This window comes from Propioniciclava sp. LT294 (assembly GCF_059516005.1).
Window position 1 is genome coordinate 56,184 of record NZ_JCAKNG010000005.1, and the last position, 56,428, is coordinate 112,611.

Here is a 56,428-nt window from a genome sequence, read left to right on the forward strand (position 1 = left end):
GACCGACGGGTCGGTGACGTCCTCGTACCCCTGGGCGAGCTCATGGTCAGACAGGGTGGTGCCACAGCGGGGGCAGTACGGCGCGACGCGGTAGTCCTCGACGAGGCGGCCCTGGGAATGGATCTCCTTCAGCGACCACCACACCGACTGGACGAAGTCGGTGGACATCGTCCAGTAGGCGTCGTCCATGTTGACCCAGTACCCCATGCGCTCGGTCAGTTCGGCGAAGGCGCCGACGTGGCGTCCGACGGACTCGCGGCAGCGGGCGTTGAACTCCTCGATGCCGTACTTCTCGATGTCGGGCTTGCCGTTGAAGCCGAGCTCCTTCTCGACGGCGAGCTCGACGGGCAGCCCGTGGCAGTCCCAGCCGGCCTTGCGCTCGACGAGGTGGCCCTGCATGGTCTTGAAGCGCGGGAACACGTCCTTGAACACCCGCGCCTCGATGTGGTGCGTGCCGGGCATGCCGTTGGCGGTGGGCGGACCCTCGTAGAAGGTCCAGCGCGGGCCGTCCGCGGTGCGCTCGATCGACTTGGCGAACGTGTCGTTCGCCTGCCAGAAGGCGAGGACGTCGTGTTCCATCGCCGGCAGGTCGACCTGCGGGGCGACGGCGTTGTACCCGGGCTGGGTCATGGGTGTTCCTCTTCGTTCCTCGGTGTTGAGCCGTGCGGACGAAGGGACGAGGCCGAGCCCCGCGGTACCACCCTCCTTGGACCCACCCGTCGCCCTTGGGCTCGTGGTGGACCCCACTCTTGCTCGCCGCAGCCGGGTCTAGTGAGGCTCCCACCCGATGGTCGGGCCCGTTCTTCCGGCAGCTCCGGGGTGATGGCCCCATCCATGCCTTGCGGACGCCACACATTCTACATGCGAGGATGAGGGCATGTTCCACGGCCTGCTCTGGGTGCTGACCGGCCTCGGGGTCCTCGCGGTCGTCGGCTCGTTCTTCCTGCTGCGTGCGGTGCCGGCGGAGATCCGTCCGGTGGCGATCGCCCCGCTCGTGGTCGTCCTCGCGGGGTTCACCATCGGGTTCCTCCTGCTGGCGGGCGTGCTCGGCTAGGTCGCCGAGGCGGGCTCGCGGCTCAGTGACGGCGGAGCAGGCCCCGCCGCAGCGAGAACAGGGTGGCCAGGCGCGCCACCCTGTCCGTGGGGAGGGACAACTGGCGGCCGATGACGGCGCCCACCGAGCTGCCGAGGGCCAGCCCGATCCCGGTGAGCGCGGACAGCATGAGCAACTCGGGGGCCGAGTCGCCCGGGTCCACCGCGGGGACACCGACCACGAGCCGGAACAGCGCGCGGTAGAGGAACATGCCCGGCATGAGCGGGGCGATGCCCACGGTCACGATGGCGATCGCGGGCGGGCCGAGCCGACGGGCGAGCAGGTGCCCGAGGAACCCGACGACCGCCGCCGCGACGCCCGCAGCGAGCGGGTACTCGCCCCCGACCGGGGTGAGCACCAGGAGGTAGGCGACCCAGCCCAGGCTGCCGAAGCCCGCCACGACCAGCGCACCACGCGGCCCCAGCCCGCTGGCGACCCCGAGTCCCAGCGTGAAGAGCCCCGCCGAGACGACCTGGACGACCGGGTGCGGCATGGGGGTGGCCTGGGCGGCCAGGTAGGCGGGCGCCCCGATCCGGACGCCCAACCACAGCACGCCCGCGACGCCGAGGATCAACCCACCGGTCCGCATCAGGAGTTCGACCACGCGGGCGCCCGCGGTGATGAAGTAGCCGTCCAAGGCGTCCTGGGCGGCGGCGACCACGCCCATGCCGGCCAGCATCGACACCATGCCCGAGGCGACGACCAGCGACGGCGACAGGGCCCACAGCCCGTCGATCCCCTGCTGCCGGAGGTACATCATCAGCATGGCGAGCACCATCGGGATCGCGCCGGCCGCCACCTGTGCGAAGAAGTACGAGACCCTGCGCCCCCGCAGCACGAGGCCGAGCACGCCGATCAGGAACGTCGCGAGGCCGGCCACGGCCATCTCCAGCAGGTCGCCGCCCAGCAGGGCGCAGATCGCCGCACCTTGGACGAAGGCCGCCAGCAGCAGGACCCACCGCCGGTACTCGCGCCCCGTCTCCTCGCGCTCCTTCAGCAGGCGGGTGGCCTCCCGGATGTCCAGCTCACCGGAACACACCGCGTCGACGACCCCGTTGAGGTGGCCCAGCCGCGCATAGTCGTGGGCCAGCGCGGGCACCGTGCGCACCATGGTGACGGGCGGCTCCTCATCGCCCCCGGAGCCGCTGACCATGACCGACGTGAACGTGACATCGACCTGGAACTGGCCGCCCCGGGACATGGCCATCCGCAGGATCGACTGCGTGGCCTCGGCCGCCGAGGCGCCCGCGACGAGGGCGATGGCGCCCACCCGGGTGGCCAGCGCCACGAAGGGTGCCAGGTCCGACGCACGCTCCCCCGAGGCTGGAGCCGTCGGTGCGTGCCGTGGGCGGCGAAGCAGCCTGTCCAGGTCGTCGCCGGACCGGCCGTGGGGGTTCTGGGCGGAGCTGGCCATCAAGGACGCAGGACGACCTTGCCGCGCACGGTGCCCGACACCAGTGCCGCCACGGCGTCCGCCACCTCGTCGAAGCCCACGACGCGATCGATCGGGGGCCGCAGGCCGGTCCGCTTCACGAGGTCCAGGAGCGCGTTGAGTTCGCCCTTGTTGCCCATCGTCGACCCGATGACCCTCAACTGCAGGAAGAAGACGCGGTTCAGTTCGGCGGGCGGGTTCGCGCCGGAGGTCGCGCCGCACACCACGACCGTCCCGCCCGGGCGCAGGGACTTCAGCGAGTGGGACCACGTCGCCTCTCCGACGGTCTCGAGGACCAGGTCGACCCGATCGGGCAGTCGGGCACCGGGGTCGAAGGCCTCGTCCGCTCCGAGTTCGCGCGCGAAAGCCCGCTTCTGTTCGGTGCGCGCGGTCGCCCACACCCGGTGGCCCAGCGCCTTGGCGAGTTGGATGGCGGCGGACGCCACCCCACCCGAGGCCCCCTGGACCAGCACCGTGCCGGGCTTTCCCAACCCGGAGTCACGCGTGAGCATGCGGAACGCGGTCAGGTAGGCGGTCGGCACGCAGGCGGCCTCCTCGAAGGAGAGCTCCGTCGGCTTGGTGACGAGGTTGCGCTCGGGGACGGCCACCCATTCGGCCAGGGTGCCCTGGTGCAGCTCCGAGAGCAGCGTCCGCTTGGGGTCCAGGGTCTCGTCACCGACCCAACCCTCCGAGGCGATGACCGAGTGGATGACGACCTCGCGTCCGTCCTCGGTGGTCCCCGCGGCGTCCGTGCCGAGGATCATCGGCATGCGGTCCTGGGGCAGCCCGACCCCGCGGAGAGACCAGATGTCGTGGTGGTTGAGCGAGGCGGCCCTCACCCGGACCTTCACCCAGCCCTCGGGGACGGTCGGCGCGGGCCGCTCCCCCACCCTGAGGGCGGCCAGCGGATCGGTCGGGTTGGCAGCTTCGACGAAGAGGGCGCGCATGTACCCAGACTAGGATCACCCGACGCCCCTCGCGACGACGTCCGCGCCGCGCCGCGCGTTCAGCAGGCCCCCGGCTGCCAGCGGCTCAAGCGCCCGCGCGATCTGGAGGCGTCGCTCGCCCGTTGGTGACCGGCGCCACGTCCGTCACACACCCAGCAAGCGCTCGATCACGACCGCCACCCCATCGGCGTCGTGATGCAGGGTGACCTGGTCGGCCGCCTCTACAGCGCCCTGGACGGCGTTGCCCATCGCCACACCGAGACCCGCCCACCGCAACATCTCGACGTCGTTGAGGTTGTCCCCGAACGCGACCACCTCGGAGGGGTCGATGCCGCGGTCACCGGCGAAACGCGCCAGCGCGGTGGCCTTGGAGACACCGCTGCGTCCGACCTCGAGGAAGGGCGCCCCCGACGTCGTGGCATGGGTGCCCGGCACCGCGAGCCCGCGGGCGACCTCCAGCAGGCGCTCCGGGGCGACCCTCCGGTCGGGGTGCTTGACGACGAGCTTGAGGGACGGCTCGGCCAGGACCTCGTCGAGGCTCGCGAAGCGGTGCTGCACCGGCCAGAGCGCGCTGCCGGCACCGGGGTCCTGCTCACCGGTGTACCCGTGCTGGGCGACGTACTCGTTGCCGGCGTTCCGCACCGACACGACGTGCGCGTCCGGGAACTCCTCCAGCATCGCGAGCGTCAGGGTGCGCTGGGCGTCCACGTCGATCAACTCCTCGAACAGGACGTGGCGCTTGACCAGATCCACCGCGACGGCCCCGTTGGAACCGACCACGAAGCCCTCCAGCGCCGAGTCGGCCACGATGGCGCCGATCGAGTAGGGCTGGCGTCCCGAGATGGCGAGCACCTCGATGCCGGCGGCCTTCGCCGCGGCGAACGCAGCGCGGTTGCGCGTGCTGAAGGTGTGGTCCGAGCGGATGAGCGTGCCGTCCACGTCGGTGGCGATCAGGCGGACCCCCACGTCAGATCCCCACCTGTCGGCGTCCGGCGAAGGCACGGCCGAGGGTGACCTCATCCGCGAACTCCAGGTCTCCCCCCACCGGCAGGCCTGACGCCAGGCGCGAGATCGTGATACCGGTCGCGGCCAGCAGCCGGGTCAGGTAGGTGGCGGTGGCCTCGCCCTCGACGTTCGGGTCGGTGGCGAGGATCACCTCCGTCACCACCGGGCCCTGCAGGCGACGCAGGAGTTCGGCGACGTGCAGGTCCTCAGGGCCGACGTGGTCGATCGGGCTGATCGCGCCGCCGAGCACGTGGTACAGGCCGCGGAACTCACGGGTCCGCTCGATGGCGGCGACGTCCTTGGACTCCTCGACCACGCACACGATGGACTGGTCACGGCGCGGGTCGCGGCAGATCCGGCAGGTCGTCTCCTCCGACACGTTGAAGCAGATGTCGCAGAAGCGCACCTTGTCGGCGACCTCGCGGAGCGCGTCGGCCAAGCGGTCGACGTCCTCTCGGTCTGCGTTCAACAGGTGGAACGCGATGCGCTGGGCGCCCTTGGGGCCGATCCCCGGGAGCCTGCCCAACTCGTCGATCAGGGCCTGGATGGGACCTTCATACACGTCCGTCGACGCCCTAGAAGCTCAGGCCGGGGATCTGCGGCATGGCCGCAGCGGCGAGGCCCTGCACCTGGGTGCTGGCGTCGCGGACGGCCAGCACGATCAGGTCACCCAGGGTCTCGGTGTCCTCGGGGTCGACCGCCTTGGGGTCGATGCGCACCTCGGTGAGTTCCCCCGAACCCGTCATCGTCACGGTGACCAGGTCGCCGCCGGCGGTGCCGGTCACGGTCTTCTCCGCCAGCTCGGACTGCGCGTTCTGCATCTGCTCCTGCATGGCCTGGGCTTGGGCCAGCAGCGCGTTCATGTCGAACCCGCCGCCCTCGGTGCCGAACATCGACATCGGTGACCTCCTCACGTCGGGCCCCATCGTAGGCGATGCCCCGACTACGCTGTCCCCAAGGAGGACGCTCATGCACCGACGTGCCACGTCACGCTCGACCATCGGCGTCCTCACGCTCAGCGCGGCAGTCGGACTGCTGCTCGCCGGGTGCTCCACCCCACCGGGAGAGCCCATGAACAGTGCCAGCGAACGCCCGCCCCTCACCACGACCCCGCCGCCGGAGCCGGTGCCACCCACGGCACCTGCGCCCACGGGGGGAGCAACCGGGCCCGTGCCGGCCGGCGTCATCGCGAGGCCCGAGGTGCAGGAAGCCATCACCGCCGAGGCCGAGCGCCTCGGTGTCGAGCGGAGCGCCGTGAAGGTCGTCCTCCACCAGGCGGTGACCTGGCCCGACGGGGCGATCGGGTGCCCCGAGCCCGGCAAGCTGTACACGCAGGCCCTCGTCGAGGGGCACCGCCTGGTGCTGAGCGTCGCCGGCCACGAGGCCAGCTACCACGCGGGCAGCGGCGGCACCTTCTGGTACTGCGCCAACCCGACGCCGCCCACAGCCACGGCGTCCTGACGCCCCCCACCCACGTCAGGCCTCGGGAGGCTCCTCACCGAGGAACTCGGCGCCGAGGTGCTTGGTGAGCAACTCGTCCGCGTTGGTGAGGCCCTCGTCCAGGTCGATGTCGTCGGGTGACTCCTCGACCTCCGCCTCCTCGTCCACCGGCCCGGTCTGGGTGGCCTGGATGTTGGCACGCGCCTGCTCCGCGCCCTTGGCCGCCACGGCTGCCGCCTCGGCGTCGGCGACGGACGCCGCAGTGCCGACGGGGCTCGGCTCCGGCATCGGAGCGCTCTCGAACGCCGGCGTGGGCGCAGGCGGGGGCTCGTTGCCGGCCACGGTCTGGATGGCCGGCGCGACCCCCAGCACCTCCAGCACCGCCTCACGGACGACCTGGTCGCTGCCCCCGCGCGAGAAGCTGTCCCGCGCGCCGGCGTTGTTGAAGGCCAACGTCAGGATCCCGCCGCTGAAGTCGTGCACCTGGGCGTTCTCGCGCACCGTGATCCACGTCACCCGCCGGCGGACCTTGATCTTGTCCAGCACCTCGGGCCACTGGTTGCGGACCTGAGCCGTGGTCAGCACGGCCGGGTCCCCGCCGGACGCACGGGGTGCGCCTTGGGCGGGCGGCTGGGCCGGGCTCGGGGGTGCCGACCGGTGCCGCCCCTCCGGTGCCGCAGCGGTCTCCGGCCAGGGGGCCGCCCAGGGGTCGGCCACGGCCGGACGGCTCGGGGCGGGGGGCGGCTGCTGCGCGGGCTCGTGCCGGCGGACCGGCTCCGGTGTCGGCGGGTGCTGGGCGGGGGCCGGGCGTTCTGCGGGGGCCGGACGTTCTGCGGGGGCCGGACGTTCTGCGGGGCCCGGGCGTTCTGCGGGGCCCGGGCGTTCTGCGGGGCCCGGGCGTTCTGCGGCCGGGCGCTCGGCAGGGGCCGGACGCTCCGCAGCCGGGCGTTCCGCGGGGGCCGGGGCCTCCGCCCGTTCCGGACGCGGTGCGTGCGAGTCGGCACCGGCCGCCATCTGGAGTCGCCGTTCCAGCCGATCCAGGCGTGCATGGACGCCGCGGTCGTCGACGTCGGCCCCCGGGAGGAGCACGCGGGCGCACATCAATTCGAGGTGGAGCCGCGGCGCCGTGGTGCCGCGCATGTCGGTCAAGCCCTTGGCGATGACCTCGGCCGCCCGGGTCAGCTCGCCGCGCCCCATCCCGTTGGCCTGCGTGGTGAGGCGTTCGCCCTGGTCGGCCGCGACGTCGACCAGGCCGGTGGCCAGCGCGTCCGGGACGGCCGCGACGATGATCAGGTCGCGGAGGCGACGCAGCAGATCCTCGGCGAAGCGGCGGGGGTCCTGACCCACCTCGATGACCTTGTCGACGCTGGCGAACACCCCGTGGGAGTCCCCTGCGGCGAAGGCGTCCATGATCTCGTCGAGGAGGCTGTCGGGCGTGTAGCCGAGGAGCGCGGTGGCCTGGGCGTAGCTGACCCCCTCGTCGGCGGCGCCACCGAGGAGTTGGTCCAGGACGGACAGCGAGTCACGCACCGAACCCGCGCCGGCCCGGACCACCAGGGGCAACACGCTGGGGTCGACCGTCACGCCCTCGGCCTCGCAGAGCTGGGCGAGGTAGCCACCCAGCGTGCGCGGTGGCACCAGGCGGAAGGGGTAGTGGTGCGTCCGCGACCTGATCGTGCCGATGACCTTCTCGGGCTCGGTGGTCGCGAAGATGAACTTCACGTGGGCGGGCGGCTCCTCGACGACCTTGAGCAGCGCGTTGAAGCCCTGCGGGGTCACCATGTGCGCCTCGTCGATGATGTAGATCTTGTAGCGGCTGTGGACCGGCGCGAAGAACGCCCGCTCGCGCAGGTCACGCGCCTCGTCGACCCCCCCGTGGGAGGCGGCGTCGATCTCGATCACGTCGATGCTGCCGGTGCCGCCGCGCGCGAGGTCGACACACGAACGGCAGGTGCCACACGGGGTCGGCGTCGGGCCCTGCTCACAGTTGAGGCAGCGGGCCAGGATGCGCGCCGAGGTGGTCTTGCCACACCCGCGGGGCCCGCTGAACAGGTACGCGTGGTTGACCCGGTTGTTCGTCAGCGCCCGCTGGAGCGGCTCGGTCACGTGCTCCTGACCGATGACCTGGTCGAACGTGTCGGGCCGGTAGCGCCGGTACAGGGCGAGCGGGGCGTCGGGACGTGGGGGCGCCTCGGCCCGTTCGACCGCGGGAGGAGCCGCCAGCCCGGGCGCGGGGGTGGGCTCCCGCTCGGGTTCGTCGGCGGCCACCACCTCGTCGGGGTCGACGGGGATCTCGGACATCTCGTCGAGCTCGATCTCCATCTCGGGATCGTCGACGGGCGTGGGCTCGGTGGGCAGGATCAGTTCGTCGGGCTCGGTCCCGAACAGGTCGGGGCCGTCCTGGTCGTAGGCGTCGTGGGCCTCGTCGACGACCTCGTCACCGTCGTCGAACAGCCCGCCCATCACGTCTTGTGCCACGCCCTGCACCCTACTGGGTCGCCCCGACGGTCCGTGGCGCGCGATGCGAGGTCAGAAGGTGGTCGTCCGCAGGCCGTCCTGGGTGCCGAGGAGCTGCACCGCCGCCTTCTGGTGCGCGAACACGCCGACCGTCACGACACCGGGCCAGGAGTTCACCTCGTCCTCCAGGGCGAGTGGATCGGCGATCCGGAGCCCGTGCACGTCCAGGATGTGCTGGCCGTTGTCCGTCACGTACACCTCGCCCGAGGCCGTGCGTCGCAGCACGGCTTCGCCGCTCGTGCCGGCGACCCCGCGCGCGAAGCGCCTGGCCACGGTGTTCTCCGCCATCGGGATGACCTCGACCGGCAGGCCGAAGGCGCCCAGGACGTCCACGGCCTTCGACTCGTCCACGATGCAGATGAAGCGCTCGGCCATTCCGGCGATGATCTTCTCCCGCGTCAGCGCGCCGCCCCCACCCTTGATCATGAAGCCGTTCGGGTCGATCTCGTCGGCCCCGTCGACGTAGACGTCCAGCCGGGTGACCTGATTGGCGTCCACGATCGGGATGCCCAGCCGCCGCAGTTGCTCCGAGGACGCCTCCGAGCTCGAGATGGCTCCCACGACCCGGTCGGAGACCTCACCCAGGGCGGTGATGAAGTGGGACGTCGTCGACCCGGTGCCCACCCCCACGACGGACCCGCGAGCCACGTACTCGATCGCGGCGCGCCCGACCATCTCCTTCAGTTCGTCCTGGGACAGGCCAGCCATGCGTGTGCCTCCTTTGGTCACCGCCAGCATGGCGGCTCGTGCGCCCTGGTGCAGGCGATCCGGCAAGCCCGTTCCGCCCGCGAAGAGGGGCCCCCGCGCACCTGACAGAGCTCACTGACCCTTGCTGCCTTCCGGCCCTGGGGGAGTTGGGCGAGGTACCACCGCGCGGGGACCCGACGTCCAGCATAACCGATCCGGCGGCCTCCTCGCCCCCCGAGGGGTGTCAGCGCAGGTCGGCCCCGAGGCGCCCGTACCGCTGGAGGACGTTGCCCATGTTGTACCGGTAGCGCTCGTACGCCTCGAGGTCGCCCTTCGACACGTGGACGTGCTCCTCGATCGCCTCACCCCGGAGGAGTTCGTAACCGTCCTGCAGCGTGTCGACCACGCCCAGCGCCTTGGCGCCCAGGATGGCCGCCCCCAGGCCGGAGCCCTCGGCGGAACCCGTGACGATGAGGGGCCGGTTGAGGACTCCCGCGACCACGTCGCGCCACAGCGCGGAGCGGAAGACCCCGCCGGTCGCGCGGATCTCCTCGACGCGGGCGATCATGCGCAGGCGCCGCAGGATCGTCCAGAGCTGGAAGGCGACGCCCTCCACCCCGGCACGGATGAAGTGGTCGGGCGTGTGCGGGCGCCGGACGTGCAGGAACGCGCCCCGGATCTCGGAATCCCACAGGGATGCACGCTCCGAGACGAGGTAGGGAATGCACACCAGGCCGTCCGACCCGGACGCGATGAACTCGGCGCGACGGCAGGCCTCGGCGTCGTCGGCACCCTCGGGCGCGAAGGTCTCGGTCAGCCAGCGCTGGACCATGCCACCGTTGCTGACCGCACCACCGGCGACCCAGACATCGCCGGTCAGCGCGTAGCAGAACAGCCCCGACACGACCGCCGGGGCGCGCATCACCATGCGGAGCGCACCGGACGTCCCGATGGACAGGCCCGCCTTACCGACCTCCATGGCGCCGGTGCCGAGGTTGCCCAGCGGGCCGTCACCCGCACCCACGACCACCGGCAGGCCGGCCGGCAGGCCGATCACCCTCGCGGCGTCCGCCGCCAGCGGCAGGATGTCGGTCGTGTCGTGCAGCCGCGGCAGCTGGTCGGGCCGGATGCCGGCCACCTCGAACGCCTCGGGGTTCCAGTCGCGCGTCTCCATGTCGAGCATGCCGCTGCCGGAGGCCGTCGACAGTTCGGTGGCGACCTGGCCCGTCAGGATGACGAGGATCCAGTCCTTCAGGCCGATCCAGTGCGGCACCGCCCGGAGCAGGTCGGGGTCGTGGTCCCCGAACCAGCGCAGTTTGACCAGGGGCGACATCGGGTGGGTCGGCGTCCCTGACGTGAAGTGGAGACGGGGGCCGGTCGCGTGCGCGTTGAGCTGCTCGGCCTGCAGGGACGCCCTCGAGTCCGCCCAGGTGAGGAGCTCGGTGACTGGGCGGAGATCGGCGTCCAGGCCGAGGAGGCCGTGCATGGCGGTCGAGATCGAGATGCCCAGGATGCGCTGGGGCTCCACCTGCGCCACGGCCTCCGCCAGGGCGCCGAGGACGCCCTCGGCGATGGCGTCCGGCTCCTGGACGTGCCAGCCCGGACGCGGACCCAGCAACGGGTACTCCCGCGACGCGGTGGTGCGGAGGGTTCCGTCGAGGGAGAACAGGGAGGCCTTCGCCGCCGTCGTCCCCACATCCAACCCCAGGATCACGTCTCCCCCGGCCATGGCCCTCCTCCGTCGCGGGTGTTGGATCGCAGGCTAGCCCTCCAGCAGGGTCAGGGGGCGGAGATCGACAGTCGGGAGCCGGCAAGCACTGGCAACCGCTCCCGCGCCTCGCGCAGGGACGAGGGATCGAGGTCGACCACGAGCAACTCCGGCCCGTCACCGGCCTCGACGAGAACGTCTCCCAAGGGGCTGACCACGACGCTGTGGCCAACCCCCGTCGGGGAGCCCGGCCCGACCTCGACGCCGACGGTGGCGGGGTCGCCCTGGCCGGGGGCAATGATCCAACAGGTGGAATCCATGGCCCGGGCAACACACAGGGCGCGCCACTGGGCCGCCTTGCCGGGGCCGTTCGCCCAGGACGCCGGGACCAGGATCACCTCGGCCCCGGAGTGGGCCAGGTGCTTGAACAGTTCGGGGAAGCGGACGTCGTAGCAGGTGGCCAGGCCGAACCGGACGCCGCCGAGCGTCACGAGGACGGGAGCATCCCCGGGCTCGACGTGCCGCGACTCCACGAAGCCCCACGCGTCGAAGAGGTGGATCTTGTCGTAGGTCGCCGCGATGCCGCCGGCGTGGTCGACCACGAGCAGGGTGTTGCGGGCGCGCCGGCGACCCCCCGTGCCGTCCTCGCCCGGCTCGCGGGGCGCACCCGGCGTGAACATGCCCGCGACGACCGCGATGCCGAGGTCGTGGGCGACCTGCCGGACGCCGTGGGCCCAGGGCCCGTCGAGCGGCTCGGCGATGTCGGCCGACCGCGTGGCGAAGCTGGCCATCATCGCCTCGGGGAACACGACCAGTTCCGCCCCGGCGTCCGCCGCACGCTCGGCCCGCTCGCGGACCAGGGCGAGGTTGTCGACCGGGACCGTTCCGGCGACGACCTGGGCCAGGGCAATGCGCATGCCCCCCATTCGACGCGGATGGCGGGGCCGGCGTCAACCCGATTGGGCCGGACGGCCCCGGATCGGTTATCATCTCCGACGGAGGATTCGCCTAGAGGCCTATGGCGCTCGGTTGGAAACCGGGTTGGGTTCACGCCCTCACGAGTTCGAATCTCGTATCCTCCGCCAGCATGATTCCCGCTCTGGTCAGGGCGGGAATCTTCTTTTCGGGGTGGTGGCCCCTTCGCACGACCTGTGGCCCGAAGGATCGTGCCGGCGGCTCCTCTGACGCGCTCCTCGGCTGGATGGGCAAGGGCGAGATCGAACCGGTGGTCGAGGAGACCACCTGGCCGCCCGGTGGCGCTTGATGAGTGGGCGGTCAAGATTCCGTCAAGGCTCGACGCACGATGTCCCTCGCGCCCTCCTGTCGATGCCGGGCCGGTGTAGCGTCCCCGCATCGCGGTCAAGGAGACGGCGAGAACGGGGGATACGTCATGCCGGTCTTTTCGCGGGCTCTGGTGTCGCTGGTGGGGGCGGGTGCGATGCTGCTGGCCGCCACGCCGGCCCAGGCAGCGAACACCAACGCCGACTACGGTCAACACGTTCGTCATTGCGCCCAGCACATGGGCTTCAGCGGTGACGAGAACCCGGGGCTGCACCACCAGGGCAAGTCGGGTTGGGAGCCGCTGCACATGTCCCCGGACGCCATGTGATCCTGGGGCCGCGTGGAGCAGCCCCCCGCAGGCTCGTGGGCGGATCCGCCCACGCCGACCCACCACCCGCCGACGAAAGGGGCCCTGCATGAACCTGCCCCCCGGACTGGCCGACCGTCCGCTGTACCTGGACCACAACGGCACCACACCCGTCGACCCCCGCGTGGTGGAGGCGATGCTGCCCTCCCTGCAAAGGGAGTTCGGGAACCCGTCCAGCAGCCACGCCTACGGTCACGCGGCCCGGGCCGCCATCGAGCATGCCCGCGGCCAGGTGTCTGACCTCATCGGCGGACACCGGGGCCGCATCGTGTTCACGGGCAGCGGCTCCGAAGCCGACGCCCTCGCACTCAAGGGCGCCGTGCTGACCCACCGGCGCCCCGGGCCACGCCCCCATGTGATCACCCAGGCGACCGAACACCCCGCCGTGCTCGCCGCGTGCGCCGACCTCACCGAACTCCACGATGTCGACGTCACCGTTCTCCCGGTCGACCAGCACGGGCTCGTCGATCCGCAGGCGGTCGCCGCCGCGATCACCGACGCCACCGTGCTGGTCAGCGTCATGCACGCCAACAACGAGACCGGCACCATCCAACCCATCGCCGACATCACCCGGGTGGCGCACGCCCGCGGCGTCCTGGTGCACACCGACTCCGCCCAGTCGGTCGGCAAGATCCCCGTCGACGCCGAGGTGTTGGGCGTCGACCTGCTCACCGTTGTGGGGCACAAGATGTACGCCCCCAAGGGCGTCGCGGCCCTGTGGGTCCGCGACGGTGTCACCCTCCGGCCGATCACCGGGGGCGGAGGTCAGGAAGCCGGGCTGCGCGCGGGCACCGAGAACGTCCCCCACATCGTCGCGCTCGGGCAGGCCGCCCACCTCGCCGGGCTCGCTCTCGACGCCGGCGAAACGGGCCGGCTCACGAACCTCCGCGACCAGCTCCACCGCGCCCTCGACCGGTCGTTGCCCGGTCGGGTCCACCTCAACGGGCACCCCACTCGGCGGCTGCCGAACACCCTCAACGTGAGCATCGACCACACCCGGGCGCTCACCCTGCTCGAACGGGCCACCGGGGTCGCCGCGTCCGCCGGGTCGGCCTGCCATGCAGGACACGACGCACCCTCACCCGTCCTCACGGCCATGGGCCTCGACCCTGTCCGGGCCATGAGCGCCATCCGCCTGTCCCTCGGGCGTTGGACCACCACCGCCGACATCGAACGCTGTGCCGCCCTCCTCGCCGTGGCGGCCGCTGAGGGGTCCTGACCAACGCGACGGACGATGCGTCCCTGCGCCCTCAGGCCACCACCCCGGAGGTGTCGACCTCGGCGTCCGTGGCGGCGACGAGCTCGTCCACGCCGACGCCGGGCGCCAGCTCGCGCAGGACGTAGTGCGTCCCGGCACAGTCGAGGACGCCGAGGTTCGTGATCACGCGCTGCACCACGGCCTCCCCGGTCAGCGGCAACGAACAGCGGGCCAGCACCTTGGACTCGCCCTTCTTGTTCTGGTGGTCCATCAGCACGATGACCGTCCGCGCGCCGTGGACCAGATCCATGGCACCGCCCATGCCCTTGACGAGCTTGCCCGGCACCATCCAGTTGGCCAGGTCACCGGTGCAGGCCACCTCCATGCCGCCCAGGACCGCGACGTCGAGGTGCGCGCCGCGGATCATGGCGAAGCTGGTGGCCGAGTCGAAGTAGGACGCCCCGGGGTTCACCGTGACGGTCTCCTTGCCGGCGTTGACCAGGTCGGGGTCGACCTCGTTCTCGTACGGGTACCGGCCCGTGCCGAGGATGCCGTTCTCGGAGTGCATGATCACGTGCACGCCCTCGGGCAGGTAGTTCGGGATGAGTGTCGGCAGTCCGATGCCGAGGTTGACGTACTGGCCGTCCGACAGCTCCTGGGCGGCGCGGGCCGCCATCTCCTCACGCGTCCATGCCATGTCAGTTCTCCTCGTCGTTCCCGGAGCCCGTCGACGGGCGCGGGCTGGTCGTCCGCTTCTCGATCATCTTGAACGCGGCCTCCTCGGGTGTCAGCGCGACCACGCGGTCGACGAAGACGCCGGACAGGTGCACGTCGGCCGGGTCGAGGTCCCCCGCCTCCACGACCTGCTCGGCCTCCACGATCGTGATCCGGCCGGACATCGCGGCCGGCGGGTTGAAGTTCTGGGCCGCCGCGTGGAACCGCAGGTTGCCGTGCCGGTCGGCGATGGCCGCCCGGACGAGCGCCACGTCCGCCTCGATGCCCGACTCGAGCACCATGCGTCGCCCGTGGAACTCACGGACCTCCTTGGCCGGTGACGAGATGACGACCGAGCCGTCCGCGTCGTACTTCCACGGCATGCCGCCGGTGGCGACGACCGTGCCCACGCCGGACGGTGTGTAGAAGCCGCCGATGCCCGCCCCGCCGGCGCGCAGGCGCTCGGCGAGGGTGCCCTGCGGCGTCAACTCGACCTCGAGCTCGCCGGCCAGGTACTGGCGCATGAACTCCTTGTTCTCACCGATGTAGCTGGAGATGGCGCGGCGGATCCTGCGCGCCTCCAGCAGCTTGCCCAGCCCCTGGCCGTCCACGCCGAGGTTGTTGCTGACGATCTCGAGGTCGGTCGCACCCTGCTCCAGCAGCGCGTCGATCAGGAACCACGGGATCCCCGCGAGCCCGAAGCCGCCGACGGCGATCGTCGCCCCGTCCTTGATGTCGGCGACCGCCTCGGCCGCCGAGCCCACCACCTTGTCCATGCTCACTCGACCCTCTCGAACACGGCGGCCAGGCCCTGGCCGCCACCGATGCACATCGTCTCCAGCGCGTACCGCCCGCCGCGGCGTCGCATCTCGTAGGCCATCGTGGCGAGGATGCGCGCCCCCGTCGCGCCGACGGGGTGGCCCAGCGAGATCGCCGAGCCGTTGGGGTTCAGTCGCTCGTCGTCGGCGCTGATGCCCCACTCGCGCAGCACGGCCAGGGCCTGCGCGGCGAAGGCCTCGTTCAGCTCGATCACGTCGAGGTCGGCCAGCGTGAGGCCCGCCTTGGCCAGGGCCTGCGCGGACGCGGGGACGGGCCCGATGCCCATCCGCTCCGGCTCGACCCCGGCGACGGCCCACGACTTCAGTTCGAGCAGCGGCTGCAGGCCGCGGCGCTCCGCCTCGGACCGGGTGGTCACGATGCACGCGGCCGCGGCGTCGTTCTGGCCGGACGCGTTGCCGGCCGTCACCGTGGCGTCCGGGTCGGACTTGCCCATGATCGGGCGCAGCTTGGCCAGCGACTCCAACGACGAGTCGGGGCGGATGTGCTCGTCGGCGTCGACCACGACCTCCTCGCCGCGGCGACCCTGCACGGTGACGGGGACGAGCTCGTCGGCGAACGTGCCGGACGCGGCCGCGGCGGCGGCCTTCTGGTGCGAGGCCAGCGCGAGGGCGTCCTGCTCCTCGCGGCTGATGCCGTACTCTCGGCGCAGGTTCTCCGCGGTCTCGATCATGCCGCCGGGGATCGGGTGGTCACGTCCGCCCGCGGTCGCCCGGGCGCGGGCCAGGCGGTCGACCAGCTGGACGCCGTCGCCGCGGACGCCCTGGCGCAACAGCGCCGCGTGCTCGACACGGCTCATCGACTCGGCACCGCCCGCGATCACGAGCGTGGACGCCCCGGATGCGACCTGCATCGCGCCGTAGAGGACCGCCTGGAGACCGGAGCCGCAGCGCCGGTCGATCTGGAGGCCGGGGACGCCGATGCCCAGGCCGGCGTTCAGCGCGGCGATGCGGCCGATCGCCGGGAACTCACCGCTGGGGTTGCAGTTGCCGAGGATGACGTCACCGACGTCGCCCTCCCCCAGGGACCCGCGGCGCGCGACCTCGGCGACCACGATGGTGGCCAGCTCGTCGGCCGGCACGGATGCGAGCGATCCGCCGAAGCCGCCCACGGGCGTCCGGACCGGGTGGCACACGACGATGGGATCCATGGAACCTCCTTGTTTCGGGTTCCAGCCTCCCACGGGGGACCATGTGGCGTCCAAGACTGAATTGTCGCCATTTGATCATCAATAGCTACACAATCACGGCCGGCTGCCCGCGGGCCGTCCTCGCCCGCCACGAACAGGCACTGCCCCTGGCGGCGAGCGGCGTCGTGTGCCGCTCGTCACCAGGGGCATGGGCCGAGACGTTGATGTGGCTCAGGGAACCGCCCCCCTCAGGCGGGGACGGCGCACTTCACTCGGCGTCGAGGTCCTTCTCGACGAGCGCCGCGATGGCCTCGACGGCCTCGGCGTTGTCGGAGCTCACGATCACCTCGGCGCCCTTCTCGGCACCCAGGGTCATGATCATCAGGCTGGACGCCGCGTCGACGCCCTCGTCGTCGTCGCCACCGACGAGCGTGAGGAGGATCTCGTCGTCGTAGGCCTCGGCGGCCTCGGCGATGATCGCGGCAGGGCGGGCGTGCAGGCCGACGGCCGAACCCACGACAACGGTCTTGCTGGCCATGTGTTTCTCCTTTGGATCAGGCGGTGCGGGCTGCCATCAGGCGATGGCGGCCCGGGTCTGGTTACCGATGAACTGCTTCGCGGCGATGACGGCGGCCGCGCCGACGATCATGCCAGCGAGGATGGCGATGATGAAGCCCAACGGGTTGCTGATCGCGAAGGCGACGAAGATTCCGCCGTGGGGGGCGCGGCTGCCCACCCCCAGGGCCATGACGAGGGCACCGGTGACGGCACCGCCGGCCATCATGGACGGGATGACGCGCAGCGGATCCGCGGCGGCGAAGGGGATCGCACCCTCGGAGATGAACGCGGCGCCCAACAGCCAGGCCGTCCGCCCGTTCTCGATCTCCGGCTCGGTGAAGAGCCGCTTGCGGACGGTGGTGGCCAGCGCCATCGCGAGCGGCGGCACCATGCCCGCCGCCATCACGGCCGCCATGATGGTGAAGGAGGCCTCGGTCTGCGCCGAGAGTCCGGCCGTGGCGAACAGGTACGCCGCCTTGTTGACCGGGCCACCCAGGTCGAAGCACATCATCAGGCCGAGCACGACGCCGAGGAGGATCGCGGAACCACCCGACATCCCGGTCAGGCCGTCGTAGAGCGCCGTGGTCAGGGCCGCGAGGGGCTTGCCGAGCAGGATGTACATCAGGCCGCCGGTGAGCAGCGTCGCGATCAGCGGGATGATCACGACCGGCATCAGGCCGGCCAGCCAGCGCGGGGGCTTGAGCGAGGCGAGCCACATCGCAATGAGGCCGGCGACGAGTCCCGTCACCAGGCCGCCGATGAAGCCGGCACCCAGAGCGACGGAGATGGCGCCGCCGACGAAGCCGGGCGCGATACCGGGACGTCCGGCCAGCGCGTAGGCGATGTAACCCGACAGCGCCGGGACGAGGAAGCCGAACGCCGCCGCGCCGATCTTGAACATGATGGCGCCCAGCCAGATCAGCAGGCCCGCGTTCGGGCCGAGGGCCAGGGCCATGTCGGCGTTGGAGCCGTAGGTGGCGCAGGCGTCCGCCCCCACGCCGGACGCCCAGGCCGGCAGCGCGTCGCAGGCCGGGCCCAGCGCGATGTCGTAGCCACCGAAGAGGAAGCCCAGCGCGATCAGCAGGCCGCCCGCGGCGACGAACGGGATCATGTAGGACACACCCGTCATCAGCGCCTGCTGGATGCGCTTGCCCCATCCGAGCTGGGCGCCCGACCCCTCGGACGACGCGGCCCCGGGAGTGCCGGACACCTTGCGCGCGTTGGGGTTGGTCGAGGCGGCGACGGCCTCCTCGACCATCTTCTTCGGCTCGTTGATGGCCCGCTTCACGCCGGACTCGATCACGGGCAGGCCGGCGAAGCGCTCGCGGTCCTTGACGCCGACGTCCGTGGCGAAGATGACGGCGGCGGCCTTGGCGATGGTGCCGGCGGGCAGCGGCGTGACCCCTCCGGATCCCTGCGTCTCGATCTGGACGTCGTAGCCCAGTTCCTGACCCGCGGCGACCAGGGAGTCGGCCGCCATGTACGTGTGCGCGATGCCGGTCGGGCAGGCGGTGACGCCCACGATGACCGGGCGCGCCGCGACGGCGGCGGCCGGAGCCTCCTGGGGCGCGGGGTTGAGGACACCGTCGACCAGCTCGACGACCTCGGCGGCCGTCCGGGCGGAGCGCAGCGCCGCGAGGAAGTCCTTCTTGACCAGGGCGCGAGCGAGCTTGGTCAGCAGCTTGAGGTGGTCGGCGTCGCCGTCCGCGGCCGCGGCGATCAGGAAGACGAGGTCGGCCGGCCCGTCCTTGGCGCCGAAGTCGACGGGGTTGGAGAGGCGGGCGAAGGCCAGGGACGCTTCGGAGACGGCGGCCGAGCGGCAGTGCGGGATCGCGAAGCCGCCGGGCAGGCCGGTGGCGGACTTGCCCTCGCGCTCCAGCGCGTCGGCGGTCAGGCCCGCCGCGTCCGCACGGCCCGCTGCGGCGACGAGGCCGGCGAGGGAGGCGATGACATCCGCCTTGGTGGAGCCGAGGTCGGCGTCGAGCGCGACCAGTTCTTCGGTGATGAGGGACACCGTCGTTCCTTTCAGAAGTTCGACAGGGGGGAGACGTAGGGCCTGCCGACCGGGAGGTCGGCGGGGGTCGGGAGGGTCGTGCCGGGGAGGGAGGCTGCGGCCGAGCCGTGGCTGACCGCGGAGGCGAGGCAGTCGGCGGGAGATCCCCCGGCGACGTCGGCGAGGATGAAGCCGGCGACCGAGGAGTCGCCCGCACCCACCGTGCTGCGCACCTCGATGCGCGGCGCCGTGGCGTGCCAGGCGCCCTCGGCGTTCACGAGGACGGCGCCGGCGCCGCCCAGCGTGACCAGCACGTTCGCGATGCCCCGGTCACGCAGGCGGGAGGCCGCGACCGCGATGTCGTGGAGGTCGCCGCGGACGGCTGCGTCCTCGAAGGCGGCGGCGTCGCCGCCGGTGAGCTGGGCCAGTTCGTCCGAGTTCGGCTTGATCAGGTCGAAGGACGCCCCGGGCAACGCGTCCAGCACGGCATCGAGGGCGGCGTCCGAGGTGTCGATGGCGACCCGGCAGCCCAGCGGCTTGAGGCGGGCCGTGAGGCGGGCGTACCAGTCGATGGGGGCGCCGGGCGGCAGGGAGCCGGACAGGGCGACCCACGCGGCGCCACGAGCGGCCGACACCAGCAGGTCCGCGGCCACGTCGAGGTCGTCGGCGGACAGGATCGGCCCGGGCTCGTTGATCTTGGTGGTCGTGCCGTCCGGCTCGGTGATCGTGGTGTTGGTGCGCGGGTGACGGACGGTCGTGGGGGCGAGGACCGTGAGGCCCGCCGGCAGGTCGGCGTCCAACGAGGAGCGGTACGCCTCGTCTGCGAACGGGAGAACCGCTTCGGCGGCGAGACCTCCCGCGGCGGCCACCTTGGCCACGTTCACACCCTTGCCGGCCGCTTGGGCGGAGCCGGCCGTGGCGCGCTGCACCTCACCGCGGGCCAAGGGGGACCCGAGCACGACCGTCCGGTCGATGCTCGGGTTGGCGGTGAAGGTGACCACGCGGACGACGCCTCGGTGCGCGGCGCTGCTGTCGGCCATGTTGTTCTCCCTCTCGGTGGAGTGTTGCCACTTTTATATCTGGCCCGCCCCCAACTCCGCAAGGGTTTTGCGTGGATTCATGTTGCTTTGTGTTGGATTCAAGCCACCTCGACCCGCAGCCCCGCCGCACGAAGCTCAGCCAAACTCGCCTCGGGCAGCCCGGCGTCGGTCACGAGGGCGTCCACGTCGTCGAGCGATGCGAACTGGACGAGGTGGTCGACCCCCAACTTGGAGGAGTCGGTGAGCACGATCACCTCGCGCGCACTGGCGACCATCGCCCGCTTGACGGCCGCCTCCCTCGGGTCCGGGGTGGAGAAGCCGCGCTCGACCGAGAACCCGTTCGTGCCGAGGAAGGCGACGTCGACGCGGAGCCGCCCCAGCGTCTCCACGGCCAAGGGCCCCACGACCGCCTGGGTGATCCCTCGCACCTGCCCCCCGAGCAGCCAGACCGACCGCCCCTCCTGCTGGGACAGCACAGCCGCCGCGGGCACCGAGTTCGTCACCACCAGACCCACCCAGCTGGGCAACAGCCCACAGAGGCGGGCCGTCGTGGTGCCGGCGTCGATGAGGAGGGTGAGCCCCTCCCGATGCGGGAGCAGGCCGATCGCCTTCTCCGCGATGGCGAGCTTCTCCTCCGGCGAGGACACGTCGCGCGCGGTGACGGACGGCTCCCCCAACCACAACTTCTCGGCGGGCACCGCACCCCCGTGGACGCGACTGAGAATGCCCCGCGCAGCCAGCGCATCGAGGTCGCGGCGGATGGTCTCGGGGGTGACCTCATACCGGGCGGCGAGCTCGGCGACGGCCACACGCCCCAACTCCCGCGCCCTGGTGATGATCTCGTGCTGGCGTTCCTCGGCGTACATGGCCCTCCTTCATACTCAATCCAACCCGATCGGACACACTCCCACATTTGTACGCTCGTCTTGCCTTGACCTTGCAGGCACGTCAGGCGACAATCGGAGACACACCAACATGTACCAAAACCTCACCGCGGAGGAAACCCATGCAGCAACAACATGTCCGTGGCACCGGCGTGGTCGCCGGCTACGCCTACGCCCCCGTCGCCTGGACGCGCCCGGCCCCGGTCCCGCCACCGTCCCTCGCCCCCGTCGCCGAGGAGCAGCGTGAGGCCGAGGTCGAGCGCTTCAAGGCGGCGGTCGCGACGGTGGCGGGCCGGTTCGCCGACCGGGCCAGTGCCGCGACCGGCGTTGCCACCGAGGTGCTGGGCGCCACCGCGGCGCTGGCCCGCGACCGCGGCTGGAGCCGCGCCGCCGTGAAGCTCATCAACGGCGGCACCGCGGCCGAGGCCGCCGCGACGGCCGCCATCGAGCAGTTCATCGTGCAGTTCGAGAAGCTGGGCGGCCTCATGGCCGAGCGCACCACCGACCTGTGCGACATCCGCAACCGTGTGGTGGCCGAGCTGATGGGCCTGCCCGAGCCGGGCGTCCCGAAGCCCACCTCCCCGGTCGTGCTCTGCGCGGAGGACCTCGCCCCCGCCGACACCGCAGGCCTGGAGCCGGCGCTGGTCCGCGCGCTCGTCACCCGCCTGGGCGGGCCGACCTCCCACACTGCGATCATCGCCCGCCAGCTGGGCATCCCGTGCGTCGTGGCGGCGTCCGACCTCGACTCGCTGGCCGAGGGCACCCTGGTCCTGGTCGACGGGACGTCCGGCATCATCACCCCCAACCCGGACCCACAGCATGCGACGGATCTCGTCGAGGAGGACACCCGTCTGCGGGCGGAGATCCGCTCGTGGAGCGGCCCGGCCCGGACCGCCGACGGCACCCACGTCCAACTGCTGGCCAACGTGCAGGACGGCAAGGCCGCGGCCAAGGCGTCCACCAGTGAGGCCGAGGGCGTCGGACTGTTCCGCACCGAGCTGTGCTTCCTCGCCGCCCAGACCGAACCGTCGGTGGCCGAGCAGGCCCGCATCTACGGAGAGGTGTTCAGCGCGTTCCGCGGGAAGAAGGTCGTGGTGCGCACGTTGGACGCCGGCTCGGACAAGCCCGTCCCCTTCGCGAACCACGACCACGAGGAGAACCCGGCGCTGGGGGTGCGCGGGATCCGGCTGGGGTGGACGAACCCCGGCCTCGTCGAGCGCCAGCTGGACGCGATCCAGTTGGCGGCCGAGGACAACGGGGTCGCCGAAGCATGGGTGATGGCCCCGATGGTCGCCACGGTCGACGAGGCGTTCGAGTTCGCCGAGAAGTGCCGGGCGCGCGACCTCAAGCCCGGGATCATGGTCGAGGTGCCGTCCGTCGCGATGCTGGCCGACCAATTCCTCGCCGAGGTGGGCTTCTTCTCCATCGGCACCAACGACCTCACGCAGTACACCATGGCCGCGGACCGGATGAGCTCCCACCTCGCGACGCTCACCGACCCGTGGCAGCCCGCCGTCCTGCGGCTGATCTCCCTGACCGCCCAGGCCGGCGAACGAGCCGGCAAGCCCGTCGGCGTCTGCGGCGAGGCCGCCGCTGATCCGCTGCTGGCCTGCGTGCTGGTCGGCCTCGGCGTGACCTCGCTGTCGATGGCGACCAACGCGATCCCGGCGGTCGGCGTCCAGCTGGGCAAGGTCACCCTGGCGCAGTGCCGTTCCGTCGCGGCCCAGGTGACGGCCGCACGCAACAGTCGCGACGCCAAGGAACTGGCGGCCCAGTTGCTGGGTGAGCCCGAGGGCGAGCAGGGCGCCTGAGCTTGGTGGGGCACGCCCCCGTGCTGCATTTTGTGTGGGCAGAACTGGTCATCATCCCGGTACTTCGTTCACACAAAATGCAGCACACCCGGCGCTCGGTGAGGTTGTGGACGACGAGACCCGCTGTCCACAGCCTCACCAGGGGATGACTCTCGGACACCTTCGCCGCCCACTGTCCCGGGCATGCGAGCACACGATTTCCCGGATCTTCCCGACCAGCCCACCTTCGCTTCGCGCAGGGACTTGAAGCGGGCCAAGGTCAGCGACACCGTCCTGCAGGGCTGGCGCGACAACGGACGCCGCCCGCTCCGGGCGGTCTACGCCAAGCACCCCCACGACCTCGACGAGCTCGAGCCGGCGGAACGGCTGGCGGCCGGCTCACTCTGGGCGGGCAGCGGTGCAGTCCTGACCAGTTCGTGGGCCCTGCGCCTGCACGGCATCACGGTGCGCCGAGAGCCGGCGCTCACCCGCTTCTTGGTTCCACTGTCGCGACGAGCCAGGACGAGCGCCCGGGGCTTCGGCACGCATCGCGTCCGCCGGATGCCTCCCGCAGTGCTGCGGAGCGGCGTCCGTGTCGTGACCCTGGAGAGGGCCTTGGCGGATGCCGCCCGCTTCGGCGACATCTTGGCGGCGGAACTCCGTCGCATCACCATCTCGATCCTGCAGCGCAGGCTGTCCACACCAGACCGGATGGGGGCCGAACTCGAGCGAAACGGCATTGACGGGACGTCTGCCGTCCGTGACGGGGTGTCGGCGTTCCGCACCGGTGCGTGGTCCGACCCCGAGGCCATCCTGATCGAGGCCGTGCGCGCTTGCCGGGACCTGCCGGAGATGGTCGCCAACGCCACGCTCGAGACCACCGACGGACGTTGGATCGGGCGTCCGGACGGCTACTTCCCGGACGCCGGCGTCGTGGTCCAGGTCCACTCGCGGACGTTCCACTCGGGCGAGGACGAGGCCGGCAACGACCGATGGGCGGCGACGGTGGAGAAGGACACCGTCTACACGCGTCACCAACTGGTGGTGGTCCCCGTGACGCCCGAGACCCTGGACCTGCGCCTCGACAGGTTCATCCAAGACCTGGCCCGGATCGTCGGCGACAGACGCGGCAAGGCGCCCCTCGGCGTCCGGATGAGGGACCAGTAGCAGGACCTCGGAAGAGCAACACGGGGTGTGCTGCATTTTGTGTCGACAGAACTGGTCATGATCCCAGCACTTCGTTTACACAAAATGCAGCACGCCCCGGGGAGTCGCCGCGTCCGGCCGATCAGGGCTCGACGGTCACCTTGATGGCCTCACCCTTGGCCACGATGTCGAACGCCTCGAGGACGTTCTCCAGCGGGACGTGGCGGGTGATGAGGTCCTTCACGGGGATCGCACCGGTGGAGACGTACTCCAGGGCGGCCTTGTGGTGGGCGGGGGCCGAACCGTTCGCGCCGTGGATGTGCAGCTGCCGGTAGTGGACCAGGTTGGAATCGGCCGCGATGACCGGGTTGGTCTTGGGCAGTCCGCCGAAGAACGAGATCCGGCCGTTGCGGGCCGCCATCGCGATGGCCTGCTCCTGGTTGATGTTGGCCGGGGTGGCGGTGATGACGACATCCGCACCGCGCCCCTCGGTCAGGCGCATCACCTCCTCGACGACGTTCACCGACGAGGCGTCGATGGTGTGGTCGGGCTTCACGGCGTCCGCCGACATCTGGAGGCGTTCGGCGTTGATGTCGACCAGGACGATCGTCCCGGCCTTGTGGACGCCGCGGGCGATCCTGATGTGCATGCAGCCGATCGGGCCGGCGCCGAAGACGACGACGAAGTCTCCCTCCTCGATGCCGAGTTGCTCCTGGGCGTTGATGGCGCAGGCGAACGGCTCAACGGCGGAGGCCTCGTCGTAGCCGACGTTGTCCGGGATCCGGTTCAGGCCGTCGACCTTGAGGACTTCCTTGGGGACGATCATGTACTCCGCGAAACCGCCGTCGTACTGGTACCCGACGGAGGTCTGGTTCGCACACACCTCCATCCAGCCCTTCTTGCACTCGTGGCAATCGCCACAGGGCACGGCGGCGATGACCTGGACCCGGTCACCCACGGCGAACCCGCCGAGCGCGTCCGCGCCGACCTCGACCACCTCGCCCGCGATCTCGTGGCCCATGGTGGTCACGCGGGTGATGTTCACGTGGCCGTTGTTGCGGATCTTGACGTCCGTCCCGCAGGTCGAGCAGTTCTTGACCTTGATCTTGACCTCCTCGGGCCCACACGTGGGCTCGGGGACGTCCTCCAGCCGGACGTCGCCGGGGGCGTAGAAACGCAATGCCTTCATCTGGTCACTCCTCTTCCGGTGCCAGCAACTCCAGCACCTCGTCAACACTGGTGGTCGTGCGCAGGCGCTCGGCCCTGTCCTCGTCGGCCAGCACCGTGGCGAGGGCGGACAGGATGCCCACGTGCTCGTCACTGTTCGATGCGATGGGGATCGCCACGTAGGCAGTCTTGCCGTTCCAGTCGACGCCGTCGGGGAACTGCAGGAATGCGAGCGCGGCCTTCTTGATGTGGACGCGGGACTCGTTCGTGCCATGGGGGATGGCCACGCCGTTGCCCAGGAACGTGGAGACCTGCCCCTCGCGGGCCAGCATGCCCTCGACGTAACCGTCGCCGGCGGCGCCGATCGCGACCAGGGTCTGACCGGCCTGGCGGATGGCGTCCTCCTTGTCGGACGCGGTCAGGCCGAGCCGAACGGCGTCACGGGGCAGGACGTCGCGGGCGAGCGTCTTCTTCGGGCGCTTCCCGGCCTCGGCGGCCGGCAGGGTCCCGGTGGCGACCGCGCCGGAGTTGGCCGCGCGCACGGTCTCCACCACGTCGTCGTAGACGGGGCTGCCCATGAAGTTGTCGACGGTGAACAGCACCGCGGAGGGGACGAGCGGCTTCGCCCGGGCCGCGAGGTCCTGGTGGGTGACGATGACGTCGTAGCTGTCGGTCAGGTTCGCGATGGCCTGGTTGGTGACCTTGACGTCGCGGAAGCCGGCGTCCTGGATCTTCTTGCGCAGCACCGAGGCGCCCATGGCGGACGATCCCATGCCGGCGTCGCAGGCGAACACGATGTTCCTGATCGGTCCGGAGAGCGGGGTCGCACCGGCACCGACGAGCGCGCCGGAGACGGACGACTTCTTGCCCTTGAGCGCCTCCATCTCGGCGGTGGCCCGGGCGAGGTCGCCCTCGTCCCTGTCCTTCGACACGCGGAGCAGGAGGGCACCGACCACGAAGGACACGGCGGCGGCGACGATCCACGACAGGGTGACGCCGAGCGCGCCCTGGGGCGTGATGGCCGCGTAGACGGCGATGATCGAACCGGGCGCGGCCGGGGAGCGCAGGCCACCGTGGAACATGACGTTCATCAGGACGCCGCTGGCGCCACCGGCGATCGCGGCGACGATCATGATCGGCTTCATCAGCACGTACGGGAAGTAGATCTCGTGGATGCCACCGAGGAAGTGGATGATCGCGGCGCCGGGCGCGGACGCCTTGGCGGTGCCCTTGCCGAACACCATGAAGGCGAGCAGGATGCCCAGGCCGGGCCCGGGGTTGGCCTCGAGCAGGAACAGGATCGACTGGCCGGTGGCCTGCGACTCGGCGAGGCCGAGCGGGGTCAGGACGCCGTGGTTGATGGCGTTGTTCAGGAACAGGACCTTGGCCGGTTCGATGAGCAGCGAGGTCAGCGGCAGGAGACCGTTGTTGACCAGGAACTGGACACCGGCGCCGAGTGCGGTGCTGACGGCGGTGACGACCGGCGAGAGTGCGAAGAAACCGACGACCGCGAGGACCATGCCCCAGATGCCGGCGGAGAAGTTGTCGACGAGCATCTCGAAGCCGGGCCGGATCTTGCCGTCCCAGATGGCGTCGATCTTCTTCATCGTCCAGCCGCCCAGCGGGCCCATGATCATGGCGCCCATGAACATCGGGATCGAGGTGCCGGCGATGACGCCCATGGTCGCGATCGCACCGACGACGCCGCCGCGGGGACCACGCTCGTTGTAGACCATGCGACCGCCGGTGTAACCGATGAGCAGCGGCAGCATGTAGGAGATCATCGGGCCGACGATGCCCTTGCCGTCGAAGTCACCCCAGCCACCCAGCGCGGCGACCCAGCCATCGGCGGGCAGCGTGCCCCCGGCCGCGAGGTTCAGCCAGCCGACCTTGATGAAGAGCGAGGTGATGAGGCCCCAGGCGATGAAGGCGCCGATGTTGGGCATGACCATGTTGGACAGGAAGGTTCCGAACTTCTGGACCTTGGCCCGGGCACCGGGTCCCTTCGTGGTGGTGACGCTTGCGACAGCAGCCGTCATGAGGTTCCTCCGTTGCGACACCGGCCGCTGCGGTGCGACCGGAGCAGACGCCCTACGTCCGCTGCGCACCATAATCAACCAACTCAAACACGGAGTCAAGAGGTATTGGGGTCATTCATCTTTGTTTGTGTTGGAATCCCCGCACCTGTCGACCACACCTTGGCGGATCAGGACCTCGAGGAACTCCCGGAGTTGCCCGGCCGCCTCCGGCGGTGCGTCGGTGTCAGCCAGCAGTTCTGCGATCAGGGAGTCGGCGTCGCGCGGCTCCGGGCCCAAGGCGGCGAACAGGGCGTCCCCGGGCGGGGTGATGGTCAGCACCGGGCCTGCCGGCAGCAGCGCCGCGAGCACGGCGTCCGGCCGGCCGATGATGGCGGCGCGGGGGGACCACCGGACGCCGGCGCCCGGCTCGCCGTCCGACGCGCGACCCGTGGCGGCGGGCCACCCGGCGTCCGCCCCGGCCAGCCCGTCGACCAGGGCGAAGCTGGACGGCACGGCCTCGCGCAGCGCCTCCGGGGAGGCCGCGGTCACGTCCAGGACGCCCCACAGTGCATGGGTGTAGCGGCTCCGCCTGCCCGCCCACCCCATCGCCCGCAGCACCGCCACCAGCGGTTCGGGATCGCCCTCCACCGCCACCGCCGCATGGGCGGCCACCCGGTCGTGCACGACCCGGACGCCGAGGTCCCGGGCCACCACCTCCACGGCGGCGTGGTGGAACGCCACGCGGTGCTCGTCCGCCAGCCCACCGGACGCCGCGCCCAGCCCGGGGACCTGCTCGTGCCCCCATTTCTCGGCGATCAGGGCGAGGTCGCCGGCGGTGTCCATCCGGAACCCCTGGTAGTGCCCGTCGAAGTAGGAGTGCGCGTGCAGGCACACCACCTGCGGATCGACGACGCACACTAGGTGTCCGTACGCGGAGGTGAAGAAGTCGTTGTGATCGACCCGCTTGAGCCGGTCGTCGTACCCGATGGACCGCACGGCGTCCGTCCGGGCCACGTAGAAATTGGGCACCTTGTACGCCACGGGCAGCCCGTCGATGATCGTCCCGGCGCGGACGCGCGGCTCGCCCCGGTACGCGTGGAGCGCCGCCGTGGAGTAGTCGGCCGTCCGCCCCAGGGGCAGGTGGACGACGCGTCCGCCGACCACGTCCACCTCGGGGTGGCGCGTCAGGTAGTCGATGGGGCGCTGGACGTCGAAATCCGGGAGCAGGACCATGTCGTCGTCGGTCATGAACACGTACGGGGTCCCGACCGCGGCCAGCAGCGCGTTGCGGCCGGCCCCGATGCCGCTGTCGAAGGGCAGCGGCAGGACACGGACGCCGGGGTCGTCCGAGACGAACGTCACGCGGCTGTCGTCCGCGACCACGATCGGGCCCGAGAACACCCGCCGGACGCTCGCCAGCATCCGTCGCAGGACGTCCGGGCGCTCGAACGTCTTCACCACGAGGGTGAGGTTCCCGGGGTCGACCGGGCCGCGCCCGTGGCGTCCGACCCAGGCGGACGCCACCGCCGTCTCGGCCGCGATCAGCCCTCCGTACATCCCCTGCAGAACCGGACGCCGTCCCGACCCGTGCGCCAGCCGCGAGACACGCCGCTTCAACGACTCCTGCCAGTCCCCTCGACCCATGGCGCCATCCTCTCAGGGACGGAACCCGGCGTCGGTGTGACAATGGACCCCATGCAGATGCCGAAGCATGCCGGCGAGGCCAGGGCACCCGAGGCCACGACGGCGTGACGACCGAGGCCACCCGCACCTGGACGCCCTGCTGGCCCTGTCCGGTCGCGGCGATCTGGTCCACGTGGCGCCGGGGCGACGGCGATCCCACCTACCGCGTCGACGAGGCCGGACGCCACTGGCGCGCCCTCCACACCCCCGCGGGTCCGGCGACCCTCCGCGTACTGGCCCGCCCCTCGACGGGCACCGTCGAGGCCGCCGCCTGGGGCGAGGGGGCGGCGTGGGCGCTCGAGCACCTGCCCGCCCTGCTCGGGGCCGAGGACGACCCCGCCGGCTTCGACCCGCGCCACGAGGTGCTGGCCCGCGCCTGGCACGTCCACCGCCATTGGCGGGTGGGCCGCGGCGGCAGCGTCTGGCAGGCGTTGCTGCCGGCCGTGATCGAACAGAAGGTCACCGGGCAGGAGGCCTTCACCGCCCAGCGCCGGCTCGCCCAGCGCTTCGGGACGCCCGCGCCGGGCCCGGGTGCCGACCTCGGCCTGAGGCTCCAACCCACCGCCGCGGAGGTGCGGCGCATCCCGTCGTGGGAGTGGCTGCGGCTCCCCGTGGACTCGGCTCGTTCCTCCACGCTCCTGCGTGCCGCGCGGGTGGCGTCCGGCTTGGAACGCACGCTCACCGCACCGGACGCCGACGCCCGGCTCCGCACGGTGCCGGGCCTGAGCACCTGGACGAGCGCGGAGATCCGCCAGCGCGCCCACGGTGACCCGGATGCGGTGAGCCTCGGCGACCACCACGTCGCTCGGTCGATCGGGTGGGCCCTCATCGGCGAGCAGACCGACGACGACGCGGTCGCCGCGTTGCTCGAGCCGTACGCCGGCCACCGCTACCGGGTCCAGCGGCTGTTGGAACTGGCGGGCGTCCGGCACCCGCAGCACGGGCCGCGCATGGCGCCCCGCAGCCACCTGCCGGGCTGAAACGGGCCCTGACGGCCGGGAGCCTCCGCTCTCCGACCGCCAGGGGTACTTGTTCGCCGGGGTGCCCGGCCAGTGTCAGCTGAGGACCTTGACCTGCCACGGGTAGGTGTAGGCCTCCCCGTTCCATGACTTGATCGCGCCCACGATGCCGAGCACGATCGAGGCCAGCGAGCCGACGATGATCATCGGGATGCCGATGATGGCGCCGATGATCGTGAAGGTCAGGATCCAGCCGATGATCGAGATCAGCCAGGTCGTGAGCACGAAGTTGAAGGCACCGGCCGAGGCGTTCCGGACGAACGGCGAGCTGTCCTTCTTGACCAGGTAGACCACGAGGGGCCCGACGATGTTCAACCACCCGGCCGACACGACGGTCGCGATCGGCGCGGAGAGGTGCGCGATCATCGCCCAGAGCCGCTCGTCCCCGTCGGGGCCGCGCCCGGCGGGGTAGGGGCGGCCGAGCGGCGGCCGCTGGTACGGGTCGGACGCGTAGGGGGCCTGATGGTTCGAGGAGTAGGCCTGCCCTGCTCGGGGGAAGGGCGGGGGCGCGTCCATGGGGTTGGCCCAGGGCTTTCCGCCCTGGGGGTCCGGCGTCCAGTTCTGTGCCTGAGGATCGGTCATGTGTCCATGATCGCCCCGACCGGCCCGCGACATAAGGGTCGCAAGGGGCCGGTCAGGGGGCGGTCCGGGTGACCCCGGCCGGCCGGAGGCCGCCCCCTCCACGCGGAGGGGATCAGCCCAGCGAGTTCAGGTGGGTCTGCAGGGCGCGCGTGGTGGCGGGCCCCCAGATGCCGTCGACGGTCGAGCGGACGACGCGCTGCACCCCACGGGTGGTCTCCGGGCCGCGGACGCCGTCGACGCGGACGCCCACCTTGGCCTGCAACGCACGGGTCGTGCCCGAGCCCCAGATCCCGTCCGGGTTCGTGCCGACCCACCTCTGCATCGCGATGATCGTCGCGCGGTCGAGGGTGCCGGTGACCGGGAGCGACTCGCCGGAGACGGGAGTCGGTGCGGGCGTGGGTGCGGGAGCGGGAGCCGGAGCGGTGCCCGGAGCCCCCTGGAGCAGGAAGGCCTGGAGCGCGCGGGTGGTCGCCGGGCCCCAGATGCCGTCCGGCTGGGCGCCCACGACGGTCTGGACCCGCACGTTCGTCTGACGGTCACGCAGGCCCGTCTCGGTCGCGCCGACCTTGACCTGCAGCGCGCGGGTGGTCGCGGGGCCCCAGATGCCGTCCGGGTTGGCCCCCACCCATTGCTGCATGGCGATGATCGTCGGGCGGTCGAGGTCACCGTTGACGGTGAGCTGGTCGCTGGGAGCAGGAGCGGGCGTCGATCCACCGGTCTCACCGATCGGCTGGGCGTTGCGGTCAGCCCCGCCGTTCTCCAGGGTGAGACCGGCCTTCACCGAGCAGCCCGGCCACGCGCCCGGCCCCTGGACGAAGAGCGTCCGCCGGGCGATGGCGATCTGCTGGGCCTTGGTGGCGTGGTGGGGGTAGAAGGCGAACTCGTTGCCGCCGAACGCCGCCCAGGTGCTGAGCGAGAACTGGAGGCCGCCGTAGTAGCCGTTCCCGGTGTTGATCGCCCACTTGCCGCTGGACTCGCACTCGGCGACCCGGTCCCACACGGTGAACTCCTCGGCACCTGCCTCGGCCATCAGGAGGCTTCCCCCGACGAGCGTTCCCCACGACAGCAGGGCGGTGGCTACCAGCCCCGGGACAAGACGGTTGTTCGGCATCTCACGAGATCCTTCCTTGCGACGGCGGGGGTGGCCGCTTCGAGCATGCGGGCGCGCGTGACGAACCGTCAAAGGATTCCCAAGAAACTCTCAGGGAGAGGTCGAACGTCGAGCGGGGACTCAGCTCTGGTTGTAGAAGGATCCGGTCAGGTGCGCGGCGTCATCGATCGCCGTGACCCCCGGCGGGGCGACGACCAGGACGTAGGCGGTCACCTTGTCGATGTTCCCCTGGAGCCCGAACACCATGCCGGACACGAAGTCCACCAGCCGATGCATGTCTTCGGCGTCCATCCGCGTGAGGTCGAGCACCACGATGTCCCCGTCACGCAGGTGCTCACCGATCACCCGGGACTCCCGGTACGAGGTCGGGTGGAACACGACGATGTTGCGGGCCTGGGGCACGAGCGCTCCTCTCTGTCCGTCCATCCTTCCAGACCACGGGGGGACTCTCGACGTCCGACACCCGCCCCGGCGACGGTTGTTGCCAACGTAGTGAAACTTCCTGACGGCGCCGGAGATTCGGGAGAGGCTGGGGCCCATGGACGCCTCTGCCGTTGCCATCAACCTTCGACTCGCCCTCATCGGCCAGCCCATGGTGGACGCCGACGACTTCGATTCCGACATCACGATCGCGCCGCTGCTGGCGCGCCAGCGAGAACTGTCGCGTCGCCTGTCGGACCGCCTCTCCCCCACCGACCAGCGCATCCAGGACTTCCTGGATGACTACCTCGAGGGCACCGAGGCGTCCGTCTCGCTGCCGCGCCGCACGCTCGTCCTGGACCAGCCGGGCCTGGCGCGCGAGTTGTCGCTGCCCCTGGATTCCGACGAGTTCTCCTCCGACCTGCTCTCCAGCTACCGCTTGGTGAACGGCGTCCTGCACAACCCCGCGAAGGACCGCCGGACCACCGCGGGCGTGTTCCACATCGCCGAGGGCGGCCTGCCCATCCCCGACGACAAGATCGCCGTCGACCGCGCCGTGGCCGGCAAGATCTTCGCGGCGGCCTTCGAGGCCCCCGCGCAGGCGCTGCGCCTTCCGTGGTCCTCGACGTCGGAGAACCCGGCCGAGTGCTTCGTCTCGCTGCTGCTCCGTCCGACCGTCGTCCCGGCCGTGGCCGGTGTCACGCCCCGGCGCAGCCTGGAGGTCCGCTTCATCGTGCCCGGCGGCATGGTCGCCAACCTCGACTTCGTCGAGTCGATCTTCGGCAACGGCGGCGACCCCTACCTGCCCGAGAACGACGCCTCGCTCGACCCCGCGCACTGGACCGGCCACACCGGCCTCGTCGTGCTCGCCCCGCACCTCACCGCGCTGACCAAGAAGGAGCTGGGCCTCCCGCACGTCTCCGAGGCGAGCGCGCGCCAGAAGCGCGACGGCCAGTGCTGGGAGTCCGAGGACGAGCGCTACAACGGCGGACAGGCCTTCAAGCTGTGCCTGCGCGACGGCCGCGGCGTCATCGCCACCGTGATCGCCGACAACTACTTCGGCTACTGCAAGAAGGAGGTCAAGACCCAGATCTCCTACTCCGCGAACCTGCTGGGCAACGCCGAGGAGGAGCACGCCGGCGGTGCCGTCGTGTTCCCGGCCTACAACATCGGCCGCGAGTGGACCGACGAGCGGACGCCCGAGTCCTACTCGGTGGCGGACGCCGTCGACCGCGACCCCGAACTGTGGCTGCGCCACCCCGAGGGCCATGCCGACCACGCCGAATGGGAGCACCTCACCCTCGTCCCGGCCGGCGCGACCTTCTCGATGAAGAACCAGACGGTCAGTTGGGACGGGCCCGACGGCACGGCCAGCATCAAGCTGCACGCGAACCACACCTACCTGCTCCCCAACGGTTACCGCGTCCATGCCAAGCACCGCGAGACGGACAGGACCCAGTGGCACCTGGTCGGCACCTCCCCCGAGCCGACGCACTGCCACAAGCCGGCGACCGTCTCCGGCGGCGGCAAGTCCGAGATCAGCAAGTCGATCCTGGACGCGTTCGTGTTCGACTCGCTCCACGTCGTCGACTTCGAGGCGGACATGGACCACGTCCAGCGTCTCATCGACGGCGACTACCAGTGGCGGTTCGTCGACCCGGAGCGCAACGGCAAGGACCACCGCGGGATCCTGTCCGAGGAGCGGTCGCTGGGTTCGGTCATCAAGCTGATGACGCCGTCCAGCCGCTTCACCGCGGGGCACAACGAGTTCCTGGCGACGATCCCCGACCACGTCAAGGAACTCCTGTTCACCGTCAAGCGCTACTACACCCCCGAGTGGGGCGACGACTGGCGCAGCCACTTCACGGTCCAGACGATCAACGGTCGCGAGGGCAAGTCGCTGCGCCTGGACGGTGAGCGCGTCATCGCGAACCATCTGCGCGTGGGCTTCGAGGCGGACGGCTCGTGGCGCCTGTTCTCGCTGCGTCCGGACTTCTCGGCCGCGGTGAAGGTGCAGTCCGAGGACGACATCACGGCCTCCACGGTCGTGCCGCCGCGCCGGACGCCCGAGGGCGGCTCCGGCCGCGCAGGCGCCACCGCGGGCCTGTCCCGCAAGGTGGTCACCAACTGTGAGCGCCTGCTGTTCCAGCGTCCGGACGACGCCATCGTCCGCGGATACGACAAGCAGACCGAGCTCGACATGAGCCAGCCCGGGACGTTCATCTCCAACTTCGCGCCCCTCACCCACGCCGACGCGCGGGACATGGTGCAGGACGTCGCGGAGTTCGCCCGCTACACCGCCCCCATGGCCGGCCTGATCGAGCACATCGCCGAGATGGGCGACGACGAGGGTCCCGACTACTTCGTGAGCTCGTCCGAGCCGAGGATCGTCGACGGCAAGCGGTCCAAGAACCCGCGCTACCTGCAGATCCGCCCGGACATCGCCAACCCGGAGGCCACGGCGTCCGCCGACGTCGCGTTCCACCTGCTCGAGAGGGTGCCGCTCACCGAGCCGTGCCCCGCCGAGGTCGACATCGTGGCCGCCGGACGCCGCAACAACGCCGCCGAGCCGGGCGTCCCCCCGCTGTGCACCTACAACCCCCTGCACTACATGGAGTTGCCCGAGCTGTTCATGGAGTTCATCTCCTCCATGACGGGCAAATCTCCCTCCACGACCGGCGCCGGCTCCGAGGGCGCGATGACCAAGGGGCCGTTCAACGCCCTGCCGGCCGTCTACGACCTCAACGCCGCCCTGCTGTCCTTCGTGCTGACCGGCTACGACGGCTGGCTCAGCTCGGCCGGCATGATCGGCCCGAAGGTCAGGATCGACCACGACTTCTCGATGCTCGTGCCCGAGGTGTTCAGCCGGATGCGTCCGGACGAGCGCCGGGCCTCAGCCCTGATCGAGGGCGGGTACCTGGAGAAGCTGTCCGACTTCGAGCACAACGGCGAGGTCGTCGCGGCCTCCCGCCTCGGCTACCGCATGAACGAGGCGTTCGCGACGACGTTCTTCGGGCGGATCTTCCTGCACCCCGACGTCGTGTTCACCGAGGAGATGCTCAAGCCCGAGCTCCAGGACCTGGACACGTTCGCCGAGTCCATGCGCGTCATCGTGAAGACGCACCAGCGGGTGGCGCAGTCGTACCTCGACGACGGCACGATCGAGGACGCCGTCCCGCCGCTGCACGGGCTGCTGGAGATCATGGCCACCGGCCAGACCTCCGAGGGCTGGACGCTCGACTCGCCGGAGTTCCGGGCGATGTTCGAGCGGGAGACGGTGCTCGCGTCCGACTGGTACGCCGCCCGCCTGGACGCCAAGCGTGCCGAGGAACTGCGCCACGTGCACCGTGCGACGTTCGGCCTGGCCGACTTCCTGGCCGAGCCCTTCAACGCCGAGGCCGCCGCGCGTCTCGGGGTCGCGGAGCGACTCGCCGCCGCCGAGGAGGCCGTCACCCGCCTCGGCTCCGCCGAATACCGCGAGTCTCTCGTCGGGACGATCGGACGCCAGCCGCTCGGCAACTGACCCGGGTTGCCACCCGCGGATGGGCGTTGTCCGGCCGCGGGTGGTAGAACGGGCCGGTGAGCGACCGCAACATCATCCGCGCTGACGGATCGGACAGGACCTTCCATCGGTTGAAGGTCCTGTTCGTGCTTTTGCTCCCTCTTTCCATGTCGCTGATGGCGATGTCGGCGGTCAACGTGGCCCTGCCCACGATCGAGGTGGGGCTGGGGGCGACCCCGGGCGATGTGCAGTGGATCCTGTCCGGCTACGCGCTGGCGCTGGGGGTTTCTCTCATCCCGGCCGGACGCGCGGGCGACGTCCTCGGACGCGGGACCTGGTTCGTGGTCGGCCTGGTGATCTTCGTGGTGGCATCCCTGGTCTGCGGACTGTCACCCACCCCGTTCTTCCTCAACGTGGCGCGCATCGCCCAGGGCATCGGCGCCGGGATCTTCTCCCCGCAGGTGACAGGCATGATCCAGCAGTACTTCACCGGTCAGGGGCGGGCCAAGGCGTTCGCGCTGTTCGGACTCGTCATCTCGGCGTCGGTCGCCGTGGGCCCGGTCCTCACCGGCGCGATCATCCAGGCGCTGGGGCCGCAGGACGGCTGGCGCTGGGCCTTCTTCATCTACACGCCGGTCGGTCTGCTGGCGGTCATCCTCGCGCTGGCGTGGTTCCCCTTCGAGACCGAACGCCGAGAGGCCCGCGAGCGCCGCGCCGGCCGCGGACGCGCGTGGTACGCGTTCCCCGACCTGGACCCCTTCGGGACCTTCCTGCTCACGGCGTCGATCCTGGCGCTGATGTACCCCTTCATGGCGCACGCCGCCTGGGCCTGGTGGCTGCTGCCGCTGTCGCCGCTCCTCCTGTGGACGTGGGTGCGCTGGGAGCGGCGGTACGCCGCGCGGGGGCGCGCGCCGATGGTCGACATGATGCTGTTCGGGTTCCGGTCGTTCCGCAACGGCATGCTCGTGTCGGGGGTGATGTTCCTCGGTATCGCCTCCACGTTCGCGGTGCTGGCGCTGTTCCTGCAGTCGGGACTGCACGTTCCGGCGGTCGCGGTCGGCCTCGTGGGCCTGCCCAACGCGGTGCTCAGCGCCTACGCGTCCTGGTGGTCGGTGAAGTACGTGATGAGCCACGGTCGGCGCCTCATCTTCTGGATGCTCCTGCTCATGGCCCTGGGCATCGTGCTGAGCATCGGAGTGGCGCTGCTGATCCCGCTCGGCATGCCGTGGTGGCTGCTCGGCGCCACGCTGTCGCTGAACGGCTTCGCCATGGGCGCCATCGGTTCGGCCAACCAGACCCTCTCCCTCCAGGACGTGCCCCTGCAGCACGGCGGCACCGCGAGCGGGATCAAGCAGACCGTGGAGCGCGTCGGCGCCGCGCTGGGCAACGCCATGATCGTGGGTGTCTTCTTCGCCCTGGTGCCGACCGGTTGGACGCCCGCCTTCGCCGGCGCGTACCTCGCCATCATGGGATTCATCCTGCTCGCCGCCATGATCGCGACCTTCGACGAGCGCCAGCACCGGGAGCCGGTGGGCGTCTGAAGCTGCGCCGGTCGGGGAGCCCGCCTGTCGGGTAGCCCGACACTCAGGTTCGCCACCTCCGCGCCGGTCGGGTAGCCCGACACTCAGGATTGCCACTCCCGCACGCGTGGCAAACCCGCTCAGATGTGGCAAAGCGCCGCGTGAAGGTTGCCTGGGGGCGCGGGGGTCGCGCCGGGCGGCTTGCTGACCCCGACCAGGGTGTGCCACCCGGAGATGGGAGGGAACCAAGCGCTGACGGCCAGAGCGGGAACCAACGCAGGCATTCCCCCCCCCCCGGAAGGACGCGTTACGCCCGCGTCACCAACCAGCCAGGCGCGCCAGCGCGGCAGCCACGGCCCCGACGATGACCACCAGCAGGTAGGGAGCCCGCAGCCAGAGCGCGACGGCGGCCGCGACCAGGGCCGCGAGGCGGGCGTCCGCCACCACGGCCTGGCCGGAGACGAACGTGTTGGTCATCACCAGCGACGTGAGCAGGCCCACCGTCATGCCGGCGCTGAGCGTCGTCACCCACGGCCGGTCGAGGAACGAATGGGGGACGAGGTAGCCGGACAGCTTCGTCGCGTAGGCGATGGCGCACGCCACCAGCACCCAGACCCACATGGCCGTCATGCGCGCCTCCTGTGCTGGGCGACGGCCATGGCCCCCGAGACGAGCGCGGCGAGGATGATGGGCATCCCCGCGGGGACGAAGGGCACCGCGACCAGCGTCACGAAAGCGGATGCGACGGCGATGGCGTGGGCGTCCCGGTTCCGGAGGCGCGGCCAGAGCAGTCCGAGGAACGCCGCCACGGCGGCGCCGTCCAGTCCCCAGGCCTTGGGGTCGCCCAACTGCTCACCGACCACCGCGCCCAGCAGCGTGAAGGTGTTCCAGAGCACCCAGACCCCGATGCCGGCGGCCCAGAAGCCGCGCCGCTGCTCATCCTTGTCGGACTGGCCCAACGCCGTCGCGGTGGACTCGTCGATCGTCAGGTGGGCGCTGATCGGCTTGATCGCGGACCGCGGCCGGAACAGTGCGTTCATCTGGACGCCGTACACCGCGTTGCGCACCCCCAACAGCGAGGCCGCCGTCGTGGCCGCACCCAGGGAACCACCCCCGGCCACGACCCCGATGAACGCGAACTGGGACCCCCCGGTGAACATGAGGGCGCTCAGGGCCACGGCCTGCCAGACCGTGAGTCCGGCGGTGACGGCCAGCGCGCCGAACGAGATGCCGTACAGCCCGACCGCGACCGCGATCGAGAACCCCATCCGGACCGCCGGCGTCAGAGGGACGCCGAGCACCGAGCGAGTGCGGGTTACGGCGGAGGCTGGCACCCCGTGATGCTAGCCGTCCGCCCGCCACCCACGTCCGGCGTTCTGAACGCCGAGAAGCCAGCAGGTCAACGGTCGAGCTGCTGGCTCCCAGGCACAGACGGGTCAGTCGAGCAGGTCGGCGTACAGGATCGACGACAGGTAACGCTCACCGAAGCTCGGGATGACGACCACGATGGTCTTGCCGGCGTTCTCCTCGCGGGCGGCGAGCTGGCCGGCGGCGGCCAGGGCGGCACCCGAGGAGATGCCCACCAACAGGCCCTCCTCCTGGGCGGCGCGTCGGGCCCACTCCACGGCAGTCTCCGACGTCTGGGGGAGGACCTCGTCGATCACCGTCCGGTCGAGGATCTCGGGGATGAAGTTGGCGCCGATGCCCTGGATCTTGTGCGGGCCGGGCTGTCCGCCGGACAGCAGCGGCGACTCCGCGGGCTCCACCGCGACGATCCGGACCTCCGGCTTGCGCTCCTTCAGGACCTGGCCGACGCCGGAGATCGTGCCGCCCGTGCCCACACCGGCGACGAAGATGTCGACCTGGCCGTCCGTGTCCGCCCAGATCTCCTCGGCGGTGGTGCTGCGGTGGATGGCGACGTTGGCGGGGTTGGCGAACTGGCGGGCCAGCACCGCCCCGGGAATCTCCGCGGCGAGCTCCTCGGCCTTGGCCACGGCGGCCTTCATGCCGGCCGGGCCGGGGGTCAGGACGAGTTCGGCCCCGTAGGCACGCAGCAGGGCCCGGCGCTCCTTGGACATGGTCTCCGGCATCGCGAGCACGACGCGGTAGCCACGAGCGGCACCGACGAAGGCCAGGGCGATGCCGGTGTTGCCGGAGGTGCCCTCCACGATGGTGCCACCCGGCTTCAGCTCACCGGACGCCTCGGCCGCGTCGATGATGGCGACCCCGATGCGGTCCTTGACCGAGTTGGCGGGGTTGTAGAACTCGAGCTTGGCGTAGACCTCCGCCGAGCTGTCGCCGAAGAGGCGGTTGATGCGGACGAGCGGCGTCCGGCCGATGAGGGCGGTGGCGTCGGAGAAGTAGTTGGTCATGGGAGGGTTGCTCTTCCTTCTTGGATGCGATGAGTGCGAGTGCTGCTGTCTCGGGGGCGGGCGCCGGCCGGATACGTGGCATGCATCCGGCCGGCGCCCCCTCCCAGGTCGGGGTGCGGGGTGCGGGTCGGCGCCGTGCTGCGGGTCAGGCCTTCTGGACAGTGATCGTCCAGGAGGCATCGCCCACCTGTTCGAAGTGGGTGACCGGGTAGCCGGAGGCGGCTGCCCAGTGCGGGATCGAGTCCGTGGCCTGGGTGCAGTCGAAGTCGATGACGAGCTCGTCACCCACCTCCAACTGCTTGATGGCCTGCTTGGCCTCCACCAGCGGGAACGGGCACACCTGCCCGAGCGTGTTCAGCTGGTAGCGTCGCCCGCCCTCGGACGCCGGCAGCGGGGTGACGGCGTCCACGTCCGGGCTGACGGGTGACTGGACGAGCGAGGCGACGGGAGTGCGGAAGCGGTCGAAGAATCCCATGGCTTTTCCTTTCTCAACGGGACGCCGCGGGCTGCGGCAGCAGGACGGGGGCGGCACCGGCGCGGCGGTGCGTCTGGATGAAGAAGCGGGCGGCGACGCCCACACCGAGGAAGGTGCCCAGGAAGGAGAGCCAGCCCTGGTAGCCGAACAACGCGGTCTGGACGAGGGTGTTACCGATGGTGCAACCGCCGGCGAGGACGGCGCCGATGCCCATGATCGAGCCGCCGATGATGGCGCGGACGGAGGTGCGGGCATCCGGAGCGCGGAGACGGAACTCCCCCGACAGCTTGGCGGCGATGTAGGAACCGGGGATGAGGCCGAGGACGAAGAGGACACCCCAGTCCACGTACTGCAGGTCGCCGGTGGTCAGGTACTGGACGATGTTGGCCGAGGGGGTGGTGATGCCGAGGCCCGCGTTGCGGCCGGTGGCGGCCGAGAGCGGGTAGGCCAGGGCCGCGATGACACCCACGGTGACGGCGGTGGCGTTCGGCGTCCACGGCCTGCCGAACAGGAGCCCGCGCAGGCCGGACGGGGCCGCCGCGTTGGTGAGGCCGGCGACCGACTTGGTGCGCTGACGGGCGACCAGCCAGGCGGTGACGGCGACGAGGGCCACGACGAGGAACCACGGGCTGATGCCGAGGGTGGCGTGGAGGGTGGTGAGGCCCGACTTCTGGCCACGCAGTTCGTCGGTGACCTGACTGAGCGCCCCGTACCTCATGATCGACGCGACGAGCGCGTAGAAGATCAGGGCGATCCACGAGCCGATCAGGCCCTCGCCGGAGCGGTAGTAGGTGCCCGTGGCGCAACCGCCGGCCAGCACGATGCCGATGCCGAAGAGGAAGGACCCGGCAGCGACGGCCAGCACGGGCAGGTCCGGCACCTTGGTCTGCACCACGCCGGACGACAGGAGGCCCCACACGAGGACCGACTGGACGGTGATGGCCAGGACGAAGGCCGTGAGCCAGCGGGTGGAGCCCGAGAGCCACACGTCGCGGAGCGCGCCGGTGACGCAGAAGCGTCCGCGCTGGAAGACGAAGCCGAGCACGATGCCCAGCGCGAGTCCGGTGAGGATCATGATGCCTCCTGAAGAAATGGATGAATGGGATTGGAAAATGGCATGGCGAAATGGGGAAATGCCATGGGATGAAAAAAGCCGATGAATCAGGGTGCCGCGGGCGTGGGCGAACCGCTACTCCGGGGGGAGCCTGGGTGTGGTGCCGGGATCAGGGCGTCAGCCTGCAGCGTGACGCCCGCCGCTACGACGGGTCAGGCGCGACAACAACACGGACAGGCAGCAACACACATGCCGAGCGCAGTGCGCTCGGTGTGGGCCTGGCGGGAGTCCGCGAGTCGAGTCATGAGGAAAGAGGTTCCTTGCCTGGTGGGCCCATGGGCCCGCGATCAGATACCCATACGGTAGGGCAATCATTCTCGGAACACAATTCGCATCTCATATTGCGGTATTGCCGGCCCGCGAATCACCCACGCATCGGTTTGCCACTCCCGGGCCGGAACGCCACGCGTGCGGGTGTGGCATGACTGAGTGTCGCCGCACCCGGGGAGCCGGGGCACCGCACACGGAGGGAAAGGCAGCCGCATGCGGCAGTACGCTGAAGGCGCTCCACCCGATGGACGATGAGGAGACGACATGGTGCACGGACGCCGCGTGGCCGTTGCGGGACTGGCCCTCGCGGCCATCTTCGGGACAGCCGCCTGCTCCACCGAGACCGTCCGCACCGGGACCCGTCCGAACATGCCGACCGCGGCGCCCGCCCAGGTGAGGACGCCGACCGCCACACCTCCCGCGGTGCGCCTCCCGGAGTTGCCCAGCTACAGCAAGCCGCGCCCCGGACCGGAGGGCGCGCACTCCTTCGCCCGCAACATGACCGAGGCGCCCGGCGCGTTCTCGTGGGCCGTCGTGGACGCCGCGGGCCGGCCGACGGCGTACTCCGGGCGCGAGCCCGTCGTCTTCGGCGACCCGGAGACGTACAACCAGGTCCCCGGCGTCCTGACCTTTCGCGGCAACAACCACCGGACTGGCGGCACGTGGGGCACCGCCCAGGTGACCGAGCAGAAGCTCACCGTCGAGTGGACGAAGGAGATCGGCGAGATCCGCGGCGAGGGCTCGTATTGGCCGGGAGCCGGGTGGACCGGCCAGCCCCTGCTCGTCCAGTGGCCGCGCGAGACGAAGGTCGCGATGGGGCTCGCGGACGAGTTCGTCGACGACGACACGTTCGTCGAGGTGATCTACCCCGTGTTCGAGGGCAAGATCCACCGCCTCGACCTGAGGACCGGACGCCCCACCAGGGATCCGATCGAGGTCGGCTGGGGCTTCAAGGGCACGGCATCGATCGACCCGCGTGGCTACCCGCTGCTGTACGCCGGCCAGGGCCTGAACGACACCAACGGCACCATCGGCCCCTGGCGCTACCGGGTGTTCGACCTGATCCAGAACGCCGAAGTCTGGCACCTCTCCGGCCTCGACCCGGCCGCCCCGCGTCAGGACTGGGGCGCCTTCGACTCCTCCGCGCTCATCAACGCCAAGGCCGACACCCTCATCGGGCCCGCTGAGAACGGGCTGATCTACAAGGTGAAGCTGAACTCCCGGTACGACCCCGCCGGGGGGACGGTCTCGATCGACCCTCAGGTGAGGCGGTTGCGTTACACCGCCCCGGGCAACGAGAAGTACGGCATCGAGAACTCGGCGGTTGCCTGGCGCAACCTGATGTTCGCCGCCGACAACGAGGGCAAGCTGTTCTCCTGGGACGCCACGACGCTCGAGATGCTCTGGATGCGGGAGGTCGAGGACGACACGGACGCCTCCCTCGTGCTCGAGGAGACCTCGGACGGCGTGTTCCTCTACACGGGCAACGAGGTCGACACCCGCAAGGAGGCCACCGGCAACAAGGTGACCAACATCCGCAAGATCGACGCCCTGACGGGCAAGCAGGTCTGGCAGTACGACATCCCGGCCTACTACACGGGCGTCAACGGCGGCGTGCTGGCCACGCCGGCGCTGGGCCGGGGGCCCATCTCGGACCTGGTGATCTTCAACGTGTCCCGGACGACCGCGCCCCGCGAGGGGGACATGGTCGCGCTCAACAAGGCGGACGGCTCGGTCGCCTGGCGCCGGCACCTGTCCAACTACTCGTGGAGTTCCCCCACCCTGATCACCTCGACCGAGGGGAGCCTCTACGGCGTCCTGGCCGACTCCGATGGTGTCGTCCACCTCTTCGACCCCAGGACCGGCGAGGACATCTCGACCCTGAGCCTGGGCAAGAACATCGAGGCGACGCCCTCGGTGTTCGGCGACATGCTGGTGGTGGCGTCGTACGACCGGAAGATCTACGGGATCCGGATCAGCTAGCCACCACGGCGCGACGGAGGGCCCCCTCCCGGATCGCTCCGGGAGGGGGCCCTCCGTCAATCGGTCACCTCAGGCGTTGACGGTCACGAGCGTGCTGCCCGCGACATTCGCCCCCTCGAGGAAGTGGACCTGGCCGAGGTAGCGCTTGGACGCCTCCAGCCCCGACCAGGACGCCGTCACCGTGAGCGGCGTGCCCTGGGTCACGGTGGCGGACGCCGGGGCCAGGGTGAGGTTGCCCGTGTCGGTGTCGCCCAGGTTCCACACGTGCACCGGGACCGTGACGCTCGGCTCGGCGCTGTAGAGGTCGATCGCGGCGACATAGGTGCCCGGGGTCAGGGTGCGCAGTGTGACCTGTTCGGTCGAATCCCCGTTGCCGCTGCTGCCGACCGACGTGATCGTGCCATTCGCGTTGAGCCGGTAGACGTTCAGGTCGATGTCCCGGGCCGCCACCTCCTCGGAGAAGGTCGAGACCCGCGTGACCTTCGTACCCGCGGCCACCTGGAACAAGAAGTACCCGTCCAGCGGGGTCCCGTCCTTCTTGGGGACCGGGAGCGCGGTGACCGCTGAGGCCAGCATCCCGTCCACGTCGGTGCCCAGGGGCCCGGTGAAGCCCGGGGTCACGGTGATGCCGGTGGAGCCGGAGACACCGGACGCGACGACCTCACCCGGGGCGGCGATCGCCACGGGACGGACGGCGATGGGGCTACGAACGTCACTGACGCTCCCGTCCGCGGCCGTCCAGGTCACCGAACCGAAGGCGTACTTGCCGAGCGGTGCGGTGGTTCGGGTGATCTCGACCTTGAACTGCGCGGTCTTGCCGGCGGGGACGGTCAGCCGCTTGGGCACCACGTTGACCTTGAAGCCGGCCGGCGCTTCGACCGTCGCCGTGAACTGCAGCTTCTTGCCGCTGACGTTCGTGACCCGGCGGGTGACCTCCTGGTAACCGGCCAGGTCACCGATGGCGATGGACGGGTAGTTGAGGTCGCTGGCGTCCTTTGCCGGGTTGGCATCACACCAACCCGAGCCGCCCACCAACTGCAGCTGGCCGATGGCGCAGGCGTAGGTGTACCAGTCCCGCCGGTCGGAGTCGTAGACCAGACCCGGGTTGTAGGACTTGGCCGGGACGACCTCACCCGCACCGAAGTTCAGCGGGGTCGCGGTGCGGCTGCCCCACATGATCGGGTTGCCCTCGGTGGTGGTCTGGCGCGCGGTGGTCATCATGGCCGACTTGATGGCCATCGGGCTCCACTGGGGGAACTTCTGCTTCAACAGCGCTGCCAGCCCGGCGATGTGCGGGGCCGACATCGACGTGCCCTGCAGGGAGTTGAAGCGGGGAGCACCGGTGCCACGGTCCTGACTGTAGGCAGCGATGACGTCCACGCCGGGAGCGGTGATGTCGGGCTTGAGCAGGTCGCCGCCGCCGGCAACCGCCGGGCCGTACGACGAGAAGCTGGCCATGGCGGGAGCCTCGAGCGTGACGTTCTGCGTCGCCGACATGGTGCCCGTCGGGGCGGTCGTACCGGAGACGTATGCCTTCACCTTGACGCCGTCCTCGGCCGACAGGTGGGTGGCCGGCAGGCCGTACATGATGGCGTTGAGGGACGCCGCCCCGCCGACGGCGTTGACCAGCACCATGCCGGCGCCGCCCGAGTCCTTGACCTCGGCGCCCTTGTCCACGAGCGCGTGGGCGCCGCGGGTGCAGACGACCAGCCTGCCGGACGCCAGGCTGTCGTCGAGCGTCCCGGCGCCACAGAGGTCGGCCTGCGCCGGCGTGGCTCCGGCCGCGGGAATGGCGGACGCGAGGACCATGGGCGTGGCGGCCAGTGGTCCGCCAAAGCCGACACCTTGGAACGTCGTGCCGCTCCCGGTGGTGAGGGAGTTCTTGACGCCGCGGTCATGGGTGCTGGCGGCGACCGTCGTGGTCCACGGGGAGTTGTGCGCCACCGAGGAAACCCCCACCGTGTCGCCGCTGTTGCCGGCAGAGGTCGCCACGAAGACGCCGGCGTCGGCGGCACCGAGGAACGCCAGCTCGTCGGCGGTCACGACGTACGTCGAGGAGCCGGAGACCGAGTAGTTGATGACGTCCACGCCATCCTGGACCGCGTGTTCGATGGCCTTGACCAGGCCCGTCGTGGTGCCGGACCCGTTGCCATCGGCGGTCTGCCACAGGGCCTTGTAGACGGCGACGTGAGCGGCCGGAGCCATGCCGGACCCGGCACCCAGGTGGTTGCCCATAATGCTCATCGCGACGCCGTGGTTGCCCGCAGCCGTGCCCGCGGTGTGCGAGCCGTGCCCGTTCGTGTCCCGCGGGCTCTTGTGGTCGTGGCTGACGTTGTTGCCGTACTCGGCCCCGTAGTAGCGGGCCCCGACGATCTTGTCGGTGCACTCAAACGTGATGTCGTTGTCGGTCTCACACTCGAAGTTGCCCGCGGGATCCTCCGCCCCGATCGACGCGAAGCTGGGGTTGTCCGGGTCGATGCCGGTGTCGATGACGCCCACGACGATGCCCTTGCCCGCGTCGGCGTCGCCGCCGAACTGCGACTGCCAGACTCCCTCGGAGCCGGTCAGGCCGAGGTAGTCGGGAGTGCTGACGGTGTCGGCGTGGCGGATCTCGTCCTCCCACACGTTCGCCACGCCAGGAGCCTTCTTCAGGACCTCCGCCTCGGCTTGGGTGAGCTCCGCGGCGAATCCGTTGAACGCGACGGTGTACTCGTGCTTCTTGGCCGACTCCCGCAGGCCGGCCGCCCGCAACGTCTGGCGCTGCTCGTTCCTCAGGTGCGCCTCGTACTTGCGTCCGTTGGGCGACTTGGTGTCGACCTTCTGACCCGCAGCGGGCTTGGTGGCACCGATGCCGGACACTCCGCCGGTGTAGGACGCAAGGGGAGCGTCATCCAGCTGGACGATGTAGGTCTTCCTGGTGGTGTCGAGCGTCAGCTGCGGGTCAGCAGCGAAGGCCGAGTGCGCCAAGGGCGTGAGGACCGTGAACGCGGCCGCCAGGGCTGCGATCCGGGTACCTCGTGAGGAGTGGGTTCCCACGGCTTTCCCTTCGAAGTGGTGTCGGGTGGGTACATCCCGGCCGGGACCAGCGTCGGTGCCGTCGGGACGTGCGCCCGATCCTGCCTTGTCACAGGCACATCGGTACAGGGTGGGGTCGACGAGATGGGCGCCTTAACTCTTACGTTCAGGAGCACCACTCCGCGATGGCCGCGCGGGGCCGACGCACCACGCCCAGCCGGCGGGGGGGAACCCACGGGCCGGCACCTCCGACACTTACGATGGGCCGCATGAGCCCGAGGCGCGCGACCCCGCAGGTGCTGGAGTCCGTGCTCGTCACCCTGGCGTCCTCCCTGCCGGACCTCGCCGAACAGACCTGTGCCCAAATCTACGGCGAGCTCGACTCCTACGCGGCCATCCCCGCCGACCGACTGATCGCCGCCGTGCGCCGCAACCTGGACACGGCCCTGAAGGCCCTGCGCGAGGATCGAGTACCACCGCCGGAGCGCCTCGACGGGGCGGCCCAGACCGCGCGGGAGCGCTACGACGCCGGGGTGCCCGTCGAGGAGATCGTGCGGGGGTTCCGCATCTCGATCGCCCTCATCCACGAACGGTTCGTCGACCTGGCGGTCACGCTCGGGCTGCCCGCCGCCGCCTCGGTCAGCGGCGTCCGGACGCTGTGGCGTGTCGCCGATGCCTTCACCACCCGCATCATCACCGAATACCACACGCTCGAACTGGACACCGCGGTGCGCAATGCGCAGCGCCGCGTCGGATCGCTGCGAGCGCTCCTGGCCGGGGAGGCCCCCGACGAGACCCTGCTGGCCCTGGTCGACCCGGCGACCCCCTACGCGGCCATCCGCTGCGAGGTCCCCGCGGCCGACTCCGCGGAAGCCGTGCGGAGGCGACTCGAGGCGTCCGGCTCGGCGGGGGCCCACCGGGCCCTGGTCGTGGTGGACGGTGGGCAGGTTCTCGGGGTGGTGGCGGCCCGCCCCGCCGACCCCGGCCACGCGGTGGGCATCGGCCCCTTCGTCCGGCTCGAGGAGCTGCCGCGTTCCGACCGGATCGCTCGGCAGTCCCTGCGGGTCGCGATCCGCACCGGCCGCGGCGGCGTCCTCGGCCTTCCTGAGTTGGGCTGGCGCCTGGCGGCCGCCTCCCGGCCGGACGTGTGGGCCCACTACGCCACGTCCTTCCTCACCCCGCTGGACGCCGAGGGCGAGTTCGGTGCCGAGGTGCTGGCCGCGGTGCGCTCGTGGCTGGTCCACGGGCGGAGCATCCCGCGCGCCGCGGCAGAGCTGCGTGTGCACGTGAACACCGTCCGCTACCGGCTGGGGCGCTACACCGACCTGACCGGGGCCGACCTCGACGACCCCGATGACCTGCTGGGCATCACGTGGGCCGTCGAGCTGGGCCACCCCGACACTGAATTGTAGATTTACACAATCTCTTCGTCGAAACGCTGGATCGACATCCGTAGCATTTGCCCTCACCCCCCAACTACGGTCCGTAGTGGCTTCATGGCCTTTGGAGAACCGGACGACGACGCCGGCGAGGGCTGACCACAACGAATGTGCGCTGAACCAGAAAGGGCTGAGATGACCAAAGTCATCGACGACATCACGCCCGTACTGACCGAACACCTGCGGGACGGCATGACCATCGCCGTCGGAGGCTTCGGACTGTGCGGGATCCCGACCGACCTGATCAAGGTCGTCCGGGACTCGGGGGTCTCCGACCTCACGATCGTCTCCAACAACCTGGGTGTCGACGGCAAGGGGCTGGGCCTCCTGCTGGAGAACAACCAGATCAAGAAGGTCCTCGCCAGCTACGTGGGCGAGAACAACCTCTTCATGCAGCAGTACATCAGCGGCGACCTGGACGTCGAGTTCGTCCCGCAGGGCACCCTGGCCGAGCGGATGCGCGCGGGTGGCTCCGGAATCCCGGCGTTCTACACCGCGACGGGCGTCGGCACCGAGGTCGCCGAGGGCAAGCCGACCGCCGACTTCGACGGGCGCACCTACGTGCTCGAGCGGGCGATCATCGCCGACGTCTCCCTCGTGCACGCCCACACCGCGGACACGTCGGGCAACGTCGTCTACCGCCGCACCGCCCGCAACTTCAACCCGGTCGTCGCGATGTGCGGCCTGACCACGTTCGTCCAGGCGGAGAACATCGTCGACCTCGGTGGCATCGATCCCGACGACGTGCACACGCCCGGCGTGTACGTGCACCACGTGACCCGCGCCGTCTCCCCCACCGACATCGAGCAGCGCACCGTGCGTCCCCGCCCGGTCGACGTCCTGCAGGAGGCCTGACATGCCCTGGACCCGCGACGAGATGGCCGCCATCGCGGCCTCCGAACTGACCGACGGCGACTACGTCAACCTGGGCATCGGCATGCCGACCCTGGTCGCCAACAACCTCCCCGAGGGCGTCACCGTCCACCTGCAGAGCGAGAACGGCATCCTGGGGATGGGCCCCTTCCCGTTCGAGGGCGAGGAGGACCCCGACCTCATCAACGCCGGCAAACAGACCGTCACGCTGCTGCCCGGCGCCTCGATCTTCGACTCCGCCACGAGCTTCGGGATGATCCGCGGCGGCAAGATGGCCGCGGCGATCCTCGGCGCCATGCAGGTCGCCGGCAACGGCGACCTCGCCAACTGGCAGATCCCCGGCAAGCTCGTGAAGGGCATGGGCGGCGCCATGGACCTGGTCGCCGGCGCCCGTCGCGTCATCGTCATGACGGACCACGTCGACAAGCATGGCTCGCCGAAGATCGTCCAGGAGTGCACCCTGCCGCTCACCGGCCTGGGCGTGGTCGACCGGATCATCACCGACCTCGCCGTCTTCGACGTGACCCCCGACGGCCTCATCCTCCGCCGCCTGGCCCCCGAGGTCACCGTGCCCGAGGTCCAGGAGAAGACCGAACCGGCCTTCACCGTCGACCTCGCCTGATCCCGTCCGACCCCTTCTACTGAATCGCAGACACTCATGACCTTCTACAGCCTGATCATCGTCATCGCGGCGCTGGGCTTCCTGATGTGGATGGCCTACAAGGGGCACTCCGTCATCCTGTTCGCGCCGATCGCCGCCATGGGCGCGGTCCTGCTCACCAACCCGGGCCTCGTCGCCCCCGTCTTCACCGGCCTCTTCATGAGCAAGATGGTCGGCTTCATCCTGAACTACTTCCCCGTGTTCCTGTTGGGCGCCATCTTCGGCAAGCTGATGGAGATCTCGGGCTTCGCCAAATCCATCGTGAGCGCCGTCATCACGATGGTCGGTGCCCGCAACGCGATGCTGACCATCGTGCTGGTCGGCGCCCTGCTCACCTACGGCGGCGTCTCGCTGTTCGTCGTCGTCTTCGCGGTGTACCCGTTCGCGGCCGAGATGTTCCGCCAGGGCAACATCCCCAAGCGGCTCATCCCCGGCACGATCGCGCTGGGCGCTTTCACCTTCACGATGGACGCCATCCCGGGCACGCCGCAGATCCAGAACATCATCCCGACGACGTTCTTCAACACCACCGGCTACGCCGCGCCCGTGCTCGGCATCATCGGCGGCATCTTCGTGTTCGTCTTCGGCATGGCGTACCTCGAGTGGCAGCGCCGCAAGGCTCTCGCCAAGGGTGAGGGCTACGGCGAGGGGCACATCAACGAGCCCACGACGTACGCCACCGACGGCAACCAGCCCCACCCGCTGCTCGCCCTCGCGCCGCTGGTCATCGTCGGCGTGGTCAACCTGATCATGACCCGGATGATCCCGGGCTGGTTCGGCAAGGAGACGACCTTCGACGCGACCGTGGTCGGCAAGCCGGCTCCGGTGACCGTCGCCACGGCGTCCAACATCGGCATCTGGGCCGTGCTGGTCGCCCTGCTGGTCGGCATCCTGTTCGTGGTCGTCACCGCGTTCGGCACGATCCGCAAGCACTTCGCCGAGGACGTGAAGCCCGCGATCGCCGGCTCCCTGCTCGCCACCATGAACACCGCGTCCGAGTACGGCTTCGGTGCCGTCATCGCCTCGCTGGCCGGCTTCAAGATCGTCGCCGACGGCCTGACCGCCATCCCGGACCCCCTGGTCCGCGAGGCCGTCACCGTCACCTCGCTGGCCGGCATCACCGGTTCCGCCTCCGGCGGCATGTCGATCGCGCTGGGCGCCATGTCGCAGTCGTTCATCGACGCCGCCAACGCGGTCGGCATCCCGATGGACGTCCTGCACCGTGTCGCCGCCATGGCGTCCGGCGGCATGGACACCCTGCCGCACAACGGCGCCGTCATCACCCTGCTGGCGGTCACGGGCCTCACCCACAGGTCGTCCTACAAGGACATCTTCGCCATGACCATCATCAAGACCATCGCGGTCTTCGTCATCATCGGCGTGTACTACGCCACCCACCTCGTCTGAGGAGAGGATCCACCATGAGCACCTACCCGAACCACCACGCGGGTCGTCGGGCCCTCGTCACGGGCGCCGCCTCCGGCATCGGCCGCGAGACCGCCATCAAGTTCGCCGAGTCCGGCGCGCACGTCCTGGCCGTCGACATCAACGGCGAGGGCCTGGCCTCGCTCGCCGAGCAGGTCCAGGGCATCGAGCCCCTGACCTGCGACCTGTCGGACTACGACGCCATCGCCGAACTGCCCAAGGACGTCGACATCCTCGTCAACGTGGCCGGCATCCAGACGGTCTCGCCGATCCACGAGTTCCCCCCCGAGAAGTTCGAGTTCATCATGCGCGTCATGCTGCATGCGCCGTGGTACCTCATCCGCCAGACGGTGCCGCACATGTACGCCAAGGGTTGGGGACGCATCGTCAACCTGTCCTCGGCGCACGGCCTCCGCGCCTCGGAGTTCAAGTCGGCCTACGTGACCGCCAAGCACGGCCTGGAGGGCCTGTCCAAGGTCGTCGCCCTGGAGGGGGCTCCGCACGGCGTCACGTCCGTGACCGTCAACCCGGCCTACGTCCGGACGCCCCTGGTCGAGAAGCAGATCGCCGACCAGGCGCGCACGCACGGGATCTCCGAGGACGAGGTCATCGAGAAGATCATGCTGACCCGCTCCCACGTGAAGCGCCTCATCGAGCCCGAGGAGGTCGCCGAGCTGGTGCTGTTCCTGACCGGCCCCGCGTCGGCGTCCATGAGCGGCACGTCCTACCCGATCGACGGGGCCTGGACGGCGTACTGACACCCCCCGTGCTGCATTTTGTTGCGGCGTTGTACCGGGATCATGACCAACTTCGTCGACGCAAAATGCAGCACGGCCCCAAGCATTGAGGAGAAACACCATGAAGAAGACTGACGATCCGATCGTCGTGGTGGGCTACGCCCGCACCCCGGTGGGCAGCTTCGGCAAGTCGCTCGCCGGCGTCCCGGCCCACGTGCTGGGCGCGACCGCCGCCAGGGCGGCCCTGGAGCGGGCCGGGCTGACCCCGGGGGACGCCCAGGAGTGGATCATCGGCTGCGTCGGCTCGACCGGAACGGACGCCTACATCAGCCGTCGCGTCTCGATCGAGGCGGGCGCCGCCGAGGAGTCGACGGCCATGACCGTCAACCGCCTGTGCGGGTCGGCCATGCAGGCCATCGGCCTGGCTGCGGCCGAGCTGATGGTCGGCGAGGCCGACATCGTCGTGGCCGGCGGCACGGAGAACATGTCGGCACAGCCGTTCATGGACTTCAGCGCCCGTTCCGGCGTGACGCTGGGTGACCGCAAGGTCATGGACGGCACGAATTCGATGATCACCGACCCCTTCTCCGGGGAGCCCATGGGCATCACCGCCGAGAACGTGGCCGAGCGCTTCGACGTCACCCGCGAGGCCCAGGACGCGTTCGCGCTGGAGTCCCAGCGCCGCGCTCAGGAGGCCCTCGCGTCGGGTGCCGTGGCGGCCGAGATCACCCCGGTCACGATCAGCAGCCGCAAGGGCGACGTCGTCGTGGACACCGACGAGCACCCCCGCGCCGGTCTCACCCTGGAGAAGCTGGCCGCGATGCGTCCGGTCTTCAAGAAGGACGGGACCGTCACGGCCGGCAACGCCTCGGGCATCAACGACGGCGCGGCCATGCTGGTGCTGACCCGCAAGTCCGTCGCCGAGGAGCGCGGGCTCACCCCGTTGGCCGAACTCGTCGACTTCACGAAGGTCGGCATCGAGCCCGGCATTATGGGGTACGCGCCGAAGCCGGCCATCGAGAAGATCCTCGAGCGCAACGGCCTGTCGAAGGACGACATCGGCTGGTACGAGATCAACGAGGCCTTCGCCGCGCAGGCGGTCCCGGTCGCGCGCGACCTCGACCTCGACCCGGAGAAGGTCAACCCGCTCGGCGGAGCCATCGCGTGGGGCCACCCCATCGGCGCGACCGGCGCGATCATCTCGATGCGCACCATCGAGAACATCCGCAAGAACGGCCTTGAATGGGGGCTGGCGTCGATGTGCATCGGCGGTGGCCAGGCCGTCGCCTCGCTCTGGCGCGCGCTCTGAGCCGACGGGTGACCCCTGGTCACCCGCTCACTGTCGGACCCGGTCCCCGAGGGGGCCGGGTCCTTCGGTTTCAGCTGGGAGGCAGCACCCGGATCGCGGCGAGATCGCCGGCGTCGAGGGCCAGCGGCGTGCGGTCCACGTGCACCACCCCGTCGTCGTCCACCACCAGCACCACGCCCGGAGCGACGCCCTGGCCGCCCAGTCGGACGAGACGCTCGGGGTCGTCGTCGCTGATGCGCGCCACGGTGTGGTCACCCGGGCGGGCCTCCGCCAGCAGGGGCGCGACCACGGGGGTCCAGCCCCCGTCGGCATCCGGGATCGCGTCGCCGTGGGGGTCGCGCCGTGGGTGGCCGAGCACGGCGTCCAGCCGGGCGAGGAACCGCTCGGACGCGGCGTGCTCCAGCAGTTCCGCGTCGTCGTGCACCTCCTCCCACCCATAGCCGAGCACCTCGGTCAGGAAGGTCTCGATCAGACGGTGCCGCCGCACCATCACGCGCGCGAGGCGTTCCCCCAGCGGGGTCAGGACGACGGGCCGGTAGGGCCGGTGTTCCAGCAGGCCCTGGGCGGCCAGGCGCTTGACGGTCTCCGACACGTTGGCCTGGGTCGTGCCGAGGCGGGCCGCGAGCCCCTTGGTCGTGATGGGCGCGTCCCCCCACTCGACGGCTGACCAGATGACCTTGAGGTAGTCCTGGGCGACCGGGGAGAGGTCGTCGACGCCGATCATCACGAGCCCCGCAAGGTCAGGACGACCAGCGCGACGTTGAGGGCGACGACGAGGGCGACCACCACCCACGCCGTGATCCGCAGCACCGGGCGGTTGGCGTGCGTCCCCATGAGTCGCCGGTCACTGGTGAGCGCCACGAGCGGGACCAGCGCGAACGGAATGCCCAGGCTGAGGAACACCTGGCTCAGCACCAGAGCGGTGGTCGGGTTGACGCCGAGCGCGAGGATGACCAGCGCCGGGACCAGCGTCACCGCCCGCCGCGCGGCCATGGGGAACTTGATGCGCAGGAGGCCGTCCATGATCGTGGCGCCGGCGTAACAGCCGACGGACGTCGACGCGAGACCCGAGGCGAGCAGTCCGAGGCCGAACAGGACGCCGACGGCCGGGCCCAGCGCCTCCGTGATGGCGGCGTGCGCTCCCTCGATGGAGTCGGTGCCGGCCACGCCCTGCAGCGACGCCGCCGCGAGCAGCAGCATGGCGATGTTGACGGCCCCGGCGACCAGCATGGAGAGGCCGACGTCCCACCGGGTGGCGTGCAGCAGGTGGGTGACGTCGGCGGGCCGGCCATGGCGATCCCGCGCCAGCGCCGAGTGCACATAGATGGCGTGCGGCATCACCGTGGCCCCGAGCATGGACGCCGCGAGCAGCACCGATTCGGCGCCGTCGAACCGCGGCGCCAGCCCGTTGGCCGCCTCCGTCCAGGAGACGTCGGTGACGAACAGCCCCGCCGTGAAGCCGATCGTGATGACCAGCAGCAGGCCCATCACGGTCAGTTCGAAGGGCCGCTGGCCGCGCGTCGTCTGCACGCTCAGGATCACCATGGACACCGCGCCGACGATCAGGCCGCCGAGCAGGAGGGGCACCCCGAACAGGATCTTGAGGGCGATCGCACCGCCGAGCACCTCCGCGAGGTCGGTGGCCAGCGCGACGGCCTCCGCCTGCAGCCAGTAGGCGATGCGTGGCCCCTTCCGCAGGCGTGCCCCCAACAGGGCCGGGAGGCTCTTTCCCGTGACCAGCCCCGACTTCGCCGACAGGTACTGCACCAGCATCGCCATCACGTTCGCCGCGACGAGCACCCACACGAGCAGGTAGCCGTACGTCGCGCCGGCGGTGAGGTTGGCCGCCACGTTGCCCGGGTCGACGTAGGCGATCGCCGCCACGAACGCCGGGCCCCACAGCCATGCCAGCGCGCGGCGCGGGCTCGCGCCGGTTCGTTCGGGTTGCGTCACCACGGGATCCACAAAGTTAAGGTAACCCAACTTTGCGGCCCTTGTCGTCACGGCCCGTCCGCGCGGGTGACCCCGGGCGGGTCAGACCCCGGCGGGCGGCTGCGTCGTGGGCGCGACGACGGACGGCTCGCCCGAGTCGGAGGCCATCGGCTTGCCCGCCTCGGCCCACGCGGTGGTGCCGCCGGTGACGTTGACCGCACGGATGCCCTGTCCCGCCAGGAACTCGGCCGCCTTCTGCGAGCGGACACCCGACCGGCAGATGACGTGGACCGGACCGTCGGCGTCCGACACCTCGGCCACGCGGGCCCGGAGTTCGCCGAGCGGCACCCAGACGGCACCCGCCGCCCGTCCGGCGGCGTACTCGTTGAGCTCGCGGACGTCGACCAGGACGGCGTCGTCAGCCAGGTCCCCTACCGCGACCTGCGGGATTCCGTTCTGCTCAGCCATGTCGTCATGGTGCATCAGGAACGCCAGGTGCGCCAGAGGCTGCGCCCGGTGGGGATGTCGGAGGACGATCAGCGGCGGCGTCCCGTGCCGAAGATCGAGCGCGTGATCTCGCGGGCCGCCGACCGGGCCATCTGGCGGACCATGGTGTTCTCGCTCAACTTCTCGAACAACGACTTCTCGCGTCGCGTCGTCCGGCTCAGGACGGACTGGCGCTCGAGGCGGCCCTGCTCCTGCTCCCACTCGCGCTGGGCCTTCTCCTGCTCGTCCGCGGCGGCCTGCTCGGCGGCCGCCCGGGCACCGGCCTGCAGCTTCGCGTTCAGCACCTCGTAGGCCGACTCCCGATCCGCGGCGGTGCCGTACTTGGCCTGCATCACCGAACGCTGCACGCCGGACGCCATGGCGGCGGCGTCCAGGGGATCCATGGACGCCTGGGGGGCGCGCATGCGCGTCCACGCGACCGGGGTGGGAGCCCCGTTCGGGTTCAGGACCGTCACGACTGCCTCGCCGATGCCCAACTGCTGGAGGCGCTCGGCCAGGTCGTAGTCGGTCTTCGGGTAGGTGTTCACCGTCGCCCTGAGCGCCTTGGCGTCATTCGGCGTGTGGGCGCGCAGCTGGTGCTGGACGCGGGAGCCGAGCTGGGCGAGCACGTCCTCCGGGACGTCCTTGGGCGTCTGCGTGACGAAGAACACGCCCACGCCCTTGGACCGGATGAGCCGGACGGTCTGCTCGATGGCGTCGTTGAAGGCCTTGGAGGCCCCGTCGAACAGCAGGTGCGCCTCGTCGAAGAAGAACACCAGTTTGGGCTTGTCGAGGTCACCGGCCTCGGGGAGGTCCTGGTACAGGTCGGCCAGCAGCCACATGAGGAAGGTGGAGAACAGTGCCGGACGGTTCTGCAGGTTGGGCAGTTCCAGCAGGGAGATAACACCCTGGCCGTCGCCGGTCACGTGCAGCAGGTCGGCGGTGTCGAACTCGGGCTCGCCGAAGAACTGGTCACCCCCCTGCGCCGCCAGCGCGGTCACCTGCCGCTGGATGACGCCCACCGTGGCCTTGGACAGGCCGCCGATGTCGGTGAGTTCGGACTTGCCCTCCTCGGACGTGAGGAACTTCAGCAGCTCCATCAGGTCCTTGAGGTCGAGGAGCAGCAGGTTGTTCGTGTCCGCGTAGTGGAAGACGAGCGCCAGCGAGCTCTCCTGGGTCTGGTTCAAGCCCAGCACCTTGCTCAGCAGCAGGGGGCCGAACTGCGAGACCGTGGCCCGCAGCGGCACCCCGGTGCCCTGCCCGCCGAGGGCGTAGAACTCGACCGGGCAGCCGGCCGGGGTGAACTCCTGCCCGATCGCGACCGTCCGTTCGAGCAGCTTGGGGCTCGGCCGGCCCGGGATCGCCAGGCCCGACAGGTCGCCCTTGATGTCGGCGGCGAAGACAGGGACCCCGGCCCTGCTGACCTGTTCGGCCATGAGCTGCAGCGTCTTGGTCTTGCCGGTGCCGGTGGCGCCCGCGACGAGGCCGTGACGGTTCAACATCGACAGCGAGAGGCGGATCCTGGCGTCGGTGACCGGTGTGCCCTCAT

The 56,428-nt window shown here is 70.6% G+C and carries 50 protein-coding genes, 1 tRNA gene and 1 other RNA gene (2 of these 52 only partly in view); 18 read left to right on the plus strand and 34 right to left on the minus strand.

The annotated features are described in order from the left end of the window. On the minus strand, nt 1-630 hold the start of the coding sequence (gene ileS / locus AC5YDA_RS08045; protein WP_496188258.1) for an isoleucine--tRNA ligase. Its footprint begins 2,505 nt before the window's first position; the window shows 630 of its 3,135 coding nt (coding positions 1-630); it begins with the start codon at nt 628-630; its stop codon lies beyond the left edge, outside the window. A gap of 247 nt (nt 631-877) precedes the next feature. Here ileS and AC5YDA_RS08050 point away from each other — a divergent pair, with 247 nt between their 5' ends. Then, complete coding sequence (locus tag AC5YDA_RS08050) at nt 878-1,054, plus strand: hypothetical protein (RefSeq protein ID WP_496188257.1); 177 nt, start codon at nt 878-880, stop codon at nt 1,052-1,054. Between the two features lie 22 nt (nt 1,055-1,076). Here the strand turns inward: AC5YDA_RS08050 and AC5YDA_RS08055 are convergent, their stop codons facing one another. From AC5YDA_RS08055 to AC5YDA_RS08075, 5 genes are all read right to left on the minus strand, one after another. Then, the gene (locus tag AC5YDA_RS08055) at nt 1,077-2,507 is read right to left on the minus strand and encodes a threonine/serine exporter family protein (RefSeq protein ID WP_496188256.1); all 1,431 of its coding nucleotides are present in this window, start codon (nt 2,505-2,507) and stop codon (nt 1,077-1,079) included. After that, nucleotides 2,507-3,472 (minus strand): zinc-binding dehydrogenase, encoded by a 966-nt coding sequence (locus AC5YDA_RS08060; protein WP_496188255.1) that lies wholly within the window; start codon nt 3,470-3,472, stop codon nt 2,507-2,509. Before AC5YDA_RS08060 ends, AC5YDA_RS08055 begins: the two co-directional genes overlap by 1 nt. A 144-nt stretch (nt 3,473-3,616) precedes the next feature. Next, nucleotides 3,617-4,438 (minus strand): HAD-IIB family hydrolase, encoded by an 822-nt coding sequence (locus AC5YDA_RS08065; protein WP_496188254.1) that lies wholly within the window; start codon nt 4,436-4,438, stop codon nt 3,617-3,619. 1 nt (nt 4,439) lies between these two features. Then, on the minus strand, nt 4,440-5,039 hold the full coding sequence (gene recR, locus AC5YDA_RS08070) for a recombination mediator RecR (RefSeq protein WP_496188253.1): 600 nt from the start codon (nt 5,037-5,039) through the stop codon (nt 4,440-4,442). 13 nt (nt 5,040-5,052) lie between these two features. Then, the gene (locus tag AC5YDA_RS08075; RefSeq protein ID WP_496188252.1) at nt 5,053-5,376 is read right to left on the minus strand and encodes a YbaB/EbfC family nucleoid-associated protein; all 324 of its coding nucleotides are present in this window, start codon (nt 5,374-5,376) and stop codon (nt 5,053-5,055) included. Nucleotides 5,377-5,446: 70 nt separating this feature from the next. Here AC5YDA_RS08075 and AC5YDA_RS08080 point away from each other — a divergent pair, with 70 nt between their 5' ends. Then, entirely contained in the window at nt 5,447-5,938 is a 492-nt protein-coding gene (locus AC5YDA_RS08080) for a DUF8738 domain-containing protein (protein ID WP_496188251.1), read from the plus strand. 15 nt (nt 5,939-5,953) lie between these two features. On the opposite strand, the gene AC5YDA_RS08085 is transcribed toward AC5YDA_RS08080, so the two are convergent. The 5 genes from AC5YDA_RS08085 to AC5YDA_RS08105 form a co-directional block, all read right to left on the minus strand. Beyond that, nucleotides 5,954-8,380: a DNA polymerase III subunit gamma and tau gene (locus tag AC5YDA_RS08085; protein ID WP_496188410.1), complete on the minus strand. Its 2,427-nt coding sequence runs from the start codon at nt 8,378-8,380 to the stop codon at nt 5,954-5,956. A gap of 66 nt (nt 8,381-8,446) precedes the next feature. Continuing rightward, complete coding sequence (gene rpiA, locus AC5YDA_RS08090; RefSeq protein ID WP_496188250.1) at nt 8,447-9,142, minus strand: ribose-5-phosphate isomerase RpiA; 696 nt, start codon at nt 9,140-9,142, stop codon at nt 8,447-8,449. A gap of 81 nt (nt 9,143-9,223) precedes the next feature. After that, an RNA gene (gene ffs, locus AC5YDA_RS08095) (signal recognition particle sRNA small type) lies at nt 9,224-9,320 on the minus strand. Between the two features lie 45 nt (nt 9,321-9,365). Next, nucleotides 9,366-10,850 (minus strand): gluconokinase, encoded by a 1,485-nt coding sequence (locus AC5YDA_RS08100; protein ID WP_496188249.1) that lies wholly within the window; start codon nt 10,848-10,850, stop codon nt 9,366-9,368. Nucleotides 10,851-10,900: 50 nt separating this feature from the next. Next, entirely contained in the window at nt 10,901-11,746 is an 846-nt protein-coding gene (locus tag AC5YDA_RS08105) for a carbon-nitrogen hydrolase family protein (RefSeq protein WP_496188248.1), read from the minus strand. Nucleotides 11,747-11,826: 80 nt separating this feature from the next. On the opposite strand from AC5YDA_RS08105, the gene AC5YDA_RS08110 reads away from it, so the two are divergent. The 4 genes from AC5YDA_RS08110 to AC5YDA_RS08125 all read left to right on the plus strand — a co-directional run bounded on the left by AC5YDA_RS08110 (nt 11,827) and on the right by AC5YDA_RS08125 (nt 13,696). Beyond that, a tRNA-Ser gene (locus tag AC5YDA_RS08110) sits at nt 11,827-11,914 on the plus strand. 2 nt (nt 11,915-11,916) lie between these two features. After that, nucleotides 11,917-12,093, plus strand: coding sequence for a hypothetical protein (locus AC5YDA_RS08115; protein WP_496188247.1), 177 nt, complete (start codon nt 11,917-11,919; stop codon nt 12,091-12,093). 126 nt (nt 12,094-12,219) lie between these two features. Continuing rightward, a complete protein-coding gene (locus AC5YDA_RS08120; RefSeq protein WP_496188246.1) occupies nt 12,220-12,438 on the plus strand; it encodes a hypothetical protein in 219 nt (72 codons plus the stop codon). An 88-nt stretch (nt 12,439-12,526) separates the two neighbouring features. Then, nucleotides 12,527-13,696: a cysteine desulfurase family protein gene (locus AC5YDA_RS08125; protein ID WP_496188887.1), complete on the plus strand. Its 1,170-nt coding sequence runs from the start codon at nt 12,527-12,529 to the stop codon at nt 13,694-13,696. A gap of 31 nt (nt 13,697-13,727) precedes the next feature. On the opposite strand, the gene AC5YDA_RS08130 is transcribed toward AC5YDA_RS08125, so the two are convergent. The 7 genes from AC5YDA_RS08130 to AC5YDA_RS08160 form a co-directional block, all read right to left on the minus strand. Continuing rightward, a complete protein-coding gene (locus AC5YDA_RS08130; RefSeq protein WP_496188888.1) occupies nt 13,728-14,372 on the minus strand; it encodes a 3-oxoacid CoA-transferase subunit B in 645 nt (214 codons plus the stop codon). A gap of 1 nt (nt 14,373) precedes the next feature. Continuing rightward, nucleotides 14,374-15,165 carry a CoA transferase subunit A gene (locus tag AC5YDA_RS08135; protein ID WP_496188889.1) on the minus strand — a complete coding sequence of 264 codons (792 nt, stop codon included), beginning with the start codon at nt 15,163-15,165 and terminating at the stop codon, nt 14,374-14,376. 2 nt (nt 15,166-15,167) lie between these two features. Beyond that, nucleotides 15,168-16,376, minus strand: a complete 1,209-nt coding sequence (locus AC5YDA_RS08140) for an acetyl-CoA C-acetyltransferase (protein ID WP_496188890.1) — start codon at nt 16,374-16,376, stop codon at nt 15,168-15,170. Nucleotides 16,377-16,623: 247 nt separating this feature from the next. Then, nucleotides 16,624-16,893, minus strand: a complete 270-nt coding sequence (locus AC5YDA_RS08145; protein WP_496188891.1) for an HPr family phosphocarrier protein — start codon at nt 16,891-16,893, stop codon at nt 16,624-16,626. 36 nt (nt 16,894-16,929) lie between these two features. Then, nucleotides 16,930-18,927 carry a PTS fructose transporter subunit IIABC gene (locus AC5YDA_RS08150; RefSeq protein ID WP_496188892.1) on the minus strand — a complete coding sequence of 666 codons (1,998 nt, stop codon included), beginning with the start codon at nt 18,925-18,927 and terminating at the stop codon, nt 16,930-16,932. Nucleotides 18,928-18,938: 11 nt separating this feature from the next. Beyond that, entirely contained in the window at nt 18,939-19,946 is a 1,008-nt protein-coding gene (locus AC5YDA_RS08155; protein WP_496188893.1) for a 1-phosphofructokinase family hexose kinase, read from the minus strand. 98 nt (nt 19,947-20,044) lie between these two features. Then, the gene (locus AC5YDA_RS08160) at nt 20,045-20,812 is read right to left on the minus strand and encodes a DeoR/GlpR family DNA-binding transcription regulator (protein ID WP_496188894.1); all 768 of its coding nucleotides are present in this window, start codon (nt 20,810-20,812) and stop codon (nt 20,045-20,047) included. 140 nt (nt 20,813-20,952) lie between these two features. Here AC5YDA_RS08160 and ptsP point away from each other — a divergent pair, with 140 nt between their 5' ends. Both ptsP and AC5YDA_RS08170 read left to right on the plus strand, forming a co-directional pair. Beyond that, nucleotides 20,953-22,641, plus strand: a complete 1,689-nt coding sequence (gene ptsP, locus AC5YDA_RS08165; RefSeq protein ID WP_496188895.1) for a phosphoenolpyruvate--protein phosphotransferase — start codon at nt 20,953-20,955, stop codon at nt 22,639-22,641. Nucleotides 22,642-22,824: 183 nt separating this feature from the next. Beyond that, nucleotides 22,825-23,787 (plus strand): hypothetical protein, encoded by a 963-nt coding sequence (locus tag AC5YDA_RS08170; RefSeq protein WP_496188896.1) that lies wholly within the window; start codon nt 22,825-22,827, stop codon nt 23,785-23,787. Between the two features lie 121 nt (nt 23,788-23,908). Here the strand turns inward: AC5YDA_RS08170 and AC5YDA_RS08175 are convergent, their stop codons facing one another. The 3 genes from AC5YDA_RS08175 to AC5YDA_RS08185 all read right to left on the minus strand — a co-directional run bounded on the left by AC5YDA_RS08175 (nt 23,909) and on the right by AC5YDA_RS08185 (nt 28,595). Continuing rightward, nucleotides 23,909-24,955 carry a zinc-dependent dehydrogenase gene (locus tag AC5YDA_RS08175; RefSeq protein WP_496188897.1) on the minus strand — a complete coding sequence of 349 codons (1,047 nt, stop codon included), beginning with the start codon at nt 24,953-24,955 and terminating at the stop codon, nt 23,909-23,911. A gap of 4 nt (nt 24,956-24,959) precedes the next feature. After that, complete coding sequence (locus AC5YDA_RS08180; protein WP_496188898.1) at nt 24,960-26,972, minus strand: PTS mannitol transporter subunit IICBA; 2,013 nt, start codon at nt 26,970-26,972, stop codon at nt 24,960-24,962. A gap of 111 nt (nt 26,973-27,083) precedes the next feature. Next, the gene (locus AC5YDA_RS08185; protein ID WP_496188899.1) at nt 27,084-28,595 is read right to left on the minus strand and encodes a glycosyltransferase; all 1,512 of its coding nucleotides are present in this window, start codon (nt 28,593-28,595) and stop codon (nt 27,084-27,086) included. Nucleotides 28,596-28,699: 104 nt separating this feature from the next. Between AC5YDA_RS08185 and AC5YDA_RS08190 the strand changes: the two genes are divergently transcribed. After that, nucleotides 28,700-29,614: a DNA-3-methyladenine glycosylase family protein gene (locus AC5YDA_RS08190; protein WP_496188900.1), complete on the plus strand. Its 915-nt coding sequence runs from the start codon at nt 28,700-28,702 to the stop codon at nt 29,612-29,614. Between the two features lie 75 nt (nt 29,615-29,689). Here the strand turns inward: AC5YDA_RS08190 and AC5YDA_RS08195 are convergent, their stop codons facing one another. The 3 genes from AC5YDA_RS08195 to AC5YDA_RS08205 all read right to left on the minus strand — a co-directional run bounded on the left by AC5YDA_RS08195 (nt 29,690) and on the right by AC5YDA_RS08205 (nt 31,772). Then, nucleotides 29,690-30,235, minus strand: a complete 546-nt coding sequence (locus tag AC5YDA_RS08195) for a DUF4870 domain-containing protein (protein WP_496188901.1) — start codon at nt 30,233-30,235, stop codon at nt 29,690-29,692. Between the two features lie 112 nt (nt 30,236-30,347). Then, nucleotides 30,348-31,346, minus strand: coding sequence for a transglycosylase family protein (locus AC5YDA_RS08200; protein ID WP_496188902.1), 999 nt, complete (start codon nt 31,344-31,346; stop codon nt 30,348-30,350). Nucleotides 31,347-31,466: 120 nt separating this feature from the next. Continuing rightward, complete coding sequence (locus AC5YDA_RS08205; RefSeq protein ID WP_496188903.1) at nt 31,467-31,772, minus strand: cell division protein SepF; 306 nt, start codon at nt 31,770-31,772, stop codon at nt 31,467-31,469. Between the two features lie 112 nt (nt 31,773-31,884). On the opposite strand from AC5YDA_RS08205, the gene AC5YDA_RS08210 reads away from it, so the two are divergent. Both AC5YDA_RS08210 and AC5YDA_RS08215 read left to right on the plus strand, forming a co-directional pair. Beyond that, entirely contained in the window at nt 31,885-35,289 is a 3,405-nt protein-coding gene (locus AC5YDA_RS08210) for a PPi-type phosphoenolpyruvate carboxykinase family protein (protein WP_496188904.1), read from the plus strand. Between the two features lie 56 nt (nt 35,290-35,345). Beyond that, entirely contained in the window at nt 35,346-36,809 is a 1,464-nt protein-coding gene (locus AC5YDA_RS08215; protein ID WP_496188905.1) for an MFS transporter, read from the plus strand. A gap of 297 nt (nt 36,810-37,106) precedes the next feature. On the opposite strand, the gene AC5YDA_RS08220 is transcribed toward AC5YDA_RS08215, so the two are convergent. From AC5YDA_RS08220 to AC5YDA_RS08240, 5 genes are all read right to left on the minus strand, one after another. Further along, the gene (locus AC5YDA_RS08220) at nt 37,107-37,418 is read right to left on the minus strand and encodes an AzlD domain-containing protein (RefSeq protein ID WP_496188906.1); all 312 of its coding nucleotides are present in this window, start codon (nt 37,416-37,418) and stop codon (nt 37,107-37,109) included. Further along, nucleotides 37,415-38,089, minus strand: a complete 675-nt coding sequence (locus AC5YDA_RS08225) for an AzlC family ABC transporter permease (RefSeq protein ID WP_496192921.1) — start codon at nt 38,087-38,089, stop codon at nt 37,415-37,417. The genes AC5YDA_RS08220 and AC5YDA_RS08225 overlap by 4 nt, the downstream gene beginning before the upstream one ends. Nucleotides 38,090-38,224: 135 nt before the next feature. After that, nucleotides 38,225-39,160, minus strand: a complete 936-nt coding sequence (gene cysK, locus AC5YDA_RS08230; protein WP_496188908.1) for a cysteine synthase A — start codon at nt 39,158-39,160, stop codon at nt 38,225-38,227. 145 nt (nt 39,161-39,305) lie between these two features. After that, on the minus strand, nt 39,306-39,635 hold the full coding sequence (locus AC5YDA_RS08235) for a sulfurtransferase TusA family protein (RefSeq protein WP_496188909.1): 330 nt from the start codon (nt 39,633-39,635) through the stop codon (nt 39,306-39,308). A 13-nt stretch (nt 39,636-39,648) separates the two neighbouring features. Continuing rightward, nucleotides 39,649-40,710 (minus strand): YeeE/YedE family protein, encoded by a 1,062-nt coding sequence (locus AC5YDA_RS08240; protein WP_496188910.1) that lies wholly within the window; start codon nt 40,708-40,710, stop codon nt 39,649-39,651. Between the two features lie 573 nt (nt 40,711-41,283). Between AC5YDA_RS08240 and AC5YDA_RS08245 the strand changes: the two genes are divergently transcribed. Beyond that, a complete protein-coding gene (locus tag AC5YDA_RS08245; protein WP_496188911.1) occupies nt 41,284-43,002 on the plus strand; it encodes an outer membrane protein assembly factor BamB family protein in 1,719 nt (572 codons plus the stop codon). Between the two features lie 69 nt (nt 43,003-43,071). On the opposite strand, the gene AC5YDA_RS08250 is transcribed toward AC5YDA_RS08245, so the two are convergent. Continuing rightward, nucleotides 43,072-46,038, minus strand: coding sequence for a S8 family peptidase (locus AC5YDA_RS08250; RefSeq protein WP_496188912.1), 2,967 nt, complete (start codon nt 46,036-46,038; stop codon nt 43,072-43,074). Between the two features lie 248 nt (nt 46,039-46,286). Between AC5YDA_RS08250 and AC5YDA_RS08255 the strand changes: the two genes are divergently transcribed. From AC5YDA_RS08255 to AC5YDA_RS08280, 6 genes are all read left to right on the plus strand, one after another. Continuing rightward, complete coding sequence (locus AC5YDA_RS08255; RefSeq protein ID WP_496188913.1) at nt 46,287-47,429, plus strand: PucR family transcriptional regulator; 1,143 nt, start codon at nt 46,287-46,289, stop codon at nt 47,427-47,429. A 162-nt stretch (nt 47,430-47,591) separates the two neighbouring features. Further along, nucleotides 47,592-48,311, plus strand: coding sequence for a CoA transferase subunit A (locus AC5YDA_RS08260; protein WP_496188914.1), 720 nt, complete (start codon nt 47,592-47,594; stop codon nt 48,309-48,311). Nucleotide 48,312: 1 nt separating this feature from the next. Next, a complete protein-coding gene (locus AC5YDA_RS08265) occupies nt 48,313-48,951 on the plus strand; it encodes a CoA transferase subunit B (protein WP_496188915.1) in 639 nt (212 codons plus the stop codon). A 36-nt stretch (nt 48,952-48,987) separates the two neighbouring features. Further along, nucleotides 48,988-50,397 (plus strand): GntP family permease, encoded by a 1,410-nt coding sequence (locus AC5YDA_RS08270; RefSeq protein ID WP_496188916.1) that lies wholly within the window; start codon nt 48,988-48,990, stop codon nt 50,395-50,397. Nucleotides 50,398-50,411: 14 nt separating this feature from the next. Then, nucleotides 50,412-51,173 (plus strand): 3-hydroxybutyrate dehydrogenase, encoded by a 762-nt coding sequence (locus tag AC5YDA_RS08275; protein WP_496188917.1) that lies wholly within the window; start codon nt 50,412-50,414, stop codon nt 51,171-51,173. A 100-nt stretch (nt 51,174-51,273) separates the two neighbouring features. Continuing rightward, complete coding sequence (locus AC5YDA_RS08280) at nt 51,274-52,461, plus strand: thiolase family protein (RefSeq protein WP_496188918.1); 1,188 nt, start codon at nt 51,274-51,276, stop codon at nt 52,459-52,461. Nucleotides 52,462-52,531: 70 nt separating this feature from the next. Here AC5YDA_RS08280 and AC5YDA_RS08285 read toward each other — a convergent pair whose 3' ends face one another. From AC5YDA_RS08285 to AC5YDA_RS08300, 4 genes are all read right to left on the minus strand, one after another. Further along, the gene (locus AC5YDA_RS08285) at nt 52,532-53,185 is read right to left on the minus strand and encodes a metal-dependent transcriptional regulator (protein ID WP_496188919.1); all 654 of its coding nucleotides are present in this window, start codon (nt 53,183-53,185) and stop codon (nt 52,532-52,534) included. Next, on the minus strand, nt 53,185-54,414 hold the full coding sequence (locus AC5YDA_RS08290; protein WP_496188920.1) for an Nramp family divalent metal transporter: 1,230 nt from the start codon (nt 54,412-54,414) through the stop codon (nt 53,185-53,187). Before AC5YDA_RS08290 ends, AC5YDA_RS08285 begins: the two co-directional genes overlap by 1 nt. A gap of 81 nt (nt 54,415-54,495) precedes the next feature. Next, on the minus strand, nt 54,496-54,861 hold the full coding sequence (locus AC5YDA_RS08295) for a rhodanese-like domain-containing protein (protein ID WP_496188921.1): 366 nt from the start codon (nt 54,859-54,861) through the stop codon (nt 54,496-54,498). 68 nt (nt 54,862-54,929) lie between these two features. Then, nucleotides 54,930-56,428, minus strand: the 3' portion of a protein-coding gene (locus AC5YDA_RS08300; protein ID WP_496188922.1) for a helicase HerA-like domain-containing protein. The gene runs 76 nt beyond the window's last position; 1,499 of the gene's 1,575 nt are visible here — the last part of the coding sequence; its start codon lies off the right edge, out of view — the gene reads right to left on this strand; the stop codon is at nt 54,930-54,932.

Bases quoted from the DNA above. Each gene is read 5' to 3' on its own strand.
- AC5YDA_RS08050 (WP_496188257.1), top strand. From the start codon at position 878: ATGTTCCACGGCCTGCTCTGGGTGCTGACCGGCCTCGGGGTCCTCGCG.
- AC5YDA_RS08055 (WP_496188256.1), bottom strand. From the start codon at position 2,507: ATGGCCAGCTCCGCCCAGAACCCCCACGGCCGGTCCGGCGACGACCTG.
- AC5YDA_RS08060 (WP_496188255.1), bottom strand. From the start codon at position 3,472: ATGCGCGCCCTCTTCGTCGAAGCTGCCAACCCGACCGATCCGCTGGCC.
- AC5YDA_RS08075 (WP_496188252.1), bottom strand. From the start codon at position 5,376: ATGTCGATGTTCGGCACCGAGGGCGGCGGGTTCGACATGAACGCGCTG.
- AC5YDA_RS08080 (WP_496188251.1), top strand. From the start codon at position 5,447: ATGCACCGACGTGCCACGTCACGCTCGACCATCGGCGTCCTCACGCTC.
- AC5YDA_RS08085 (WP_496188410.1), bottom strand. From the start codon at position 8,380: ATGGGCGGGCTGTTCGACGACGGTGACGAGGTCGTCGACGAGGCCCAC.
- rpiA (WP_496188250.1), bottom strand. From the start codon at position 9,142: ATGGCTGGCCTGTCCCAGGACGAACTGAAGGAGATGGTCGGGCGCGCC.
- AC5YDA_RS08100 (WP_496188249.1), bottom strand. From the start codon at position 10,850: ATGGCCGGGGGAGACGTGATCCTGGGGTTGGATGTGGGGACGACGGCG.
- AC5YDA_RS08105 (WP_496188248.1), bottom strand. From the start codon at position 11,746: ATGCGCATTGCCCTGGCCCAGGTCGTCGCCGGAACGGTCCCGGTCGAC.
- AC5YDA_RS08115 (WP_496188247.1), top strand. From the start codon at position 11,917: ATGATTCCCGCTCTGGTCAGGGCGGGAATCTTCTTTTCGGGGTGGTGG.
- AC5YDA_RS08120 (WP_496188246.1), top strand. From the start codon at position 12,220: ATGCCGGTCTTTTCGCGGGCTCTGGTGTCGCTGGTGGGGGCGGGTGCG.
- AC5YDA_RS08125 (WP_496188887.1), top strand. From the start codon at position 12,527: ATGAACCTGCCCCCCGGACTGGCCGACCGTCCGCTGTACCTGGACCAC.
- AC5YDA_RS08130 (WP_496188888.1), bottom strand. From the start codon at position 14,372: ATGGCATGGACGCGTGAGGAGATGGCGGCCCGCGCCGCCCAGGAGCTG.
- AC5YDA_RS08135 (WP_496188889.1), bottom strand. From the start codon at position 15,165: ATGGACAAGGTGGTGGGCTCGGCGGCCGAGGCGGTCGCCGACATCAAG.
- AC5YDA_RS08140 (WP_496188890.1), bottom strand. From the start codon at position 16,376: ATGGATCCCATCGTCGTGTGCCACCCGGTCCGGACGCCCGTGGGCGGC.
- AC5YDA_RS08145 (WP_496188891.1), bottom strand. From the start codon at position 16,893: ATGGCCAGCAAGACCGTTGTCGTGGGTTCGGCCGTCGGCCTGCACGCC.
- AC5YDA_RS08155 (WP_496188893.1), bottom strand. From the start codon at position 19,946: ATGGCCGACAGCAGCGCCGCGCACCGAGGCGTCGTCCGCGTGGTCACC.
- AC5YDA_RS08160 (WP_496188894.1), bottom strand. From the start codon at position 20,812: ATGTACGCCGAGGAACGCCAGCACGAGATCATCACCAGGGCGCGGGAG.
- ptsP (WP_496188895.1), top strand. From the start codon at position 20,953: ATGCAGCAACAACATGTCCGTGGCACCGGCGTGGTCGCCGGCTACGCC.
- AC5YDA_RS08170 (WP_496188896.1), top strand. From the start codon at position 22,825: ATGCGAGCACACGATTTCCCGGATCTTCCCGACCAGCCCACCTTCGCT.
- AC5YDA_RS08175 (WP_496188897.1), bottom strand. From the start codon at position 24,955: ATGAAGGCATTGCGTTTCTACGCCCCCGGCGACGTCCGGCTGGAGGAC.
- AC5YDA_RS08180 (WP_496188898.1), bottom strand. From the start codon at position 26,972: ATGACGGCTGCTGTCGCAAGCGTCACCACCACGAAGGGACCCGGTGCC.
- AC5YDA_RS08185 (WP_496188899.1), bottom strand. From the start codon at position 28,595: ATGGGTCGAGGGGACTGGCAGGAGTCGTTGAAGCGGCGTGTCTCGCGG.
- AC5YDA_RS08195 (WP_496188901.1), bottom strand. From the start codon at position 30,235: ATGACCGATCCTCAGGCACAGAACTGGACGCCGGACCCCCAGGGCGGA.
- AC5YDA_RS08200 (WP_496188902.1), bottom strand. From the start codon at position 31,346: ATGCCGAACAACCGTCTTGTCCCGGGGCTGGTAGCCACCGCCCTGCTG.
- AC5YDA_RS08205 (WP_496188903.1), bottom strand. From the start codon at position 31,772: ATGGACGGACAGAGAGGAGCGCTCGTGCCCCAGGCCCGCAACATCGTC.
- AC5YDA_RS08210 (WP_496188904.1), top strand. From the start codon at position 31,885: ATGGACGCCTCTGCCGTTGCCATCAACCTTCGACTCGCCCTCATCGGC.
- AC5YDA_RS08220 (WP_496188906.1), bottom strand. From the start codon at position 37,418: ATGACGGCCATGTGGGTCTGGGTGCTGGTGGCGTGCGCCATCGCCTAC.
- cysK (WP_496188908.1), bottom strand. From the start codon at position 39,160: ATGACCAACTACTTCTCCGACGCCACCGCCCTCATCGGCCGGACGCCG.
- AC5YDA_RS08235 (WP_496188909.1), bottom strand. From the start codon at position 39,635: ATGGGATTCTTCGACCGCTTCCGCACTCCCGTCGCCTCGCTCGTCCAG.
- AC5YDA_RS08240 (WP_496188910.1), bottom strand. From the start codon at position 40,710: ATGATCCTCACCGGACTCGCGCTGGGCATCGTGCTCGGCTTCGTCTTC.
- AC5YDA_RS08245 (WP_496188911.1), top strand. From the start codon at position 41,284: ATGGTGCACGGACGCCGCGTGGCCGTTGCGGGACTGGCCCTCGCGGCC.
- AC5YDA_RS08255 (WP_496188913.1), top strand. From the start codon at position 46,287: ATGAGCCCGAGGCGCGCGACCCCGCAGGTGCTGGAGTCCGTGCTCGTC.
- AC5YDA_RS08260 (WP_496188914.1), top strand. From the start codon at position 47,592: ATGACCAAAGTCATCGACGACATCACGCCCGTACTGACCGAACACCTG.
- AC5YDA_RS08265 (WP_496188915.1), top strand. From the start codon at position 48,313: ATGCCCTGGACCCGCGACGAGATGGCCGCCATCGCGGCCTCCGAACTG.
- AC5YDA_RS08270 (WP_496188916.1), top strand. From the start codon at position 48,988: ATGACCTTCTACAGCCTGATCATCGTCATCGCGGCGCTGGGCTTCCTG.
- AC5YDA_RS08275 (WP_496188917.1), top strand. From the start codon at position 50,412: ATGAGCACCTACCCGAACCACCACGCGGGTCGTCGGGCCCTCGTCACG.
- AC5YDA_RS08280 (WP_496188918.1), top strand. From the start codon at position 51,274: ATGAAGAAGACTGACGATCCGATCGTCGTGGTGGGCTACGCCCGCACC.
- AC5YDA_RS08285 (WP_496188919.1), bottom strand. From the start codon at position 53,185: ATGATCGGCGTCGACGACCTCTCCCCGGTCGCCCAGGACTACCTCAAG.
- AC5YDA_RS08295 (WP_496188921.1), bottom strand. From the start codon at position 54,861: ATGGCTGAGCAGAACGGAATCCCGCAGGTCGCGGTAGGGGACCTGGCT.